General features: G+C 72.9%; 50 protein-coding genes, 1 rRNA gene and 1 pseudogene (1 of these 52 running past the window's edge). 35 read left to right on the forward strand and 17 right to left on the reverse strand.

Annotation, left to right across the window (positions count from 1 at the left end):
- The 3 genes from rrf to ACFP3R_RS05280 form a co-directional block, all read left to right on the forward strand.
- Positions 1 to 71 (forward strand): 5S ribosomal RNA (gene rrf, locus ACFP3R_RS37860); the annotation flags it as partial.
- Between the two features lie 133 nt (positions 72 to 204).
- Positions 205 to 1,767 (forward strand): deoxyguanosinetriphosphate triphosphohydrolase family protein, encoded by a 1,563-nt coding sequence (locus ACFP3R_RS05275; RefSeq protein WP_380633385.1) that lies wholly within the window; start codon positions 205 to 207, stop codon positions 1,765 to 1,767.
- Between the two features lie 180 nt (positions 1,768 to 1,947).
- On the forward strand, positions 1,948 to 4,707 hold the full coding sequence (locus tag ACFP3R_RS05280) for a S8 family serine peptidase (protein ID WP_380633387.1): 2,760 nt from the start codon (positions 1,948 to 1,950) through the stop codon (positions 4,705 to 4,707).
- Between the two features lie 71 nt (positions 4,708 to 4,778).
- Here ACFP3R_RS05280 and ACFP3R_RS05285 read toward each other — a convergent pair whose 3' ends face one another.
- Positions 4,779 to 5,756, reverse strand: coding sequence for a hypothetical protein (locus ACFP3R_RS05285; RefSeq protein WP_380633389.1), 978 nt, complete (start codon positions 5,754 to 5,756; stop codon positions 4,779 to 4,781).
- A gap of 305 nt (positions 5,757 to 6,061) precedes the next feature.
- Here ACFP3R_RS05285 and ACFP3R_RS05290 point away from each other — a divergent pair, with 305 nt between their 5' ends.
- The 6 genes from ACFP3R_RS05290 to ACFP3R_RS05315 all read left to right on the forward strand — a co-directional run bounded on the left by ACFP3R_RS05290 (position 6,062) and on the right by ACFP3R_RS05315 (position 9,601).
- Positions 6,062 to 6,637: a hypothetical protein gene (locus ACFP3R_RS05290; RefSeq protein ID WP_380633390.1), complete on the forward strand. Its 576-nt coding sequence runs from the start codon at positions 6,062 to 6,064 to the stop codon at positions 6,635 to 6,637.
- Entirely contained in the window at positions 6,634 to 7,500 is an 867-nt protein-coding gene (locus tag ACFP3R_RS05295; protein ID WP_380633392.1) for an acVLRF1 family peptidyl-tRNA hydrolase, read from the forward strand. The genes ACFP3R_RS05290 and ACFP3R_RS05295 overlap by 4 nt, the downstream gene beginning before the upstream one ends.
- 49 nt (positions 7,501 to 7,549) lie before the next feature.
- Complete coding sequence (locus ACFP3R_RS05300) at positions 7,550 to 7,993, forward strand: hypothetical protein (protein ID WP_380633394.1); 444 nt, start codon at positions 7,550 to 7,552, stop codon at positions 7,991 to 7,993.
- 4 nt (positions 7,994 to 7,997) lie between these two features.
- On the forward strand, positions 7,998 to 8,510 hold the full coding sequence (locus ACFP3R_RS05305) for a SigE family RNA polymerase sigma factor (protein WP_380633396.1): 513 nt from the start codon (positions 7,998 to 8,000) through the stop codon (positions 8,508 to 8,510).
- Complete coding sequence (locus tag ACFP3R_RS05310) at positions 8,503 to 9,012, forward strand: hypothetical protein (RefSeq protein ID WP_380633398.1); 510 nt, start codon at positions 8,503 to 8,505, stop codon at positions 9,010 to 9,012. The genes ACFP3R_RS05305 and ACFP3R_RS05310 overlap by 8 nt, the downstream gene beginning before the upstream one ends.
- 457 nt (positions 9,013 to 9,469) lie before the next feature.
- The gene (locus ACFP3R_RS05315) at positions 9,470 to 9,601 is read left to right on the forward strand and encodes a hypothetical protein (protein ID WP_380633400.1); all 132 of its coding nucleotides are present in this window, start codon (positions 9,470 to 9,472) and stop codon (positions 9,599 to 9,601) included.
- Positions 9,602 to 9,805: 204 nt separating this feature from the next.
- Here ACFP3R_RS05315 and ACFP3R_RS05320 read toward each other — a convergent pair whose 3' ends face one another.
- Positions 9,806 to 10,579, reverse strand: a complete 774-nt coding sequence (locus ACFP3R_RS05320) for an SDR family oxidoreductase (protein ID WP_380633402.1) — start codon at positions 10,577 to 10,579, stop codon at positions 9,806 to 9,808.
- Between the two features lie 144 nt (positions 10,580 to 10,723).
- On the opposite strand from ACFP3R_RS05320, the gene ACFP3R_RS05325 reads away from it, so the two are divergent.
- From ACFP3R_RS05325 to ACFP3R_RS05340, 4 genes are all read left to right on the forward strand, one after another.
- Positions 10,724 to 12,352, forward strand: coding sequence for an ABC-F family ATP-binding cassette domain-containing protein (locus ACFP3R_RS05325; protein ID WP_380633404.1), 1,629 nt, complete (start codon positions 10,724 to 10,726; stop codon positions 12,350 to 12,352).
- A gap of 179 nt (positions 12,353 to 12,531) precedes the next feature.
- Positions 12,532 to 12,741 (forward strand): helix-turn-helix domain-containing protein, encoded by a 210-nt coding sequence (locus ACFP3R_RS05330; protein WP_015103570.1) that lies wholly within the window; start codon positions 12,532 to 12,534, stop codon positions 12,739 to 12,741.
- 64 nt (positions 12,742 to 12,805) lie between these two features.
- Positions 12,806 to 13,621 (forward strand): enoyl-CoA hydratase/isomerase family protein, encoded by an 816-nt coding sequence (locus ACFP3R_RS05335; RefSeq protein ID WP_380633406.1) that lies wholly within the window; start codon positions 12,806 to 12,808, stop codon positions 13,619 to 13,621.
- A 466-nt stretch (positions 13,622 to 14,087) separates the two neighbouring features.
- Positions 14,088 to 15,953: an ABC transporter ATP-binding protein gene (locus tag ACFP3R_RS05340; protein ID WP_380633408.1), complete on the forward strand. Its 1,866-nt coding sequence runs from the start codon at positions 14,088 to 14,090 to the stop codon at positions 15,951 to 15,953.
- Positions 15,954 to 16,105: 152 nt separating this feature from the next.
- On the opposite strand, the gene ACFP3R_RS05345 is transcribed toward ACFP3R_RS05340, so the two are convergent.
- Positions 16,106 to 16,846: an SIS domain-containing protein gene (locus ACFP3R_RS05345; protein ID WP_380633410.1), complete on the reverse strand. Its 741-nt coding sequence runs from the start codon at positions 16,844 to 16,846 to the stop codon at positions 16,106 to 16,108.
- Positions 16,847 to 16,958: 112 nt separating this feature from the next.
- Here ACFP3R_RS05345 and ACFP3R_RS05350 point away from each other — a divergent pair, with 112 nt between their 5' ends.
- Positions 16,959 to 17,714, forward strand: a complete 756-nt coding sequence (locus ACFP3R_RS05350) for a DeoR/GlpR family DNA-binding transcription regulator (protein WP_380633412.1) — start codon at positions 16,959 to 16,961, stop codon at positions 17,712 to 17,714.
- A 357-nt stretch (positions 17,715 to 18,071) separates the two neighbouring features.
- Here ACFP3R_RS05350 and ACFP3R_RS05355 read toward each other — a convergent pair whose 3' ends face one another.
- Positions 18,072 to 20,204, reverse strand: a complete 2,133-nt coding sequence (locus ACFP3R_RS05355; protein WP_380633414.1) for a transglycosylase domain-containing protein — start codon at positions 20,202 to 20,204, stop codon at positions 18,072 to 18,074.
- 107 nt (positions 20,205 to 20,311) lie between these two features.
- Positions 20,312 to 20,686, reverse strand: coding sequence for a hypothetical protein (locus tag ACFP3R_RS05360; protein ID WP_380633416.1), 375 nt, complete (start codon positions 20,684 to 20,686; stop codon positions 20,312 to 20,314).
- A gap of 279 nt (positions 20,687 to 20,965) precedes the next feature.
- Here ACFP3R_RS05360 and ACFP3R_RS05365 point away from each other — a divergent pair, with 279 nt between their 5' ends.
- Positions 20,966 to 21,847, forward strand: a complete 882-nt coding sequence (locus ACFP3R_RS05365) for a lysozyme (protein WP_380633418.1) — start codon at positions 20,966 to 20,968, stop codon at positions 21,845 to 21,847.
- Between the two features lie 30 nt (positions 21,848 to 21,877).
- On the forward strand, positions 21,878 to 22,462 hold the full coding sequence (locus ACFP3R_RS05370) for a DivIVA domain-containing protein (protein WP_380633419.1): 585 nt from the start codon (positions 21,878 to 21,880) through the stop codon (positions 22,460 to 22,462).
- On the opposite strand, the gene ACFP3R_RS05375 is transcribed toward ACFP3R_RS05370, so the two are convergent.
- Genes ACFP3R_RS05375 through ACFP3R_RS05390 form a run of 4 tightly spaced genes read right to left on the reverse strand, consistent with a single transcriptional unit; the run spans position 22,456 to position 24,776 of the window.
- Entirely contained in the window at positions 22,456 to 23,118 is a 663-nt protein-coding gene (locus ACFP3R_RS05375) for a hypothetical protein (protein ID WP_380633421.1), read from the reverse strand. The two genes, ACFP3R_RS05370 and ACFP3R_RS05375, sit on opposite strands and share 7 nt — an antisense overlap.
- 42 nt (positions 23,119 to 23,160) lie before the next feature.
- Positions 23,161 to 23,721, reverse strand: coding sequence for a nucleotidyltransferase family protein (locus ACFP3R_RS05380; RefSeq protein ID WP_380633422.1), 561 nt, complete (start codon positions 23,719 to 23,721; stop codon positions 23,161 to 23,163).
- A gap of 4 nt (positions 23,722 to 23,725) precedes the next feature.
- On the reverse strand, positions 23,726 to 23,911 hold the full coding sequence (locus ACFP3R_RS05385) for a response regulator transcription factor (RefSeq protein ID WP_380633424.1): 186 nt from the start codon (positions 23,909 to 23,911) through the stop codon (positions 23,726 to 23,728).
- Between the two features lie 40 nt (positions 23,912 to 23,951).
- A complete protein-coding gene (locus ACFP3R_RS05390; protein WP_380633426.1) occupies positions 23,952 to 24,776 on the reverse strand; it encodes an alpha/beta fold hydrolase in 825 nt (274 codons plus the stop codon).
- Positions 24,777 to 25,103: 327 nt separating this feature from the next.
- Between ACFP3R_RS05390 and shbA the strand changes: the two genes are divergently transcribed.
- The 13 genes and pseudogenes from shbA (at position 25,104) to treZ (ending at position 42,857) form a co-directional block, all read left to right on the forward strand.
- The gene (gene shbA, locus ACFP3R_RS05395; RefSeq protein WP_380633428.1) at positions 25,104 to 25,784 is read left to right on the forward strand and encodes an RNA polymerase sigma factor ShbA; all 681 of its coding nucleotides are present in this window, start codon (positions 25,104 to 25,106) and stop codon (positions 25,782 to 25,784) included.
- A 22-nt stretch (positions 25,785 to 25,806) separates the two neighbouring features.
- Positions 25,807 to 26,847, forward strand: coding sequence for a carbohydrate kinase family protein (locus ACFP3R_RS05400; protein WP_380633430.1), 1,041 nt, complete (start codon positions 25,807 to 25,809; stop codon positions 26,845 to 26,847).
- Positions 26,848 to 27,178: 331 nt separating this feature from the next.
- On the forward strand, positions 27,179 to 29,263 hold the full coding sequence (locus tag ACFP3R_RS05405; protein ID WP_380633432.1) for a transglycosylase domain-containing protein: 2,085 nt from the start codon (positions 27,179 to 27,181) through the stop codon (positions 29,261 to 29,263).
- A 43-nt stretch (positions 29,264 to 29,306) separates the two neighbouring features.
- Positions 29,307 to 29,713, forward strand: a pseudogene (locus ACFP3R_RS37865) (transposase family protein); the annotation flags it as partial.
- 595 nt (positions 29,714 to 30,308) lie between these two features.
- Positions 30,309 to 31,103, forward strand: a complete 795-nt coding sequence (locus ACFP3R_RS05410; protein ID WP_380633434.1) for a M23 family metallopeptidase — start codon at positions 30,309 to 30,311, stop codon at positions 31,101 to 31,103.
- A gap of 197 nt (positions 31,104 to 31,300) precedes the next feature.
- Positions 31,301 to 32,254, forward strand: a complete 954-nt coding sequence (locus ACFP3R_RS05415) for an LLM class F420-dependent oxidoreductase (RefSeq protein ID WP_380633436.1) — start codon at positions 31,301 to 31,303, stop codon at positions 32,252 to 32,254.
- A 450-nt stretch (positions 32,255 to 32,704) separates the two neighbouring features.
- Complete coding sequence (locus ACFP3R_RS05420; protein WP_380633438.1) at positions 32,705 to 33,280, forward strand: RICIN domain-containing protein; 576 nt, start codon at positions 32,705 to 32,707, stop codon at positions 33,278 to 33,280.
- Between the two features lie 151 nt (positions 33,281 to 33,431).
- Entirely contained in the window at positions 33,432 to 34,349 is a 918-nt protein-coding gene (locus ACFP3R_RS05425; protein WP_380633820.1) for a LacI family DNA-binding transcriptional regulator, read from the forward strand.
- Positions 34,350 to 34,456: 107 nt separating this feature from the next.
- Positions 34,457 to 36,325, forward strand: coding sequence for a 4-alpha-glucanotransferase (gene malQ / locus ACFP3R_RS05430; RefSeq protein WP_380633440.1), 1,869 nt, complete (start codon positions 34,457 to 34,459; stop codon positions 36,323 to 36,325).
- A gap of 89 nt (positions 36,326 to 36,414) precedes the next feature.
- A complete protein-coding gene (locus ACFP3R_RS05435) occupies positions 36,415 to 36,771 on the forward strand; it encodes a hypothetical protein (protein WP_380633441.1) in 357 nt (118 codons plus the stop codon).
- 58 nt (positions 36,772 to 36,829) lie between these two features.
- Entirely contained in the window at positions 36,830 to 38,956 is a 2,127-nt protein-coding gene (gene glgX / locus ACFP3R_RS05440; protein WP_380633443.1) for a glycogen debranching protein GlgX, read from the forward strand.
- On the forward strand, positions 38,953 to 41,124 hold the full coding sequence (gene treY / locus ACFP3R_RS05445; RefSeq protein ID WP_380633444.1) for a malto-oligosyltrehalose synthase: 2,172 nt from the start codon (positions 38,953 to 38,955) through the stop codon (positions 41,122 to 41,124). The genes glgX and treY overlap by 4 nt, the downstream gene beginning before the upstream one ends.
- Entirely contained in the window at positions 41,121 to 42,857 is a 1,737-nt protein-coding gene (treZ, locus tag ACFP3R_RS05450) for a malto-oligosyltrehalose trehalohydrolase (RefSeq protein ID WP_380633445.1), read from the forward strand. Before treY ends, treZ begins: the two co-directional genes overlap by 4 nt.
- Here the strand turns inward: treZ and ACFP3R_RS05455 are convergent.
- Complete coding sequence (locus ACFP3R_RS05455) at positions 42,826 to 43,317, reverse strand: ANTAR domain-containing protein (RefSeq protein WP_380633447.1); 492 nt, start codon at positions 43,315 to 43,317, stop codon at positions 42,826 to 42,828. The two genes, treZ and ACFP3R_RS05455, sit on opposite strands and share 32 nt — an antisense overlap.
- A gap of 208 nt (positions 43,318 to 43,525) precedes the next feature.
- Positions 43,526 to 43,885, reverse strand: coding sequence for a VOC family protein (locus tag ACFP3R_RS05460; protein WP_380633449.1), 360 nt, complete (start codon positions 43,883 to 43,885; stop codon positions 43,526 to 43,528).
- Between the two features lie 74 nt (positions 43,886 to 43,959).
- Between ACFP3R_RS05460 and ACFP3R_RS05465 the strand changes: the two genes are divergently transcribed.
- Positions 43,960 to 44,133, forward strand: a complete 174-nt coding sequence (locus ACFP3R_RS05465; protein WP_380633450.1) for a CsbD family protein — start codon at positions 43,960 to 43,962, stop codon at positions 44,131 to 44,133.
- 156 nt (positions 44,134 to 44,289) lie between these two features.
- A complete protein-coding gene (locus tag ACFP3R_RS05470) occupies positions 44,290 to 44,757 on the forward strand; it encodes a uracil-DNA glycosylase family protein (RefSeq protein WP_380633452.1) in 468 nt (155 codons plus the stop codon).
- A gap of 329 nt (positions 44,758 to 45,086) precedes the next feature.
- Here ACFP3R_RS05470 and ACFP3R_RS05475 read toward each other — a convergent pair whose 3' ends face one another.
- Positions 45,087 to 45,602, reverse strand: coding sequence for a lytic polysaccharide monooxygenase auxiliary activity family 9 protein (locus tag ACFP3R_RS05475; RefSeq protein ID WP_380633454.1), 516 nt, complete (start codon positions 45,600 to 45,602; stop codon positions 45,087 to 45,089).
- A gap of 329 nt (positions 45,603 to 45,931) precedes the next feature.
- On the opposite strand from ACFP3R_RS05475, the gene ACFP3R_RS05480 reads away from it, so the two are divergent.
- Together ACFP3R_RS05480 and ACFP3R_RS05485 are read left to right on the forward strand one after the other, a co-directional pair.
- On the forward strand, positions 45,932 to 46,444 hold the full coding sequence (locus tag ACFP3R_RS05480) for a hypothetical protein (RefSeq protein ID WP_380633456.1): 513 nt from the start codon (positions 45,932 to 45,934) through the stop codon (positions 46,442 to 46,444).
- Between the two features lie 256 nt (positions 46,445 to 46,700).
- A complete protein-coding gene (locus ACFP3R_RS05485) occupies positions 46,701 to 47,153 on the forward strand; it encodes a tetratricopeptide repeat protein (RefSeq protein WP_380633458.1) in 453 nt (150 codons plus the stop codon).
- Here the strand turns inward: ACFP3R_RS05485 and ACFP3R_RS05490 are convergent.
- A complete protein-coding gene (locus tag ACFP3R_RS05490) occupies positions 47,098 to 47,724 on the reverse strand; it encodes a hypothetical protein (protein ID WP_380633460.1) in 627 nt (208 codons plus the stop codon). The genes ACFP3R_RS05485 and ACFP3R_RS05490 overlap by 56 nt on opposite strands.
- A 170-nt stretch (positions 47,725 to 47,894) precedes the next feature.
- Between ACFP3R_RS05490 and ACFP3R_RS05495 the strand changes: the two genes are divergently transcribed.
- Complete coding sequence (locus tag ACFP3R_RS05495) at positions 47,895 to 48,065, forward strand: hypothetical protein (RefSeq protein ID WP_380633461.1); 171 nt, start codon at positions 47,895 to 47,897, stop codon at positions 48,063 to 48,065.
- A 138-nt stretch (positions 48,066 to 48,203) separates the two neighbouring features.
- Entirely contained in the window at positions 48,204 to 49,817 is a 1,614-nt protein-coding gene (locus ACFP3R_RS05500) for an aKG-HExxH-type peptide beta-hydroxylase (RefSeq protein ID WP_380633462.1), read from the forward strand.
- 73 nt (positions 49,818 to 49,890) lie between these two features.
- Here the strand turns inward: ACFP3R_RS05500 and fxsT are convergent, their stop codons facing one another.
- From fxsT to ACFP3R_RS05520, 4 genes are all read right to left on the reverse strand, one after another.
- Positions 49,891 to 54,198, reverse strand: coding sequence for an FxSxx-COOH system tetratricopeptide repeat protein (gene fxsT / locus ACFP3R_RS05505; RefSeq protein WP_380633464.1), 4,308 nt, complete (start codon positions 54,196 to 54,198; stop codon positions 49,891 to 49,893).
- Positions 54,195 to 55,202 (reverse strand): AAA family ATPase, encoded by a 1,008-nt coding sequence (locus tag ACFP3R_RS05510; RefSeq protein ID WP_380633465.1) that lies wholly within the window; start codon positions 55,200 to 55,202, stop codon positions 54,195 to 54,197. Before ACFP3R_RS05510 ends, fxsT begins: the two co-directional genes overlap by 4 nt.
- Positions 55,199 to 56,698, reverse strand: a complete 1,500-nt coding sequence (locus ACFP3R_RS05515; protein WP_380633466.1) for a VMAP-C domain-containing protein — start codon at positions 56,696 to 56,698, stop codon at positions 55,199 to 55,201. Before ACFP3R_RS05515 ends, ACFP3R_RS05510 begins: the two co-directional genes overlap by 4 nt.
- A gap of 594 nt (positions 56,699 to 57,292) precedes the next feature.
- A protein-coding gene (locus ACFP3R_RS05520) for an aldehyde dehydrogenase family protein (protein ID WP_380633468.1) crosses the window boundary here: on the reverse strand, positions 57,293 to 57,671 show its 3' portion. The gene runs 1,049 nt beyond the window's last position; 379 of the gene's 1,428 nt are visible here — the last part of the coding sequence; its start codon lies beyond the right edge, outside the window; its stop codon occupies positions 57,293 to 57,295.

Consider the following 57,671-nt stretch of genomic DNA (forward strand, 5'->3'; position numbering starts at 1 on the left):
CGGTAGTTAAGCCTTCCAGCGCCGATGGTACTGCACTCGTGAGGGTGTGGGAGAGTAGGACGCCGCCGAACATTCTTTCCCTCAGGGGCACCCGTGATCGCGGGTGCCCCTGAGGGCTTTTTGCGTTCAACACCACCGAGCCGCAAGACAGCAACGGCAGCACCGCCCCGGGCATCCCGCCGGCGCGGCAGCTAGGTTTCCCCCATGCACAGCGAGGACCCCCGAGCCCAGCGCCGCTCCGGCGGTGACACCGCAGTCCAGGCCGATCTCGCCACCAGCCCGTTCCGCGTGGACCGGGACCGGGTGGCCGGCTCGCCGTTCTTCTCGCGCCTGGGCGGCGTCACGCAGGTCGTCAGCTCCACGGGCTCCGGTCTGCTGGTGCACAACCGCCTCACCCACAGCCTGAAGGTCGCCCAGGCGGCCCGCGCGATCGCCGAGCGCCTCAACACCCGCCCCGAGGTGGCGAACCTGCTCGACAAGCTCGGCGGCTGCGACCCGGACGTGGTGGAGGCCGCGGCCCTCGGGCACGACCTGGGGCACCCGCCGTTCGGGCACCTGGGCGAGCAGGTGCTCGACCGCCTGGCCCGGCACCGGTTCGGCCTGGCCGACGGGTTCGAGGGCAACGCCCAGTCGTTCCGCATCGTCACCACCACGGACGTGCGGGGCCCGTCGGCGGTGGGACTGGACCTGACGGTCGCGGTGCGGGCGGCGATGCTGAAGTACCCGTGGACCCGGCTGTCCCACCCGACGCCGCACCCCCGCGAGCTGCCGGAGCCGCCGCGCGGCGCCGCCGAGCCGCCCGACGCGCCGGGCACCGGCTCCGCGAAGTTCTCCGCCTACGTCACCGAGTTGGAGGACGTCGTCCAGGCGCGGGCCTTCTACGGGGGCCGGTTGGAGCCGTGGCAGCAGACGGTCGAGGCGTCGGTGATGGACACCGCGGACGACATCGCCTACGCGATCCACGACGTGGAGGACTTCTACCGGGTGGGTGTGCTCCAGCACGCCACGGTGTCGGCGGAGCTGAACTCGTGGCTGGGCCACGCGGTCGAGCTGGCGGGCCTGTCGGCGGCCGAGCTGGCGGCCCAGCAGCGCCGCCCCGGCCGGTCGCTGGAGGAGCTGCGCCGCCGCCTGCACGCCAAGGACTCGTGGACGGTGGACGACGACGCGTTCGCGCGGGCCGTGGCGAAGGTGCGGGCCGAGCTGGTGGACGGCCTGCTGGCGATCCCGTTCGACGGGTCGGTGGAGGCCGAGCAGGCGGTCGCCGGGTTCTCCGCGCGGTGGACGCGCCGCCTGGTGGACGCGGTCGGGGTGATCGAGGAGCCGACCACCCGTTCGGGGCACGTGGTGCTGGCCGTGCCGCAGTGGCACGAGGTGCAGGTGCTGAAGTTCGTGCACCGCCGGTTCGTGCTGCTGCGCCCGGACCTGGCGCTGCACCAGCGCGGCCAGGCGCGGCTGCTGACGGCGCTGGTGGAGGCGCTGGAGCAGTGGGCCACCGACCGGCACGAGGCGAACCGGCTGCCGCGCCGCCTGCACGACCTGGTGGAGCTGGCCGGCGCGGAGTACGCCAGGATCGCCCGGACGGACCCGGCCGTGCTGGTGGGGGCCACCGGGGACGCGCCGTCGGGGCCGGACGCGGTGCGGACGCTGGCGCGTGGCCGGGCGGTGGTCGACTTCGTCGCCTCCCTCACCGACAACCAGGCCGCCGCGCTGCTCGACGGGCTGTCCGGGCGAACCGGACAGCTGTGGACGGATGCTTTTGTACTGTGAAATGTGATGGATATTCCACGTCGCAAGTAGGCCAAACGGTGGCAGACGGTACTTGGGCGTGCGCAATACGTTGACCCCTCGATCGGGGACACCCGATCGCAGGTCGCGTGCGTCGGGGGCACGCTCAACGTGGGGGAGACGCCTGTGCGTTCACAGCTACGCCGGTCTCGAAGAACCGCCTTGATCGCAGCCGGCGCCGCCGCGCTGCTGACCCTGGGCGTCGTGTCACCCGCCGGCGCCGATCCGGCCAGGGCGTCCCAGGGCGTCGAGGACCGGACCGCCGCGCAGATCGCCGCGCTCCAGGAGATCAAGCGGTCGCTCTCCGGCGCGGAGTCCAAGCTGGACAGCGCGCTCGTGGTGGAGCAGCGCCGCCGCGCCAACGCCGGCGCGCTGAACCGCGTCCCGGCCGTGCAGACCGGGGTGAAGGTCCAGAGCGGGAACACCGTCCTGGTGGACATCCGCGCCCACAAGGTCAGCGACGACCTGGTCAACGCCGTCCTCGCCGCCGGTGGCGGCGTCCGCGCGGTCTCGGTCGAGGGCCGGACCGTCCGCGCCCAGGTCCCCCTCGGCTCCCTCACCCGGCTCGCCGGCCGCGGCGACGTGCGCCGGGTCGAGACCGCCGTCGAGGCCAAGACCTTCCACAAGCAGGACCCCAAGAACACCGCCCAGGCCCCCGCCAAGGAGGACAAGGCGCGGGACGTCGAGGCGCGCACCCGTGAGGCGCTGGCCTCGGTGAGCGCGGCGGCCACCACCGGAGAGGGTGACCGGGCGCACGCGGCCGACACGGCGCGTGACGAGTTCCGGGTCACCGGCACCGGCGTGAAGCTGTGCGCCCTGTCCGACGGCATCGACTCCCTGGCCGCCTCGCAGGCGTCGGGCGAGCTGCCCGCGAACGTCGAGGTGCTGCCCGGTCAGGAGGGCTCCGGCGACGAGGGCACCGCGATGCTGGAGATCCTCCACGACATCGCCCCCAACGCCAGCCTGGGCTTCGCCACCGCGTTCAACGGTGACGCCAGCTTCGCCGACAACATCCGCGGCCTGCGCTTCGAGCTGGGCTGCGACGTCATCGTCGACGACGTGCTCTACTTCAACGAGTCGCCGTTCCAGGACGGCGTCATCGCCCGCGCGGTGGACGCGGTCGCCGCGGACGGCGCGCTGTTCTTCTCCTCCGCGGGCAACGAGGGCAACGTCGCCGACCGCACCTCCGGCCACTGGGAGGGGCAGTTCGTCGACTCCGGCGTCGGCATCGGCAGGTTCGCGGGCACGGCCCACGACTTCAACCCGGACCCGGGCGCCAAGCAGGTGGTCAACCCGCTGTCGGAGAGCTCCGGCAACGTGCCGGTCACGCTGTTCTGGTCCGACCCGCTGGGCTCGTCGTTCAACGACTACGACCTGTACCTGGTCAACGCCCAGGGCAGCGTGGTGGCGTTCAGCCAGGGCGTGCAGGACGGCACCCAGGACCCCTACGAGCGGCTCAACACGCCCGCGAGCTCCGCGGGCCTGCGGCTGGCCGTGGTCAAGTTCCGCGGTGAGGACCAGTACCTGTCGCTGTCCGCGCTCGGCGGCCGCTTCAAGGACTCGACCGGCGCCAAGGGCTTCGCCACCCCCGGCGTGACCCGCGGCCACTCGGCGGCCAAGGGCGCGATCAGCGTCGCCGCCGCCCCGGCGGCCGACCCGCTGCCGTTCGACCTGGAGCCGGGCGACCCGGCCAACCCGCGCGGCCCGTTCCCGGGCGCCTTCGACGGCTCCCAGAAGCCCGAGCGGTTCACCTCGGACGGCCCGCGGCGCGTGTTCTTCGCGCCCGACGGCAGTGCCGCCCCCGAGGTCAGGCAGAAGCCCGACCTCACCGCGGCGGACGGCGTGTCGACCAGCGTGCCCGGGTTCGACCCGTTCTTCGGCACCTCGGCGGCCGCGCCGAACGCGGCGGCCATCGCGGGCCTGATCCTGTCCGGCAACCCCGGCCTGTCCCCGGCCGACGTGCGGGAGGCGCTGACCGCCACCGCGGTCGACATCGCCGAGGCCGGGGTGGACAACCGCACCGGCGCCGGCATCGTCCGGGCCGACCTGGCGCTGGCCTACACGGGTGCCTCGCCGCAGCCGCTGGCCAGGGCGCAGCGCCCGAGCGTGGTCAACGACTCGGACGGCAGCCAGTACCTGAAGCCGGGCACCACGTCGACGGTCACCGTCCCGGTGATCAACAACGGTGACGGCACGGCGGCCTCCACGAGCCTGGTGCTCACCACGCCCACCGCGGGCGTGACGATCGCGCCGCGCTCGAAGCACTACGGCAACATCGAGGTCGGCCAGACGGTGACCAACACCTTCAAGGTGAGCGTCCCGTCCGGGGTCCGGGTCGGCTCGGCGATCAGGCTGGACACCCGGGTGACCTACTCCGGGTCGACGTCGCCCACGACCGCCTCGTTCACGCTCAACGTGGGCGAGCCGTCGCGCGACGTGAAGACCTTCTCCTACACCGGCCCGGTGCTGGCCATCCCGGACAACAGCCCGCTGGGCGCGACCGTGCCCATCGAGGTCACGGGCGTGGGCAGCGCGTCCAAGATCGCGCTGTCCATCGACGGCACCCAGTGCACGCCGAACACGGACGGTTCCACCACGGTGGGCATCGACCACACGTTCGTGGGTGACCTGGTCGGCACGCTGACGACGCCCAACGGCGTCAGCGCGACGGTGTTCCAGCGCAACGGCTCGACCGGCTCGAACCTGTGCCAGGTCGTGTTCGACGACTCGGCCGCGCGGGCGTTCTCCACGGTGACCAGCGCGAACGCGCCGTTCACCGGCACCTGGAGGCCGACCACGCCGCTGGGCGCGCTGCTGGAGCAGCCGGCGGACGGCACCTGGACGTTCAAGGTCGTCGACACGGCGGCGGCCGACCGCGGCTCGATCCGCGCGGTCTCGCTGAAGATCAACGGTTACATCTGAGCAAAGGGAAGGGCCCCGGGACTCGTCCCGGGGCCCTTCCTCTTAACTCCTGTTGCTCCGGCCACTCCCGGCTACTTCGGCCACTCCCAGCGGATGCCGAACACGCCGGGCCCGAAACCGAGCGCCACCGCGTGCACGCCGCCCGCGCCGTCCAGGGCCAGGTTGCGGCGCCGCGACGGGGTGTCGTCCCCGGCGGGCACGCTGTACTGCTGGCACCGCGCCGGCAGGTACGACGGGTCGAACCGCACCTCGATCACGTACTCCCGCACCGGCAGCCGGAACTTGCGGGCGAAGGTGTTCTTGCCCGCCGGGTAGTGACCCTCCGCGAACAGCAGCTCGTACTCCATGATGATCGTCTCGCCGCGGCTCAGCGGCCGGTCGAACATCATCTCCGCGGCCATGATGTTGGCCTCGCCGTCCTGGACGACCCGCCCGAGGTGGCAGTTGCGCAGGTTCACCACCTGCGGCAGCACGTCGGACTCCTCGGTCTCGAACACCAGCGCCCAGCGGTCCGGGCCGTCCTGCTCGGCGCGCAGGATCTGCCGCACCCACACCGACCGCTGACCGCCGTCCGCGGCGATCTCGATGCGGTCGTGCTGGCTGATGCGGCCCAGCTTCACGTCCGAGGTGGTGTCCACCTTCGTGAGCAGGTTCGCCACCCGCTCGCGGCGCTCCCACAGGGCGTCGATCGGCATCATCGTCGTCGGTCGCGACCGCCTGCCGCGCGGGCGCGGCGGACCCAGGAGCGCCGACAGGCCCGCCTGGGGCACGCCCAGCACGGTCTCCAGGTGGCGCAGCGCCTCCAGCGACTCCGGTCGCTCGGGACGGCGACGACCGGACTGCCAGTAGCTCAGCGTGGCGACGCTGATCGTGACCCCGCGCAGGGCGAGCCGGTGCTGGATCCGGTCCAGGCTCAGTCTGCTGGCCTTGATGGCGGCCCTCAACGCCTCCGGGAAGGGCCCGGTGGTGAGAAGCTGCGCAAGACTGCCGTGGCCCGCCGGGTCGAGTTCGTCGACGGACAGGTTGGGTCGACCGGCAGCGTTGGTCATTGTGACTCCCCGCTGTCATGAGATCACGCCCCAGTGACCCTACCCGCCAACGCAGGGCGTTGGTGCCTTCCGAGCGGAGTCAATGATTGGGCCGAACGGGTTACGAGTTCACCGGGGTGGACATCGTTCTGTCAAGTGGTGACTGCTCCTGCTCCATCCTTTGTAAACCCGTCGGTAACATTGTGCAACGGGTGTCCGCCGATGTGGTGGAAATCCCTTCGGCCGAGTGAGCGGCCGGTACGGGGCCCGCCGACGGGCCCGCGCGTGTTGGCGACCCGCGATCGGTTGCCCCTACTGTGTCCCCGGTGACCGCCGCCCAGGACCTCGTGCCCCTGCCGGAGGACCCCCTGGCGGACATCGCCGCCGCCGTGCTCGGCGCCGACCCGGACTCGGTGCTCGACCTGCTGGACGTCGCCCGCCACCACGGCGGGCCGCCGGTCGACGTGGTCCGCGCGAGCGACGACCTGCTGCCCCGGCTGGCGCACGAGAACGCCCTGTCGCCGGCGTTGCTGCTGGCCAGGCAGGCGCTGCGGCCGGGAGGGCTGTTCGTGGCGGCGGTGCCCGAACTGGACAAGCTCGGCCGGCTGCGGCCCACCGCGCCGCCGCCGAAGGTGACCGGGCGGGGCGGGGAGCGGCAGGTGACCGTCCAGCTGTGGGACTGGTCGCCCGACGGCGGGTCCTACGCCCTGGAGGTCGTGCGGCTGGTGCGCGCCGAGGGGTCGTGGCAGGTGGCGAACACCGTGTCCACCCGGCACCGGGTGCTGTCGTCGGAGCGGATCTCGGCCGAGCTGGACGAGGCCGGGTTCGCGGCGGTCCAGCGGCTCTCGCCGGCGGAGTGCGGGCACCCGCTGCCCGTGTGGGTCGCGGTCGCGCCGGCATGAGCCGGGTGCGGCCGGTCTCCGGCGGCGGGCGGGCGGTCGAGGTCGAGCCCGAGCGGCTGACCAGGTGGTTCGAGCGGTTCGCCGGCCTCCACGGCGGGGTGGCGACGACGGCGGTGACCGAGCACGAGTTCCTGGTGACGGCGGTCGACGGCACTACGGCCTCGGTGTCGGCGGCCTTCGGCAGGCTCACCCCCGAGGGTGAGCCCGATCGGAGGTCACCCGGTGGGTCGCCTCCCTCTGCCGCATCTTCCCCCGCGTCATCTCCCGCCGGCCTGCCTCCCGCCGGCCGGTCCTCTTCTCCTTCCTCCTCGGGCCCGCCGTCCACCCACCGGTCCTCCGCTTCCTCCTCCGGCCGGGTGTTCGAGGGTCTGGTCCTCGACCCGCTGCTGGCCAACGCCCTCACCCCGCGCCGCCTCGGCCTGCTCCTCGTGCGGCTCGGCGGGCACAGCATCGGCGTGGCGCTCGACGGCCGGGTCCTGGTGTCGACCACGGACAGTCACCAGGTGCACGGCCGCAACAAAGCCGGCGGGTGGTCGCAACAGCGGTTCGCGCGGCGCCGGGAAGGCCAGGCGAGGGTTGCCCTGCACGCCGCGGCCGACGACGCCGCCCGGGTCCTGGCGCCGCGGGTGGCCCAGCTGGACGCGGTGGTCCTCGGCGGCGACCGGCAGGCCCTGGACGCGCTGCGCGCCGACCGCCGGCTGGCCGAGGTGTTCGCCCTGGCGTCGCCGAGGGTGCTGGACGTGCCCGAGCCCCGGCGGGCCGTGCTGGACGAGGCGGCGGTGCGGGCCAGGGCGGTCGAGGTCGTCGTCCGGGAACCACCCGAAACTCGTGACAACCCCCAGCCCGCCCCACCGCATTCATAAGGGTGCAGAGGGCACCACCCCCGGTGCCCCGCAGACCCGAGGAGCAGCTGTGCCGCGCAAACGACTCGTGCTGGCGGTCGGAGCCGTCGTGGTGGGTGGCCTCGCGGTGGCCGTGCCGGCCCTGGCGTTCGGTTCCGGTCCGGACCCCCGGCCGGTGCCGACGACCACCAGCGTGCCGGTCACCGTGACCGAGGTGCCCACCTCGTCGCCTCCGACCACCACCTCGCCGAACCCGGTCGAGACCTCGCCGGCCACCACGACGCTGCACCCGACCACCACGGCGCCCTACCCGACCACGCCGTACCCGACCACGTCGCGTCCGACGACCACCGCGCCACAGCCGATCGAGACCTCGCCGCGCCCCACCGCCACCACCACCCCGCCGCGCACGACCACGACCGCGGCGCCGGTGCAGACGACGCCTCCCCTCCCGCGTCCCACCACCACACGGCCCCTGCCGCCCACGACGGAACCGCCGGTCGCGGGGCGCTGAGCACGTGAGCTGGGACGCGGAGTTCACCCGACACTTCGACCGGTGCGCCGACTCGATGCGCTTCACCGCGTTCCTGTTGTGCGGCAACCACCACGAGGCCGAAGACCTGGTGCAGTCCGCGTTCCTCAAGCTCTACCTGGCGGGGCCGAAGATGGCACACCGCGACGGTCTGGACGCCTACCTCAGGCAGATCGTGGTGCGCACCTTCCTGGCCGAGCGCCGCCGGGTGCGCTGGAAACGGGAGAAGCTCACCGACCTCCCGCCGGAGGTGCCGTCGGCGGGAGTGCTGAGCGAGGACAGGCTGGTGGTGTGGCAGGCCCTGGCGGCGGTGCCCTCGAAGCAGCGGGCGACGCTGGTGCTGCGCTACTGGCACGACCTGGGCGTGGAGGAGACGGCCGCCGCCCTCGGTTGCTCGGTCGGCACGGTGAAGAGCAACGCCAACCGGGGGCTCAAGGCGTTGAGGCAGAGGCTGGGACCGGAGTTCGGCTCGCTGTGGGAGGTGTCGCGCGGTGCTTGAGGACGAGCTGAAGAAGACGTTCGAGGAGCTGAACGTCGAGCCCCTGCCACGCACGTTCGGCGCACTCGACGTCGTTCACCGGGGCACCCGGGTCAAACGCCGCCGCCGCACCGCCGCCGTGGCCGCGACGGGCACCGGCACCACGGCGCTGGTGGCGGTGGTGGTCGCCTTCGCCCTCAACCAGACCCCCGACCCGAACCGCGACACCCCCGCCGACCCGCCCGCCTCGAACACCACTCACCCGGCCACCTCGCCGGCCACCTCGCCACCGCCGAGCATCGAGACCTCACCGACGACAACGGAAGGAGCCCCACCCCTCGGCACCCCACCGGCCACCACCACGCCGCCGCCCGCCACCGCGGCCACGACCACCCCGCCCACCGCCACACCACCCGCCACCGCCGGCCCCCGCCCGACAACCACCACCGAAACCCCGAACCCGCGCACCACCTCCACGACCACCCTCATCGAGATCCCCGCCACCACCCCAACCGCCGGCTAGGGCCTGCCCAACCGCCCCGGCCTGCCACCGCCCGGCCTGCCACCGCCCGGCCCCGCCTGCCCACCTGCCAGTCCGCCTGCCTACCTACCTACCTACCTGCCCGCCGGGCTGCCTGCCGGGCTGCCCGCCCGCCTGCCTACCTGCTCGCCCGCCTACCGGGCTGGCCGTCTGCCTGACCGATCCGGCAGCGCATCCTGTCCAGCCCACGCACCCCTCCTCGGCCAGCGCCGTGGGTGTCACCGGCACCCACCACACGACTCGACCAACAGGTGGCCTCCCACCTTCACGACCGGCCTGCCGGTGCGCTTGCCGGCCCCGGATCGCCGGCCCCATCCCGGACACCGCCGCCGCACCACCCGGCCCGGCGGCGACAGGCACGACCGCCCGCCACCACGTCACCGGCCGACTTCTCTCCACCGCGGTCTGCTCGACGCGCCGGCCCCCCACGTCGTAGGCGATGTTCACCGCCCCGGCCACCCCGCGAATCCGCCTGCTCACCCTGGCCGGCCCCGGCGGCGGCAAGACGCGCCCGGAGGCCCGCGTGGCCAACCGCGCCGAACCGGCCACCGCCGCCCGCCACCACACCTGAGCCGACCAGCCCGCCCGCAGTCGCGCCGACCACCCCGCCCGCAGTAGCACCAAGCAGCCGCGCCCTCACAACCCGACCTCCGCGCCGCCGCCCGCGCGCCACCGTCCCGCGCGCCGGTCCCGCCTCTGGGGCGGTCCCGCCCGCGCGCAGGTCTCACCCCCGCGCCGGTCCCGCGCCCGCCGCGAAACGACCGGCGCGGAACCGCTACCCGAGCGTGCCGGTGGCGAGCAGCCCGCCGTCCACCCGCACCGTCTCCCCGGTGATCCACTCCGCCGCGTCCGAGGCCAGGAACGCCACCAGCCGCGCCACGTCCTCCGGCGTCCCGAGCCGCTTCATCGGGTAGGCGGCCGCCGCGTCCTCCTCGCGCCCCGTGTAGAGGGCCTCGGCGAACCGCGTCTTCACCACCGCCGGTGCCACCGCGTTCACCCGCACCCCCGGCCCCAGCTGCCACGCCAGCTCCTCGGTCAGCCGGATCAGCGCCGCCTTGCTCGCGCCGTAGGCCGCGATCACCCCGGTCGACCGCAGGCCGCCCACCGACGCGATGTTCACCACCGCCCCGCCGTGCTCCCGCATCCACGCGTGCCACGCCAGCTGCACGAACCCGAGGGCCGCCACCACGTTCGTGTCGAAGATCTTCCGCACCGCGTCCAGGTCGGCGTCCACCAGGGGACCGAACACGGGGTTGATGCCGGTGTTGTTCACCAGCACGTCCAGCCGCCCGAACCGCTCCACCACCAGCCGCACGGCCTCCGCCCGGTCGTCGGCGTCGCCCGCGTTGCCCGTCACCGCCAGCACGCGGTCCGGTGACGCGCCCGAGGTCTCGGCCAACCCGGTCGCCGCGGTGGCCAGCGCCTCCGGTTTGCGGCCGGTGATCGCCACCGACGCGCCCCGCGTGAGCAGTTCCAGCGCGATCCCGAGGCCGATGCCCCGGCTCGCGCCCGTGACCAGGGCGACCTTGCCCGTGAAGTCCGAAGTCATGGCCGCAATCTATGCGCCTGCCCACACCGTGGAAACGCGGTGGCGCTCACCCCGTAGACTGGTGGGGTGGTCGTCTTGATCGAGTAGGTAGCGCGCGAGCTGCGCCGTTGTCCTCGCACGACCACACACCCGGAGTTCTGACGAGTGATCACCGCAACCGATCTCGAGCTGCGCGCCGGTTCGCGCATCCTGCTGTCCGACGCCACCCTGCGGGTCCAGCCCGGCGACCGCATCGGCCTGGTCGGCCGCAACGGCGCCGGCAAGACCACCTCGCTGCGCGTCCTCGCCGGCGAGGGCCAGCCCTACGCGGGCGAGGTGCGCCGCACCGGCGAGCTGGGCTACCTGCCCCAGGACCCCCGCGAGGGCGACCTCTCGGTCGTCGCCAAGGACCGCGTGCTCTCCGCCCGCGGCCTGGACCAGCTGCTGCGCGACATGGAGAAGCTCCAGACCGCCATGGCGGAGCTGGCCGACGACGCCGCGCTCCAGGAAGCCGTGCGCAAGTACGGCCGACTGGAGGAGCGGTTCGCCGCCCTCGGTGGTTACGCCGCCGAGAGCGAGGCCGCCCGCATCTGCTCCAACCTCGGCCTCGCCGACCGCGTGCTCGCCCAGCCGCTGCGCACCCTGTCCGGCGGTCAGCGCCGCCGCGTCGAGCTGGCCCGCATCCTGTTCGCCGCCTCCGAGGCCGGCGTGGGCGGCAAGTCCAGCACCATCCTGCTCATCGACGAGCCCACCAACCACCTCGACGCCGACTCCATCGCGTGGCTGCGCGGGTTCCTCAAGTCCCACGACGGCGGCCTCGTCGTGATCAGCCACGACGTCGAGCTGCTCGACGAGGTGGTCAACAAGGTGTGGTTCCTCGACGCCACCCGCGGCGAGGTCGACCTCTACAACATGGGCTGGAAGAAGTACCTCGAAGCCCGCGCCTCCGACGAGAAGCGCCGCCGCCGCGAACGCGCCAACGCCGAGAAGAAGGCCGGCGCGCTCATGGCGCAGGCCGACAAGATGCGCGCCAAGGCCACCAAGGCCGTCGCCGCGCAGAACATGGCCCGCCGCGCCGAGAAGCTGCTGTCCGGCCTGGAGGAGACCCGCCAGGCCGACAAGGTCGCCAAGATCCGCTTCCCGCAGCCCGCGCCGTGCGGCAAGACGCCGCTGACCGCCGAGAACCTCAGCAAGTCCTACGGTTCGCTGGAGGTCTTCACCGGCGTCGACCTCGCCATCGACCGCGGCTCGCGCGTGGTGATCCTGGGCCTCAACGGCGCCGGCAAGACCACCCTGCTGCGGCTGATCGGCTCCAGGGAGCGCCCCGACAGCGGCGAGGTGCTCAAGGGCCACGGGCTCAAGCTCGGCTACTTCGCGCAGGAGCACGAGACGCTCGACCACCAGGCCAGCGTGTGGCAGAACATCCGCCACGCGGCACCCGACGTGCCCGAACAGCAGCTGCGGTCGCTGCTGGGCACGTTCCTGTTCAGCGGCGAGCAGCTCGACCAGCTCGCGGGCACCCTCTCCGGCGGCGAGAAGACCCGGCTCGCGCTCGCGGGCCTCGTGTCGAGCGCGGCCAACGTGCTGCTGCTCGACGAGCCGACCAACAACCTCGACCCGGCCAGCCGCGAGCAGGTGCTCGACGCGCTGCGCCGCTACGAGGGCGCGGTCGTGCTCGTCACCCACGACCCGGGGGCCGTCGAAGCCCTTGAGCCCGAGCGGGTGATCCTGCTGCCCGACGGAACCGAGGACCACTGGTCCCAGGAGTACCTCGAACTCGTGCAGTTGGCGTGAGGGCAAGGGTTTCCGCGTCTCAAACCCGTAAAGTGAGTGGTGATCGACTCACCGTGGTCGAACGACCGCTCGCAGATCATTTCGCTTGATCACCTGGCGTTCTTGGTCTTCGTGTTCGATCATTGCGACGACAGGGGCTTACGAAGGCCCGACCTGCTGTCTACGGAAGGCGGGACAAGGTGGCTGACCTGAAGAAGGGCGCCCGGATCACCGGCGCCACGCGGGACAAGCTGGCCGCTGACCTGAAGAAGAAGTACGAAAAGGGCGCGAGCATCCGGGCGTTGGCCGAGTCGACCGGGCGCTCCTACGGCTTCGTGCACCGGGTGCTCAGCGAATCCGGTGTGCAGCTGCGCGGTCGCGGTGGCGCCACCCGGACGAAGAAGAAGTAAGCTACCCTCCGGTAACCCGAGGCGCCGAGGAGAGACGGCGCCGCCCGACACCGGAGGTTCACGCATGTCGGCACCGACCGCCATCGACGCCGACCTGCTGGAACGCGCACGCGTGCGGTTCGAGGTCGACGGGGCGCGCGCGACGATCACCCTCGACCGTCCCGATGTGCTCAACGCACAGACGCCGTCCACCTGGGTGGCGTTGCGGACGATCGGCGAACAGCTGGACCCGGACGTCCGCGTGGTGGTCGTCCGGGGTTCCGGTCGTGCCTTCTCGGCAGGGCTCGACCGGCGCATGTTCACCGGTGAGCGCGTGGAGGGCGAGCCGGGCCTCGCGGAGATCACCGCGCGAGGCCCAGAGGCCGGCGCCGCGCTGATCGCGGAGTTCCAAGAGGGCTTCCGCTGGCTGCGCGACCCGACCCGGGTGACCATCGCCGCGGTGCGGGGGCACGCCATCGGCGCCGGCTTCCAACTGGCCCTGGCGTGCGACTTCCGCGTAGCCGCCGACGACGCCCGCTTCAGCATGGCCGAAACCTCCCTCGGCCTGGTCCCCGACCTCGGCGGCACCCTCCCGCTGGTGCGCCTGGTCGGCTACTCGCGGGCGGCGGAGATCTGCCTCACCGGACGCCGGGTCGGCGCCGAGGAAGCGCTGCGCATCGGCCTGGTGAACAACGTCGTGCCGGGACCCGACCTGGACGCGGCGGTCGACGACCTGACCGCCCAGGTCCTCCGCCCACTGCCGGGCGCGGTGCGCGAAACCCTGGCCCTCCTGGCCTCAGCCGCCGACGGCGCCACGGAGCAGGAGCAGTTGCTGGCCGAGCGCACCGCCCAGTTGCGGAGGCTCGCGGAACTGTCGGCCCTGGCCGGCGCAGGGGACTGACCTGGGCTTATGGCCAACCGGGGCCACACGATCGGGTGATCACCGCCCGAAAATGTACGAAAACAGCGTTCCGGTCATCGGTTAAGAGAAATCGAGAGGCCGAAACCACCCAGCACGCCACCCCCCACCCGCCCCGCCCATCGCCTACTCACCCATCACCCGACCCCCGCTCCGCCACCACTTCCCCGTTCACCACGCACCACTCACTGCCCCCGTTCACCACTCCGCAGCCACCGCCCTCCACAGCACCACATCCCGCAGCGTCACCACGCTTCGCACCACCACCACCACATCCCGCACCACCACCGCTCGCCCCCCGGTCACCACCCGCCCCTCCGCTCACTCCAGCTGAGGACCGACCCACGGCAGGCACCCGACCCCACCGACGACCCCGCCGAACACGCCGACCCGCGCCCGCGCGGGAGACCCGGGAAGCTCCCGAACCCCGCCGGCGTTCCTCCCTGTCGTGGATGGTTCCTGGGCCTTGATGCGCAGCGCGATGCGGACCGCGGACGCCCCCTCCGGGGTGCGACCCGGCACGTTCCGCAGAGTGCTGGGCTTCGCCCGCCCGCACCGGGCGAAACTGGTGTTGTTCCTGCTGCTCACGGTCGTGTCGGCGGTCCTGGCCGTGAGCACCCCGGTGCTCGCCGGGCAGGTCGTCAACGCGATCGTCGACGACCGCGACGTGTCGATCGTGGTGTGGCTGGCGGTGGTGATCGCCGGCATCGCGATCGTGGACGCGGGCCTCGGGCTGGTCGAGCGGTGGCAGTCGGCGCGCATCGGGGAAGGGTTGATCTACGACCTGCGTCGCGCGGTGTTCGAGCACGTCCAGCGGATGCCGGTCGCGTTCTTCACCCGCACCCGGACCGGTGCGCTGGTCAGCCGCCTGAACAACGACGTGATCGGCGCGCAGCGGGCGTTCACCTCGACCCTGTCGGGCGTGGTCACGAACGTCATCCAGCTGGGCCTCTCACTCGGCGTGATGTTCACCCTCTCCTGGCAGGTCACCGCGTTGGCGCTGCTCCTGCTGCCCGTGTTCGTGCTGCCGGCCCGCCGCATGGGCACCCGGATGGCGGACCTGCAACGCGAGGCCGCGACCCTCAACGCGGGCATGACCACCCAGATGACCGAGCGGTTCTCCGCCCCCGGCGCGACGCTCGTCAAGCTCTTCGGCCACCCCCGCGCCGAGGTCGACGAGTTCGCCGCCCAAGCCGCCCGCGTTCGGGACATCGGCGTCCGCACCGCCATGGCCACCCGCTGGTTCATGACCGGCCTGACCCTGGTGTCCGCGCTCGCCCAGGCCCTCGTCTACGGCCTCGGCGGCTACCTCGCCCTGACCGGCCACCTCGCCGCGGGCACCGTGGTCTCGCTGGCGCTGCTCCTGACCCGCCTCTACACACCCCTGACCGCCCTGGCCAACGCCCGGGTCGACGTGATGACCGCGCTGGTCTCCTTCGAGCGCGTCTTCGAGGTGCTCGACCTGCGACCGATGATCACCGACAGGGACGACGCCCGCCAGGTCCCGGAAGGCCCCGTCCGCGTCGAGTTCGACGACGTGCGCTTCGCCTACCCCTCGGCCGACAAGGTCTCCCTCGCCTCCCTGGAAAACGTGTCCACATTGGACTCCAGGGGTGGCGAGGAGGTCCTCCACGGTGTCACCTTCCGTGCGGAACCGGGCCGGCTGATCGCGCTCGTCGGACCGTCGGGCGCGGGCAAGTCCACCATCGCCTCGCTCCTGCTCCGGCTCTACGACGTCGAAGGTGGCGCCGTTCGACTATCCGATGTGGACGTACGAGACCTGTCCGCCGACTCGATCCGCCGAACCGTCGGCGTCGTCACCCAGGACGGCCACCTCTTCCACGACACCATCCGCGCCAACCTCTCCTACCCGCGCCCCGAGGCGACCGAGGAAGAACTCCACGACGCCCTGCGCCGCGCCCGCCTCGACCACCTCATCGAATCCCTGCCCGACGGGCTCGATACGATCGTGGGAGAACGCGGCTACCGCCTCTCCGGCGGCGAACGCCAACGCCTCACCATCGCCCGCCTGCTGCTCGCCCAACCGCGGGTCGTGATCCTGGACGAGGCCACCGCCCACCTGGACTCCGAGTCCGAAGTCGCCGTGCAGGCCGGCCTCACCGAGGCCCTCGCCGGCCGCACCGCGCTCGTCATCGCCCACCGCCTGTCCACCATCCGCGCGGCCGACCAGATCCTGGTCGTCGAGGACGGGCGCATCGTCGAGCGCGGCACCCACACCGAACTCCTCAACGCCGAGGGGCGCTACGCCGACCTCTACCGCACCCAGTTCGACGAAGCGCCCACCCCGGTCTAGGTCCCGCTCGGGAACGGCGCCCCCGACGACCCGCCACCCACCACCAACGCCGTGCGGAACGGCACGTCACCCTGCCCGCTGCCGGCTTCGACACGCTCCGACCTCGACACGCGCCGGCACCGACTCCGCGGGGTGAAGGATTCGTGGACGACCTACCCGAGCTGGGGCACCCGCGTCTGGTACTTGCGCAGCAACTCGGCGTTGGCCTGGTCGCCGCCCTCGACGTTCGCGCTGCGCCACAGCGGCAGGCTCACCCCGGACTCCGCGGCCTTGTCGAACAGGCGGACCATCAGCAGGTTCCACAGGAACGTCGTGGCCAGCGTGGACACGGCGGCGGTGACCGGGTTGGCCACCGGGTAGGTCGCGTCACCCGGCGGGACGAGGTTGTCCAGCACCACCGTCGCGTTCTCCGCCAACGTCGTGCCCGCCCGGCGCGGCGCCAGCGCGCTCGCGGCCACCGACGTCACCGCCACCACCGGGCACCCGGCGTTCGCGGCGTGCATCGCCAGCTCGACCGGGTAGGGGTTCACCCCGGAGGTGGAGAAGACGAACAACACGTCGTGATGAGCGAGGCCCGCGTCCCGCAGCACCTCGGCCGCCAACCCGGACCGCCGCTCGGCGGCCGTGCTGCTCACCGCGCCGTGCATCGGCAGCAGCTCGGGGTGGTAGATCGGGCGCACGCACGCCAGACCGCCCGCCCGGTAGAAGGTCTCGGCGACCGCGGCGAGCGAGTGGCCCGCACCCGCCGCGAGCACCAGGCCGTCCGCGCGGACGCCGGCCAGCACGAGTTCGGCCACGTCGTCCAACGCGCTCGCGTTCTGCTGCTCCACCCTGGTCAGGTGGTTGCGCACGACGTCCCCGTAGTCGGATCCGGTGACGGTCTCGGTCGCCATGCGGTCGCCTCCAATGGTCTACACCAAATATGTGCCCGCCAGTCCTACCGGATCGTCCCATCACCCGCCAGGGTGTTGACCACCGAACACCCGCTGTGTTCAATCGAACGCAATGGATGTCGTCTGGCGGCACGAGACGATCCTGGACCGCCTGCGCGGGGGCGAGCGGGTGGCCGTCGCCGCGTTGGCGGAACTGGTCGGCACCTCCGAGATGACCGTGCGGCGCGACCTGGACGTGCTCGAACGCGACGGCCTGGTGCGGCGCGTGCGCGGCGCGGCGGTCGGCATGTTGACGGGGGAGGAGACGCCCTACGCGGCCCGGTCGCGCCAACGGCTGGACGCCAAGCGCCGCATCGCCGCGGCCGTCGCGAGCCTCCTCGACGACGGCGAGACGGTCGTGCTCGACAGCGGCAGCACCGCGGTCGAGGTCGCGCGCGAACTCGTGGACCGCCGGATGACCGTGCTGCCGCTGTCCCTGCACACGGCCGACGTCCTGCGTCGCGCCGACCACGTGCGGCTCGTCCTGCCCGGTGGCGACGTGCGGCCGGGCGAACTCGCGTTCACCGGTCCGCTGACTGAGCACGCCTTCCGGGTGATGCGCTTCGACACCACCGTCCTGGGCAGCTGCGGCCTGAGCGCCCACCACGGGGTGTCGGCCCACGACCTGGCCGAGGGCGCGGTGAAGCGGGCGGCGATCGAGGCGTCGGCGCGGGTGGTCGCGGCGGTCGACGGCTCGAAGTTCGGGCGCACCGCGTTCGGCCGGGTGTGCCCGGTGACGTCGATCGACGTGCTGGTCACCGACGTGGGTGCGCCAGCGGGCGAACTGGGCCGCCTGCGCGACGCCGGGGTGGACGTGCGCGTCGTCTGACGCGCGGTCCGGAGGGTGGCCGGTGCCCTCGCACGCTGTCGGGTGCGCGTGAACCAAGCGCACGTCAACCGGGTGCGCGTCAACCGGGTGCGCGTCAACCAAAGTGCGCGTGAACCAAGTGCGCGTCAACCGGGTGTGCCGGCCAAGCCGGGGGTCAGGTCAGCGGCCCCGAGTCCCGAGGACCCAGTGGTTCGTCACGGACGGGCGTGTCGGGAGAGGGGCTGTGGTCGCTCGCGGGGTTCCTCATGCTCAACCGATGATCGGGAACGCTGTTTCCGTACATTTCCGGACGATGATCACCCGATCGTGTGAGGCAACCGACCAACCATCCTCACGAGCCCAACCCGCGCGCCCCCATCACGGTAGCCGGTACCGCGGTTCCACGGGCGGCAAGGGCTTCTCCGGCAGGTTCTCGTGCGCCTTCGTCATGAACTCGAACCACGTCCGCGCGGGCAGCGTCCCCCCGTAGATGTCACCCTCCGCGCACAACCGCGGCGGCCCGCTGTTGACGCAGATGCCCCTCGGCGTGATGCCGTCGTTGAAGACCTGCACCGCGCCCGCGTAGTCGAGCGTCGCCCCGATGAACGCCGCGGACTTGTACTCCTCCGTCGTCCCCGTCTTGCCCAGCGCCGGCCGCTTCCAGTCGTACTGCTTGGCCGCCGCCGCGGCGGTGCCGCGGTCCTGGTCGTCCTCGCTCAACCCGACCACCAGGGCGTTCGCCAACCCCTCCTCCACCACCTGCTCGCACGGCGGCTCCCGCACCGCGACCTCCGCGCCGTGGCGGTCGACGACCTTCCGGATCGGCGTGGGCCGGCACCAGGTGCCCGACGACGCGATGGTGGCCGCCACGTTGGCCAGCTCCAGCGTGCTCGTGGGCGCGGGCCCGAGGGTGAACGACGCGTTGCCCGCCGACTTGTAGAAGTCGGCCTGCGACACCTGGAGGTCCTTGCGGTCGGCCGACTGGTCGGGGGCGACGCCGGCGATGTTCGTCGCCATCGTCTCCCGCATCCCCAGCCGGGACGCCATGTCGACCACCGCGTCCAGCCCGACCTTCTCCTCCAGGATCACGAACCCGGTGTTCGGCGACGTCGCCAGCGCCTGCTTCAACGTCATCTGGGGCGCGTAGGAGTCGTCGTGGTTGGACAGGCAGTACCAGTACGTCGCCTGCTCGCCGGTCGACGGGCACGACGCCGCGCCGCCGCGGAACACGCGGGACACGTACGAGTTGGGCGTCGCGATCATCGACTCGATGCCGATGCCCTTCTCCAGCGCCGCCGCCGCGGTGAACACCTTGTAGACCGACCCGGCGCCGAACTTGTTCTCCACCGCCGACGGCAGGTCGAACTGGGTCTGGAACTCCTCCTTCTTCAACCCGTAGTCGCGGCTGGCCACCAGCGCCACCACCTCGTGCCGCTCACGACCCGGCTTCACCACCGCCGCCGTGTTGGCGATGCCCGGCGTGGTCTTGGGCACCTGGGCCTCGGCGGCCCGCTTGGCGTGCTGCGTGAGCGTCCGGTCGAGGGTCGTTTCGATCCGGTAGCCGCCGGCCTTCAGGTCGTCCAGGTCGAAGCCGTTGGCGGTCAGGTAGTTCACCACGTAGGAGCAGAAGAACCCGGTCTCCGGGCCCGCGCCGACGCACCCGGTGGGCAGCGGCCGCACCGGGGTGGCCAGGCCCAGCGGCGCCCGCTTCGCCGCCTCGGCCTGCTCGGGGGACAGCTTGTTGTTCGCGGCCATCAGGTCGATGACCATGTTGCGCCGCTCGGTCGCCTTGTCCGGCCGGGCCTCCGGGTCGAGGAACGTGGGGCTGTTGACCATCCCGGCGAGCATCGCGGCCTGCGGCACGGTCAGCGCCTTCGGCGTGGTGTCGAAGTACGCCTGCGACGCCGCGGCGATGCCGAAGATGGTGCCGCCGAACGGCACGACGTCCAGGTAGCGGGTCAGGATCTCGTCCTTGGTCAGCTGCGACTCGACGTGCATCGCGATCCGCGCCTCGCGCAGCTTGCGGGAGATGGTCTGCTCCTGCGCCTTCACCTGCCCGCCCTTGTCGTCGCGCTCCAGCACGTGCACGAGGTGGTTCTTCACGTACTGCTGCGTGATCGTGGACGCGCCCTGGGACACGGAGCCGTCGGACTGGTTGCGCATCGCGGCCCGGATGGTGGCCAGCCAGTCGACGCCGTTGTGCTCGTAGAAGCGCCGGTCCTCGGTGGAGAGCAGCGCGTCCTTCATGACCTGCGCGACCTCGCCCGGCGGCGTGAGCACGCGGTACTGGTCGTAGAGGTACGCGAACGGTTGGCCGTCCTTGTCCGTGATGGTGCTCATCAGGGGCGGCGGGGTGTCGATCAGCTGGACCGAGGTCATCGCGACCCGGTCGCCCACGCGGTTGGACACCAGCCCCGCCGCGCCGACGACCGGCAGCGCGAGCCCGGCCAGCAGCAGGCCGGCCACCAGGCACAGGCCGGCGAGTTTCGCGACGCAATCAGCCCTACGCATACCGGGGAAGTGGGCCTCGGTGGCCCTCGAAAAACTCCGGGAACGCAGGTTCACACTATCGCGCAGCGGTGTTTAACCGGACGTGTCTCGCCCGGCGGTGAAATGCTTTACGCTGCGTTGCGCCGGGTGGTCGCGGCACTCGCCAGGTCGGCGGCGTGCCGCATGGCGGCGGCGTGCAGCGCGGTCAACGACAACGCGTCCGCCTGCGCCGCCGGGTCGCCCGAGGTCGGTTCCAGGCGCGTGTCCGCGGTTTCGTAGACCACGCATTCCGCGGCCGTGCTCAGCCGCCGGGCGAGGAACGCCACCGCGCGCATCAGGCGCTCGGCCTCGTCCCGGGTGATCGGCACGACCCGCGGCGGCTCGTCGCCCACGGCTTCGAGCTCCGCCCGCCGCGCCCGGCAGGCCAGGACGCGGTCCCACAGGCCCGCGGCCTCGTGCAACGACTCGATGAACGGCTCCCAGTCGACCTCGCTCGCGGCCATGGTCCCTCACCTTCCGTGCGTCACCCGGGTACTGAGTGCCCTCATCGGGGGCACTCCATGCCGTCGTTTCACTATCGGGTGAGAAAACGTGCCACTCTCCGGCACCGACGATCACAACGGGTGCCAGTAAAGTGCCTTCTTGTCATTCGGAAGAGTGGCAACGGGCTTTTCATGTTGCCAACACCTCGACCGGTGGTAGCCGATTCCCGGAGTGATCCCGACGTCGCGGCACGGCGCCGGGGGTGGAGGAGTCGCGCTTTCCCAGGGGAGGAATGATCAATGGCCGCGCAATCGCAGACACGGCCCCGAACGTGGGCGGCCCGGACGTGGGCGGCCCGGACGTGGGCGGCCCGGACCACCGCGGCCGCGCTCGTGCTCGGCTGCCTGGTGGCCCCGCACGGCCGGGTGACCGCGGCGCCGGTGGACGACCCCGCCGCGAGCACGCGGACGGCGGCGGAGGGCGACCACGCCGCGGGTTCCCAGATCGCCCTGCACGAACCCGGGCAACCCGTCGACGCGTCCCAGCTGGGCGGCACCGGGCCGACCGTCCCGGGCATCGACGTGAGCAGCCACCAGGGCGACGTGGACTGGCCGCACTGGTGGGAGCAGGGCAAGCGGTTCGCCTACGTCAAGGCCACCGAGGGCACCGGCTACCGCAACCCCTACTACTACCAGCAGTACAACGGCTCCTACGACGTCGGCATGGTCCGCGGCGCCTACCACTTCGCGCTGCCGGACCGCTCCGACGGCGTCGCGCAGGCCAACTTCTTCGTCGACCAGGGCGGCGGCTGGTCCGCCGACGGCCTCACCCTGCCCGGCACCCTGGACATCGAGTACAACCCGTACGGCGAGGACACCTGCTACGGCCTCACGCCGGAGGAGATGGTCGCCTGGATACGGGACTTCAGCGAGACCTACCACTTCCGCACCGGCCGCTGGCCGATGATCTACACCTCCACGCTGTGGTGGGACGGGTGCACCGGCCGCGCCGGCGACTTCACCGCCACCAACCCCGTGTGGGTCGCCCGGTACGCGGCCGAGATCGGGCCGCTTCCGCACCGCTGGGCGGTGCACTCCATCTGGCAGCACAGCTCCACGCCGATCGACCAGAACGTGTTCAACGGCACCATGGACGACCTCGTGGCGCTCGCCAGGGGCTGACCCCGGTCCGTCTGATGAAGGGCGGCAGCCATGCACATCGACGAGTTCCGCGGCGCCTTCCGCATCCGCTGGCGCGGCTACGACCGGCAGGAGGTGGACGCCGAGCTGGCCGGGCTGAGGCAGGAGGTCGAGGTGCTCCGGGTGGACCGGGACGCCGCCCTGGCCACCGCCGACGACCTGACCCACGAGCTGGAGGACGCGCGCAGCGAACTCGCCGAGTACCGGGTGCTGCACGCCGGCTACTCCAAGGACAACGCCGTCTCCGGCTGCATCCGCTACCTGATGCACGTGGCCCGGCAGAAGGCGGACGCCTTCGAGAGCGACGCGCGGGAGCGCAGCGAGCAGATGCTGCGGCAGGCCGAGGAGGTGGCGCGCAGGCAGGCGGTCCTGCTCGACGAGACCGAGCAGGAGACGCAGCGCCGCCTCGCCGAGGCCGAGCAGCGCGCCCGGGAGGTCGTGGCGGCGGCCGTGGCCCAGGCGAACGCCCTGTCGGCGAGCCAGGTCGCCCTGTCCGCGAACCCGGTCGAACCGTGGTCCCCGGGCCTGCCCGGACCGCGGATCACCTCCGGCCCGCTGCCGGTCGTGCACCCGGAGGCCGAACCCCGGGGTCAGTGAGACGACGGCTCGTGGCAGCTGCCCTCGCGGGTGGTGCCGTCGACCCTGATCATCACCTGGCCGGGCGACAGGCTCCCGATCACGCACGCCCGGTCGCCCAGGTGCACGCCGTAGACGACGCCGGCCGGCGGTGTCGTCCCGGTGACCGGCAGCTCGAACGGCCGCGCGTACACCTCCCCGGTGGCGCGGCCCGTGCCCTTGAGCACGCGCAGCGCGCTCTCCCGCGCGAAGTCGCCCTGCCCGCACAGCCGCTCCAGCGCGGGCCGCAGCTCCTCGGCCACGGCCACGGCCGCCGCGTGGGCGGCCGGCGCCAGCGGCGCGCGGCGCTTCCAGCCGTTGTTGTCCGCGTGGTTGGGCGGCAGGTCACCCGGGAGCCGCCCCGAGCCGGTCGACGGGGGCGGCGCGGTCGTCGCCGGTGCGGCCTCGGCGACCTCGAACCGGGTCTGGCAGGGGCCGGTCGGCGGGACGGAGGTCGGTGCGGCCGGTGGCTCGGCGGCCGGTGGCCTGGTGACCGGTGGCCCGGCGGTCGGTTCCGCGGCGAGCCCCACCCCCACCGACGGCGCCGCGCCCCCCTGACCCCGGTCCGCGCACCCCACCGCCACCACCCCCGCCAGCAGGACCACGCCCGCGAGCGCCCCACCCCTGAGCAGCGTCATGACCCGACCATGGCACACCGACCGCCGCGCGGACCCGGGTTTTCAGGTCACGAGGTCCTCGGGCCGGTCCACGTCCGCGCCGTCGGCGACGTCCTCGCACCGCACCACCACCGCGCCGTGCGCCCGCAGGTAGTCGCGCGCGCCAGCGTCCCCGGTGGCCGCCGCCGACACCCCCGGCCAGTGGTCCGCGCCGATCAGCACGGGGTGCCCCGGCGCCCCCGCGTAGGAGGCGCGCGCCAGCACCCCGGGTGACGCGAGCGCCACGAACCGCCCGACGGCCGCCGCGGTGACGCCCGGCGTGTCCACCGGCAGCACCACCACCGCGTCCACGCCGGTCAGCGCGGCCAGGCCGACGCGCAGCGAGGAGCCCATGCCGGTGGCCCAGCCGGGGTTGTCCACCACGACGAGACCCGCCAGGGACGTCTCGGCGCGCACGGTCGCCGCGGCCGCCCCGAGCACCACGACCACGGGCGCGCACCCGGCGTCGCCCAGCACCGCCGCGGCGTGCTCGACCCAGCGCACGCCGCGGTGCGCCACCAGCGCCTTGGGCCGGCCGAACCGGCTCCCGGCGCCCGCGGCGAGCACCAACCCCGCGACCCGCACGGGGTCAGACTATGGCCCGGTGCCCCCTCAGCTCGCTCCGGCCGGCCACCGCCAGCTTGCGGTAGACCCTGGTCAGGTGCTGTTCGACCGTGCTCACGGTGATGTGCAACCGCGTCGCGATCGCCCGGTTGCTGTGGCCCAACGCGGCCAGGGTCGCGACCCTGCGCTCCGAGTAGGTCAACTCCGTCATACGGGGGAACACGTGCGGGGGACCGGTTGCGGTTCAACCGTCAGCGCAGATGCTCCAGGAGAAGCGAGGTGAGCACCTCCGGCGCCTCCTCCGGCACCCAGTGCGACACGTCCTCCAGCATCTCGAACCGGTACGGCCCGGTGACCCAGTCGCCGGTGGCCAGCGCCGCGGTCGACCCGAACGCCACGTCCTCGGTGCTCCACACGTACATCGTGGGCACCGACACCTTCCCGGCCCTCCCGCCGGGCCGGCCCGCGCGGTACCAGTTCAGCGCCCCGGTCAGCGCGCCCGGCTCGGACAGCCGCCGCACGTACTCGTCCACCCGGCTCGGGGGCACCCTCCACTCGAAGAACCCCCGCAGCGCCGCGGCGTCGTCGGCGAGCATCCGCTTCTCGGTGCCGCTGTTGCGCCACTCGGTCAGGTACCCGGAGCGCAGGTGCTGGTCCTCGTCGGCGCGCAGCGCGTCGGCGAGCGCGCCGGGGTGCGGCGTGGACACCACGGCGAGCCTGCGCACCCGCCCGGGGTGCTCGGCCGCGGTCCACCAGGCCACCGCGCCGCCCCAGTCGTGGCCGACCAGGTCGAACGCCGACCAGCCGAGCGAGTCCGCCACCGCCAGCACGTCCCCGACCAGCGCGTCCACCCCGTACTCGGCGGGCCGATCGGGGCGCACGCCGGGGGAGTAGCCGCGCTGGTCGAACGCCACCGCCCGGAAACCCGCGCGGCCCAGCACCGCGACCTGGTGCTCCCAGGCGATCGCCGCCTCCGGGAAGCCGTGCAGGAACAACACCGGGCGGCCGTCCTCCGGGCCCGCCGCGATCGCGTCGAAGGTCCCCTCGTCCGTCGGCACGCCGATCTGCTCGATCACTGGATTCAGACCCCATCCCTCGCCCGGTCAGCCGCTGCGCCGGACATTCTGGCCCGCGACCCCGACCGCGCCGCCGGCCCGGGGGTCACCCCGAACCGCCGACCCGATTGCGGGACCCGGACGCGGGACGGTTCACCAGGATGAACCAGCGCCCCGTCGGCATTGGGCCGTTCGGCTCATATCCTCCCTCGGACGGGTGTTCTTCCCGCTGGTCCGTCGTCGATCGTGGTCAGCTTTCCCGGATCCCGTATCAGGGGCCGTGCTGCGTGCTCCTCATGAGTGAGCCGGGGTGGGCCGGGAGGCAGAGCAGCGTGAGGAGGTCGCCGGATGGTGCATCACGCATCCGTGCGAGCTGACGTCGAGTTCGCGGCGGGGGCGCCCGGCCGTCCCGGGGTCCGGCTGGTGCCGGGGGGAGCCCCGGACCACCGCTCCGCCCGGTGGCTCGCCGAGGCCGAGCTGGCAGACCTGGTGGACGCCGCCCTGCTGGGCGACCAGCGCGCGGTCGAGCAGCTGCTCAAGCGCATCCAGCCGCTGGTGCTGAGGTACTGCCGGGCGCGGGTCGGCACGCGGGAGCGCACCCTCGTCTCGGCCGACGACATCGCCCAGGAGGTGTGCCTGGCGGTCGTCGCGGCGCTCGGCAAGTACCAGTATGAGCCCGGCTCGTTCCTGGCCTTCGTCTACGGGATCGCCGCGCACAAGGTCGCCGACGCCCGAAGACGGGCCGTGCGCAGCCGGTCGGAGGTCGTGCCCGAGCTGCCCGACACGCCCGCGCTGGAGGACGGGCCCGAGCAGCGGGCCATGAACGGCGAGATGATCGGCCACGTCACCGAGCTGCTGCGCAGGCTGCCCGACCGGCAGCGGGAGATCCTGGTGCTGAGGGTCGCGGTGGGCCTGTCGGCCGAGGAGACCGCGGCGGCCGTGGGCTCCACGCCGGGCGCGGTCCGCGTCGCCCAGCACCGCGCGCTGGCCCGGATGCGGGAGATGTTCGCGGCCGCTGTCGAGGGCTGACCGGCCCTGGCATCGTGGGGGGATGGCACCGCCGTCGCCCGCCGATCCCCAGTTCGACGTGCTGCTGTCCGGGACGGTGTTCCTGGACATCATCTTCACCGGTCTGCCCCGGCCGCCCGCGCCGGGCACCGAGGTGTGGGCCGAGGGCCTGGGCTCGTGCCCCGGCGGCATCGCCAACCTCGCCGTCGCGCTGAGCCGGCTCGGGCTGCGCACGGCGCTGTCGGCCGCGTTCGGCGAGGACGCCTACGGCGACTTCTGCTGGGAGGTCCTGGCCGACCAGGAGGGCGTCGACCTGTCCTACTGCCGACGCTTCTACGGCTGGCACTCGCCGGTCACGGTGTCCATGGCGATGGACCACGACCGCTCCATGGTGACCCACGGCCACCGGGCGCCCGTGTCGGGTGACGAGCTGCTGGACCCGCCGCCCTGCACCAGGGCGTGCTTCGTGCACGTCGGGGCGGAGGACGAGCGGTGGGTGTCGCTGGCCAAGGAGCGGGGCGCGCTGCTGTTCGCCGACATCGGGTGGGACCGGACCGAGGCGTGGTCGCCCGACCTGCTGCGCCGGCTGGACGGCTACGACGTGTTCCTGCCCAACGAGGTCGAGGCCCGGCACTACACGCGGTGCGGCTCGGCGCGGGACGCCGCCGTCGCGCTGGCCGAGCACGTGCCCGTGGTGGTGGTGACCAGGGGCGGCGGGGGAGCGGTCGCGGTCGACTCGACCAGCGGCGAGGTCGTCGAGGTGCCCGGCCTGAACGTCGCCGCGCTCGACTCGACCGGTGCGGGCGACGTGTTCGGCGCCGGGTTCGTGGTGGGGACGCTGTCCGGGTGGCCGCTGGCGCACCGGGTGCGGTTCGCGAACCTCTGCGCGGCGCTGTCGGTGCAGCACTTCGGCGGGTCGCTGTCGGCGCCGGGGTGGGTGGACATCTCCACCTGGTGGCGGACGGTGTCGCGGCGCCTGGACGACGACCTGCGCCAATACCGGTTCCTGGAGGACGTGCTGCCGCGGCAGGCGCGCACGGAGATGCGGCGGGCGAGCGCCACGATCCGGCTGAACCCCCGATGACCACCCGATCGTGATCTTGCCCCCAGTCGAACACCTGTTCGACAATGGACCACGTGATCGACGACCGCCCCCGCCCCCCGGCGGGTGAGCTCGATCACCTCGTCCCGCCCGGTGGCCCCGGCCCCTCGGCTCGACGGGGTTTCACCAGGCGCTCCACCGGGCAGGAGTAAGTTCGACAGCTGTCGTCGAGATCGCTCTCGAAATTCCTGCTCGCCGGTGAGCAACCTGCGGCGGTCGTCGTGCGACTTACTCGATGGGGGTTTCCCGCGGGGTCTCGGAAGGGGTTGCTGGTTCAGTGTTCGCCGCTCGCGCGACAGGTCTGGTCAAGTTGGTGGGGTTGTGCCTCATGGCGGGCGTGCTCGCCGCGGCGGTGCTCTTCCCCGTGGTCGGCGGTCTCGGTCTGGCCTCCAACCGCGCCGCGGACACGGTGGACCAGACCTCCGGCGAGCTGACCAAGGCGGAGCTGCCGCTGGTGTCGACCGTGCTGGACATGAACGGCCAGCCGATCGCCTACCTCTACGACCAGTACCGCATCCCGGTGCCCTCGGACCAGATCTCGGACACCATGAAGGCCGCGATCATCGCGATCGAGGACAAGCGGTTCTTCGAGCACAAGGGCGTCGACTGGCAGGGCATCGCCCGCGCCGCCGCCAAGGCGGGCGTGGACGGCGGGGCCTCCCAGGGCGCCTCGACGCTCACCCAGCAGTACGTGAAGAACTACCTGGCGTTCGTGGTCGGCAAGGGCTCGGAGGAGGCGTACGAGAAGGCCACCGAGGTGACGCTGGGCCGCAAGATCAGCGAGGCCCGCATCGCGACCCAGCTCGAGCAGAAGATGAGCAAGGACGAGATCCTCACCGCCTACCTCAACGTCGTCCCCTTCGGCAACCAGACCTACGGCGTCGGCGCGGCGGCCCGCGCCTACTTCGACACCACGCCCGCCGAGCTGACCGTGCCGCAGGCCGCCATGCTCGCCGGCCTGGTCAACGAGCCGAGCCGGCTCAACCCGGGCGCCGACGTGGACGCCGCGATCAAGCGCCGGAACACGGTGATCGACAAGATGCGGGAGAACGGCGCGTTCGGCGCGGACCCGCGGGTCGCCGACGAGAAGGCCGACGAGTACAAGGCCGCCGACATCGGCGTGGTGCCCGACCTGAAGCTGCTGCCCAACGGGTGCGTCGGCGCCGGCGACGGCCCGATCTACGGCTTCTTCTGCCGCTACCTGATCGACTACCTGGAGCGCGCCGGCCTGCCGCTGGAGGAGGTCCTCCGCGGCGGCTACACGATCACCACCACGATGGACCCGGTGGCCACCCGCGCGGCCAAGGACTCCGCCATGGCCCAGGTGCCGAAGACGCAGCCGGGCATCTCCAACGCGATGGCCGTCGTCCAGCCGGGCGCGGACAAGCACCGGGTGCGCGCGCTGGCCGCGAACCGCGACTTCGGCAACAACGCCGAGGCCGGGCAGAGCGCCTACTCGATCCCCGCCGAGGTGACCAAGTTCGGCGCGGGCTCCATCTACAAGGTGTTCACCGCCGCGTCCGCGCTGGAGCGCGGGGTCACCGGCATCGACCGGCAGGTCGACGTCCCCAAGACCTACACCTCGTCGGTCTACAAGGACGGCAACAAGGGCTACACGGTCAAGAACGACGGTGAGTACGGCGGCAAGATGACCCTCACCGACGCGCTGGCCAAGTCGCCGAACACCGCCTTCATCATCCTGGAGGAGAGGGCGGGCCTGAACAACGTCGTCGACATGGCCCACCGGCTGGGCCTGCGGGAGTCGATGCAGGGCGTGAACGAGGAGGGCATCCCGCTCAAGGCCGACGGCTCCAACGGCCCGTCGCAGGGCGACGTCTACAAGCGGGACAACAGCGGCTCGTTCACCCTGGGCGCCGGCCCGACCAGCGTCCTGGAGCTGGCCAACGTCTCGGCCACCATCATGAGCGGCGGCAAGTGGTGCCCGCCGACCCCGGTGGAGAAGATCGTCGACCGCAACGGGCAGCCGGTGCAGCTCGACGAGGTGCCCTGCGAGCAGGCGATCGAGCCCGGCGTGGCCAACGCCCTGGCCACCGGGATGTCCGCGGACACCAAGGGCGGCGGCACGGCGGCGCAGGCGGCGGGCAACGCAGGCTGGACCCGCCCGATGATCGGCAAGACCGGCACCACCGAGCACCACATGTCGGTCGCGTTCATGGGCGCCACCCCGCAGTACGCCGGCGCGGTGATGACCTACGCCGACGGCTCGACCCCGCAGGCGATCTGCCCCGGCAGCCCGCCCTACCTGTGCGGCCGGGTCAACTCGGGCGGTGTCTACGGTGGCCAGGTGGCCGCGCCCACGTGGTTCAACGCGATGAACGTGATCCACCAGGGCAAGCCCGTGGAGCCCCTGCCGCAGGTCGAGCAGCGCTACCGCTAGACGAGTAGTGAGCAAGTCGGGGTGACGTCCGGAGCCGGCGTGCAGGTCCCGTCTCGGCAGGCCACCGAAGTCGACCGACGCGGAACTGGTCACCCTCGCGGTGGCCCAGGCCCTGCTCGGGTTCACCTCGGAGGCCCGCCGGCTGCGGTTCCTGCCTCGCCCGGATGCCCGGCGCGTTCCGCCACCCGCCCGGCCAGTCCGGCTACAACCGCCGCCTCCGCACCGCCTTTCCGCTGGTCAAGCAGGTCATGCGCCCGCCGGCCGCCAGCACCGACCTGTGAACCGGCACCACCTGGATCGTCGACTCCACCCCGGTCGAATGCGGCCCCTCCAGTCCGACCGTGAAGCGCTCGGAGCTGGCCGGCTGGACCAAGTACAGCTTCCGCCGGTCCCACTCGCGCCGGTTTTCGGGGACTACGGCCGCATCTGGTCCGCACCCCGGCCGCCCTGGAGTCGATCCGGGCGGCCGGGCCGGACGGCGCGGCAGGTCGGAGCGCGGTCCGGTCGCGGGCCTGGCCTTTTTCACCGTTGCCACGCCGTCGCGGCCGTAGTCGGTGTGGTGCTCGTCACGCCATTCCGCCGGGTCGTCCACCTTCCGACCTCCCGGGAGGCCGGTGACGGGGCGGTCCGTCACATGATCGGCCTCCCGTTGCGGGGCGTGGACCAGCGGATTTGTCACGGCTCGATACGGAACCTACGAGTGTCTGAACACGCTGAGTGATAATCAGTGTGTTAGCTCACGAAAAACCCGCAGCACTCACCCGAAGGGTTGCCCTTCCTGGCTACGTCGGGTTACTTTTCCGGCCGAACATCACGGTTCGGTCACCGGATGGACACGGCACCGCTCCCCGAAAGCGGGGCCACCTGGATCCCCCGCCAGGCGTCCAGACCGAACTCCCCGATGCAGGAAGGCACAACCTTGGCACGGCATTCGATCGCCAGTGGCCGCCGCGCGTTCAGCGCGTCCCCGAAGGCCACCGGCACGCGCGGTTGTCACCGAGCGGAGTGCGACAAAGCCCCCGTCACGGGACGCGTCGCGGCCGTCGTGGTCGCGGCGGGCACGCTCGTCACCGGTGTCGGCGCGGCCGGCGCCCTCGGCGGCGACAGCCGGATCATCCCGCTGGCCGCCGGCACCGACTTCGCGGCGGCCTTCGCCGCCAACACGACCACCGCCCCCACCTCGCAGACCACCGCGGTCCGCACCGTCCACGCGGTCGAGCCCGGCCTGGAGGCCGCGAAGCTGATGCGGTCGGAGGCGCTCCTCGCCCGGCAGCACGTCGACCAGGCCATCAAGCACGCCTCGGACGGCTACCAGGGTCGCCAAGCGGAGCTGAAGCGCCAGCAGGAGGCGGAGCAGGAGGCGGAGCAGGCCCGCGTCGCCGCCGAGGAGGCCGAGAAGGCGCGCGTCGCCGCCGAGCAGGCTCGCGTCGCAGCGGAGGAGGCGGCGAAGCGCCCCAGGGTGGCCAAGCCCGCCGAGGGCGCCTTCACCTCGGGCTACGGCGCGCGGTGGGGCACGACGCACTACGGCGTCGACATCGCCAACGCCATCGGCACCCCGATCCTGTCCGCCCTGGACGGCGTGGTCGTCGAGGCCGGTCCCGCCTCCGGCTTCGGCCTGTGGGTTCGCGTCCAGCACGGCGACGGCACGATCACCGTCTACGGGCACGTCAACGAGATCCTCGTGTCCCAGGGGCAGCAGGTCCAGGCGGGCCAGCAGATCGCCACCATGGGCAACCGCGGCCAGTCCACCGGTCCCCACCTGCACTTCGAGGTCTGGATCGGCGGCTCGCAGAAGATCGACCCGATCGGCTGGCTGGGCGCGCGCGGCATCTCCCTCTGAACTTCCCGGTCCCGCCCCGTCGCTCCCGCACCCCCATGGGTGAGGAGCGGCGGGGCGGAGTGCTGTGCGGGGTGGGTGAGGGCGTGCGGGCGGGCCACTGTGCAGGGGTGGGTCAGGGGCATACCGACCGGTCGGTACCTGCGGTACGGTGACGGCCGGATGCCCGGACGGGCGCCGGGACGCTCAGGGAGGCGATCGTGAGCCGTTGGGGAATCACCCTGCCGTTGACCGGTGTGCCGGTGCTCGACCACCGCGCGCTGGTGGCGGAGCTGGCCGACCTGGGCTACACCGACGTGTGGTCCGCCGAGACCGCCGGCACGGACGCCTTCACCCCGCTCGCGCTGGCCTCGCAGTGGTCGGACCGGATCCGGCTGGGCACCGCCATCGTCCCCGCCTACACGCGCGGCCCCGCCACCCTCGCCATGTCGGCCGCCACCCTGGCCGAGGTCTCCGGCGGGCGGTTCGTGCTGGGCATCGGCTCGTCCTCGCCGGTGATCGTGCAGCGGTGGAACGGCGTGGAGTTCCGCGAGCCGTTCCGGCGCACGCGCGACACCCTGCGCTTCCTCAAGGCCGCGCTGAGCGGCGAGAAGGTGACCGAGGACTACGAGACGTTCTCGGTGCGCGGGTTCCGGCTGGAGCGGGTGCCCGCCGAGGCGCCGCCGATCATGCTGGCCGCCCTGCGCCCCGGGATGCTCCGGCTGGCCGGGCGGGAGGCCGACGGCGCCATCACCAACTGGCTCGGCGCGGGCGACGTGCCCAGGGTGCGCGAGGAGCTGGGTGACCGGGCGGAGCTGGCCGCCCGCGTGTTCGTCTGCCCGACCGAGGACGCCGACGCCGCCCGCGCCCTGGGTCGGATGCTGATCAGCACCTACCTCACCGTGCCCGCCTACGCGGCCTTCCACGACTGGCTCGGGCGCGGCGAGGCGCTGCGGCCGATGCGCGAGGCGTGGGCGGCGGGCGACCGGCGCGGCGCGGGCGCGCTGATCCCCGACCGGGTCGTGGACGACCTGATCGTGCACGGCAGTCCGGCCGAGTGCCGCCGCAGGGTGGCCGAGTACGCGGCGAACGGGGTGGACACCCCGGTCATCGCCGTCCTGCCCACCGGCGCCGACCAGTTCGACCTGGTGCGCGCCCTCGCCCCGAACGCCTGACCCCGGTTCAGGCGGTGGGCCGGGCCTCAGCCCTCGCTCGCCCGGCCCTCACCCTCCCGGCCTCGGCCCCTGCCCGCCCGCCCCCGCCCCCGTCCGGCCCGAGCCCGGCCCTGACCCCGGTCCCGCCGGCGGGACCGGGGTCGTCGATGCGCGAGCGGAAACTTGGTGCTGCCCCGGGAATCGGGTAACGTCCCTTCCGCTCGGCCGGGTCCGGAATTCCCCCGAAAATCAACCGGAACGCCCTGGTTTCTTCATCCGTCGATTCTGTCGATGTCCTGCCTGTTCCGGCGCGGATATTTTCAGCAACCAGTCTCATGCCTCTGGGCTGCTGAAACATGTTCGACAACTCCTCGCGGGAGAGTTGCGACAACCGGCGGGTCACATTCTTCACCAGCGAAGCGCCAGGGGTGGATCATGCGTGTCAAAAACGGTTCGGTACGGATTTCGGGGATGGTCCTGCTGTCCCTGCTGATGCTCCTGGGTTCTTTCCTCCAGGTACCGGCGGCCACGGCGGCCCAGGCGCTCGGCGTGCCGGCCGACGCACCCCTCACCACCGACCTGCCCGCCCCGGGCGGCCTCGACGGCGTCCAGGCGAGCGCCGGCGGGTGGTACGGCCCGTACACGTTCCGCGCCCTGCACAGCAACAAGTGCCTGGACATGCCCGACGCGGCCACCCACAACGGCGCGGCCGCCGCCCAGCACGAGTGCGTCGCCGGCGCGGTCGCGCAGAAGTGGTACCTCTGGCAGACCGAGGGCGACGGCACGACGGCCCGCTTCATCTTCCGCAGCGCCGCCAGCGGCAAGTGCCTGGAACCGGCCTACTCCGGCGTCGGCGCGCCGGTCGTGCAGTACCCCTGCTACGTCCTGACCAACCAGATCTGGCAGACCGACGGCGAGGTCTACTCCAACGTCTGGTCCTACCTCTGCCTGGACGTGCTCGCCGCGTCGCAGGCCAACCGGGCCTCCGTCATCGCCTCGAACTGCCACGGCGGCGCCAACCAGACCTGGCTGAGGTACGACGCCTGACCCCGGCCCGACGAGCGGCGCCCTCCCACCCCGGGAGGTCGCCGCTCGTGCGCTGACCAGGGGGCGGGACGTCCCGGCCGGTGCGCGCGACCGGACCACCACGCGGTCCTGGCTAGGCTCGTACCAGGCCGGGAGGTGGAAGTTGACGAGCATGTCCGACGTCGCGCGGGCGGCCGGGGTGTCCGCGGCGACGGTGTCGCGGGCGCTGCGCGGTGAGCCCGGGGTCTCGGAGGCGACCCGCCGGTACGTCACCGAGGTCGCCAAGCGGATGCGGTACGCGATCGCCCGCGACGCGTCGAGCCTGGCGGGCGGGCGGCGGTACGCGATCGCGGTGCTGACCGCCGACGTGGGCCGGGGCGAGCTGCTGGCCGGGGCCGAGGGCGCGCTGCGCCAGGCCGGTTACGACGTGCTCCTCTACGTGGTGAAGGAGCCCGAGGCGCGGTCCCGGTTCTTCGAGGAGCTGCCGCTGGCCCGCCGGGTGGACGGCGTGCTCGCGCTGTCGGTCGACCTCGGCGGGGCCGAGGGCGCCGCGCTGGCCGGCCTGGGCGTGCCGGTGGTGGAGGTGCGGGACGACGGCCCGCGCGAGGCGCTGCGGGCGGCCGTCGGGCACCTCGTCGGGCTCGGGCACCGGGACGTCGCGTTCGTGGTGGCCGGGGACGTCGACGAGTCCTGCGACGAGCTGCTGGCCGAGGGCGGGCTCCGGGTGCGCCCCGAGTGGAGCCTGTGGTCCTCGCCGACCGTCGCGGGCGGTGAGCAGGTGGTGGACGCGCTGCTGGACGCCGAGCGGCTGCCGACGGCGGTGATCAGCTCCAGCGGCGAGGTGGCGCTCGGCGTCTTCCTGCGGCTGCGCCGCGACGGGCGGGAGGTGCCCGGCGACGTGTCGATCGTCAGCCTGGAGGGCCTCGACCTGACCCGCGCGGTGGGCATCACCGCGGTCGAGGTCGCCTGGCGGGAGCGCGGCGAGCACGCCGTGGACGCGCTGCTCGCCGGCCTGCGCGGGGAGTCGGCCGACCGCGAGCCGCCGGCCGTCCGGCTGGTCGTGCGGAATTCGTCCGGACCCCGGGTTTGAACCCCCGTCGCGCAGGCCATTAACCCGGGAGAACTTCCTGCGACCATCGGGTGACCAGGCCGGTCCGGCCTGGCTTCGGCCGACCTGAGGAGACGAAGCTGTCCGGCGTGGACGACGAGCTCGCGGCACTGGCCGAGGCCCACGGCGTGGCCACTCACTACGAGGACGCCGACCAACGCCGCGCGGACGTCGACGCCGACGTCGTGGTGGCCGTCCTGGCGCAGCTGGACGTGGACGCCTCCAGCCCCGAGGCGATCCGCCGCGCGCTGGCCGCGCCGAAGCCCCCACCGCGCACGCTCGTGCTGCGCGAGGGCGACGTGCTCGACGAGACCGGCACCGCCCTGCTGGAGGGGGGCGGCGAGGTCGAGCTGCCCGCCGCGCTGCCGCTGGGCTACCACCGACTGGGCGACCGGACGGTCATCGTGGCGCCCCGCCGCCTGGAACCGGTGCCGCGCGCGTGGGGCTGGATGCTCCAGCTCTACGCGATGCGCTCGGCCGAGTCGTGGGGCATGGGCGACTACGGCGACCTCACCACCCTGGCCCGGCGCAGCGCCGAGGAGCTGGGCGCGGGCGTGCTGCTGGTCAACCCGGTGCAGGCGATCAGCCCGACCACGCCGGTGGAGCGGTCGCCCTACTCGCCGTCCAGCCGCCGCTACGCCAACCCCCTCTACCTGCGCGTCACCGACGTCCCGGCGTACCGGCGGGCCGACGGGAAGACCCGCGCGGAGGTCGACGCGCTGCGCCCGCCCGGCGACACCGAGCTGATCGACTACGACGCGGTGTGGCGGGCCAAGGCCAAGGCCCTGGAGCTGCTGTGGCGGCACGAGGAACACGGTGAGCCCGAGGGCGACCTGCTGGAGTTCGCCCGGTTCTGCGCGCTGGCCGAGGAGCACGGCCCCGACTGGCGGGAGTGGCCCGCCGAGCAGCGCGACCCGGCGACCGCCACCCCCTCACACGAACGAGTGATGTTCCACGCTTGGCTCCAGGAATTGTGCGAGCAGCAACTGGATCGGGCCCGACGCGCGGCGCACGATTCGGGTATGCCAGTCGGCGTAGTGCACGACCTCCCCGTCGGGGTGCACCCCGGTGGCGCCGACACGTGGGCCTGGCGCGACGCCTTCGCCCCCGCCGTCACCGTCGGCGCCCCGCCCGACGCGTTCAGCCAGCTCGGCCAGGACTGGAACCTGCCGCCGTGGCGGCCCGACCGGCTCGCCGAGCAGGGCTACGAGCCGTTCCGGGCGGTGGTGCGCAGCGTGCTGCGGCACGCCGACGGCATCCGCGTCGACCACGTCGCCGGCCTGTGGCGGCTGTGGTGGATCCCGCCGGGCGAGGCGCCCAAGCGCGGCACGTACGTGCACTACGACGCGGAAGCGATGCTGGCCGTGCTGACCCTGGAGGCCCACCGCGCGGGCGCCGTCGTGGTCGGCGAGGACCTGGGCACGGTGGAGCCCAAGGTCACCGAGTCGCTGCACGAGCACGGGATGCTCAGCTCGGCGGTGCTGTGGTTCCAGCGCGACTACGACCTGCCCGGCCACCCGCTGATCCCGCCGGAGAAGTGGCGCGGGTCGGCCATGGCGAGCATCTCCACGCACGACCTGCCGACCGTGGCGGGCTTCCTGGCCGCGGAGCACGTTCGGGTAAGAGCCGAGCTGGGTCAGTTTGAGGGACCCCCGGAAGGGGAATACGAGGCAGCCGCGCGCGAGCGGGGGGAGTTGGTCGAGCTGCTCGACCAGGAGGGGGTGCCGGCCGATGACCTGGTTACCGCGTTCCACGCGCTCCTCGCCAAGGCCCGTTCCGCGCTCGTGCTGACCTCGCCCCAGGACGCGCTGGGCGAGATCCGCCAGCCCAACCTGCCCGGCACCACCGATCAGTACCCCAACTGGCGAATTCCCCTGCCCATCGCGCTCGCGGACCTCTTCGAGGACCCGCGCGTGCGCCGGGTGGCGGCCGCGCTCGCCGCCGGGCGCGGCCGGTGAACCGCGACACGAACGCCTCCGCAGGCCGCCCACCTGCGGAGTATGGTCAAGCCCGTCACCCGCGCCATGGTTGGAGGTGGCATTCACCCGTGAACACCGAACTGGTCGCCCGCACCGGGTTGTTGCCCGAGCTGCCCGTACAGACCGCCCCCGTCACGACCGCCCTGCCGAGTCCCGTCGACGCCCTCGAAGCGGCCGTCGACCGGGTCCTCACCGCCGTGCGGCCGTCCAACCTCGCCGATCCCCAGTCCGGCACCCGCTTCGCCGAGGAGTCCCTGCGGGACGCCCTGCGGCGCACCGACGCCGGCTCGAACCCGGCCCTGGAGCAGGCCGTCGCCTGCGCCGAGGCCGCCGCCGAACACCTCCGCTACTCCGAGCTCCAGGAAGCGCGCCTGCTGCTGGTCGCGGCACGCGGACAGCTCGTCAGGTCGCACACCGGCAGGTAGCGACCTGAAGAACGGTATCAAGGGTCGGAACGTCTTGAAGCTCGTCGGAGGAACCCCTGTGCGGCCCTGGCCCGGAACTCCCTACCCGCTCGGCGCGACTTATGACGGCGTCGGCACCAACTTCACCCTCTTCTCGGAGGTCGCGGACTACGTCGAACTCTGCCTCTTCGACGCCGACGGGGCCGAAACGCGCGTGCGGCTGCCCGAGGTGGACGGCTTCGTCCACCACGGCTACATCCTCGGCATCGGTCCCGGCCAGAAGTACGGCTACCGCGTGCACGGTCCCCACGATCCCGGGCGCGGTCTGCGGTGCAACCCCCACAAGCTGCTGATCGACCCGTACGCCAAGGCGATCACCGGCGAGGTCGAGTGGCACGAGTCGCTGTTCGGCTACCCCTTCGGGTCGCCGGAGGAGCGCAACGACCAGGACTCGGCCGGTCACGTGCCGCTGTCGGTCGTGGTCAACCCGTTCTTCGACTGGGCCAACGACCGCCCGCCGAAGACGCCCTACAACGAGACCGTCATCTACGAGGCCCACGTCAAGGGCCTGACCATGCTGCACCCGGAGGTCCCGGAGCGCCTGCGCGGCACCTACGCGGGCCTGGCGCACCCGGCGGTGATCGAACACCTCAAGAGCCTCGGCGTGACCGCGATCGAGCTGATGCCGGTGCACCAGTTCATCAGCGACCACGGCCTGGAGCAGAAGGGCCTGAGGAACTACTGGGGCTACAACACGATCGGGTTCTTCGCGCCGCACGAGGGTTACGCGGCGCTGCCGGAGAACGCCGGTCAGGTCCAGGAGTTCAAGGGCATGGTGCGCGCCCTGCACGAGGCGAACATCGAGGTCATCCTCGACGTGGTCTACAACCACACCGCCGAGGGCAACCACCTGGGCCCGACGCTGTCCATGCGGGGCATCGACAACCAGGCGTACTACCGCCTGGTCGAGGACGACCCCACGTTCTACATGGACTACACCGGCACCGGGAACTCGCTGAACGTGCGCAGCCCGCACACGCTCCAGCTGATCATGGACTCGCTGCGCTACTGGGTGACCGAGATGCGGGTGGACGGGTTCCGCTTCGACCTCGCCGCGACCCTGGCGCGGGAGTTCTACGACGTGGACCGGCTGTCCACGTTCTTCGACCTGGTCCAGCAGGACCCGGTGGTCAGCCAGGTCAAGCTCATCGCGGAGCCCTGGGACGTCGGCCCCGGCGGCTACCAGGTGGGCAACTTCCCGCCGCTGTGGACCGAGTGGAACGGCAAGTACCGGGACACCGTGCGCGACTTCTGGCGCGGCGAGCCGGCCACGCTCGGTGAGTTCGCCTCGCGCATCACCGGTTCGTCGGACCTCTACAAGGACGACGGGCGGCGACCGTACGCCTCGATCAACTTCGTCATCGCCCACGACGGCTTCACCCTCAACGACCTGGTCTCGTACAACGACAAGCACAACGAGGCCAACGGCGAGGACGGCCGCGACGGCGCCGACGACAACCGGTCGTGGAACTGCGGCGTCGAGGGACCCACCGACGACCCGGAGGTCAACGAGCTGCGGGCCCGGCAGCGGCGCAACATGACGGCGACCCTGCTGCTGTCGCAGGGCGTGCCGATGCTGCTGCACGGCGACGAGCTGGCCCGCACCCAGCAGGGCAACAACAACGCCTACTGCCAGGACAACGAGCTGTCGTGGGTCGACTGGTCGCTGCTGGAGAAGAACCGCGACCTGGTCGACTTCACCTCCGCGCTCACCGCGTTCCGCAAGCAGCACCCCGTGCTGCGCCGCCGCCGGTTCTTCCAGGGCAAGCCCATCCGCAAGGGCGACGAGCTGCGCGACATCGCCTGGTTCACCCCCGCGGGCGAGGAGATGCAGGAGCAGAACTGGGGCGACGGCTTCGGCAAGTGCATCGTCGTGTTCCTCAACGGCGAGGGCATCCCGGACCTGGACCAGCGCGGGATGCGGGTGCTCGACGACTCGTTCCTGCTGGCCTTCAACGCCCACCACGAGGACATCGAGGTCACCCTGCCCGAACCCGGCTACGGCCCCCAGTGGACCGTGGTCGTCGACACCGCCACCGGCACCGTGGTCGCGCCCGAACTGGCTGAGGACCCCATCCCCGCCGGGGGCACGCTCACCCTGGCCAGTCGCTCCCTGGTCGTGCTCCAGCGGACAGGTGTGGAATGAGCGTCCCGTCCTCCACCTACCGGATCCAGTTCACCCCCGACTTCACCTTCGCCGACGCGGAGGCGGTGGTCGACTACCTGGACGCGCTGGGCGCCGGCGCCCTGTACGCGTCGCCGCTGCTGGAGGCGGTGCCCGGCTCCACGCACGGCTACGACGTGACCGACCCGACCAGGGCCCGTGACGAGCTGGGCGGCGAGGCGGGCCGGGTCGCGCTGAGCAAGGCGGTGCGGGGCGCCGGCCTCGGGTTCGTGCTGGACGTCGTGCCCAACCACATGGCCGTCGACCACGACGACGCCAACGCCTGGTGGTGGGACGTGCTGCGGCACGGCCGCGAATCGCGGTACGCGCACTACTTCGACGTCGACTGGGACTCCGGCAAGCTCCTGCTGCCCTTCGCCGCCGACGAGGCGTCGGAGGAGGAGCACGAGCACTACCGGCTGGCGTTCTGGCGGCGCGGCAACACCGAGCTGAACTACCGGCGGTTCTTCGACATCACCACGCTGGCCGGCGTGCGGGTCGAGGACCCGGAGGTGTTCGAGGCCACCCACGGCGAGCTGCTGCGGTGGGTGGCCGCGGGCGAGGTCACCGGCCTGCGGGTGGACCACCCGGACGGCCTGGCCGACCCCGGCGGCTACGTGCGGCGGCTCAAGGAGCGCTCGGGCGCGTGGCTCGTCGTGGAGAAGATCCTCGGCGTGGACGAGGCGCTGCCCGCGAGCTGGCCCGCCGAGGGCACCACCGGCTACGACGCGCTGCGCGAGGTGTGCGGGCTGTTCGTCGACCCGGCGGGCGAGGAGGGCGTCACCGCGCTGGCCCGCGAGCTGGGCGTGCCGGTGGACTTCGCCGCCGTCGAGCACGAGAGCCGTGAGCTGGTCGCGGGCACCATCCTGCGCGCCGAGGTGCGCCGGATCGCCGCGCTGCTGCGGCACCCGGACCGGGACGAGGCCGAGCAGGCGGTGGCCGAGGTCATGGTCAACTTCCCGGTCTACCGCTCCTACCTGCCCGAGGGGCTGGAGGCGTGGGAGGCGGCCGTGGCCGGGGCCGCCTCGCCCGCCGCGCGGGCGCTCGACGAGCAGGTCCGCGCCGACCCGGGCGGCGAGCTGGCCACCCGGATCCAGCAGACCTCCGGCATGGTCGTCGCCAAGGGCACCGAGGACACCGCGTTCTACCGCTACACCCGGTTCGTCGCGCTCAACGAGGTGGGCGGCGCGCCCGACCGCTTCGGGGTGCCGCCGGAGGAGTTCCACCGGCGGGCGGCCCTGCGCGAGTCGGGCGCGCCCCACGGCATGACCGCCCTGTCCACGCACGACACCAAGCGGTCCGAGGACGTGCGGGCCAGGCTCGCGGTGTTGGCGGAGATGCCCGACGAGTTCGCCGCGCACGTGCGCCGGTGGACCGCCGAGCACCCGATCGACGAGCCGTCGCTCAACGCCCTGGCCTGGCAGTCGCTGGTCGGCGCGTGGCCGATCACCGCCGACCGGATGCGCGACTACCTGGACAAGGCGGCCAAGGAGTCGAAGGTCCGCACCACCTGGACCGACCACGACGAGGAGTTCGAGGCGGCCGTGGCCGCGTGGCCCGACCGGGTGCTGGACGGACCGGTGGCGGCCGACGTGGCGGCGTTCGTGGACCGGGTCGTGGGCCACGGCTGGTCCAACGCGCTGGGCCAGAAGCTGGTCCAGCTCACCGCGCCCGGCGTGCCCGACGTCTACCAGGGCACCGAGCTGTGGGACCTGTCGCTGGTCGACCCCGACAACCGCCGCCCGGTCGACTACGAGGTGCGGCGCAGGCTGCTGCGGCGGATCGAGGAGGGCTGGCTGCCGGAGGTGGACGACTCGGGGGCGGCCAAGCTGCTCGTGGTGCACCGCGCGCTGCGGCTGCGCCGGGAACGGCCCGAGCTGTTCCGCGGCTACCGGCCGCTGCCCGCCGCCGGACCGGCCGCACCGCACGCAGTCGCGTTCGAGCGGACCGGTGTGGTTGCGGTGGCCACCCGCCTTCCGGTGGGCTTGGCGAACGCGGGCGGGTGGGGCGACACGGTGCTGCCGCTGCCGGCGGGGGAGTGGACCGACGTGCTCACCTCCCGGCCGGTGCCGGGTTCGACGTCGTCCCCGCGCCTGGCCGAACTGCTGGACCGCTACCCGGTGGCGCTGCTGGTGCGAGGAGATCTGTGACTTTCTCGGTGTGGGCCCCGGCGCACGAACGCGTCCGGGTCCGGGTCGACGGGCACGACCACGACATGACGGCCGGTCGGGACGGGTGGTGGCACGCGGACGTGCCCCGGGAGGCGGGCGCGGACTACGCGTTCGTGCTCGACGGGGACGCCCTGCCCGACCCCCGGTCGGCGTGGCAGCCGAACGGCGTGCACGCCGCCTCGCGGGTGTACGACCACTCGGCGTTCCGGTGGACCGACTCGGCCTGGACCGGGCGCGGGCTGCCCGGCGCGGTGATCTACGAGCTGCACATCGGCACGTTCACCCCGTCCGGCGAGTTCGACGGCGCGATCGAGCGACTCGACCACCTGGTGTCGCTCGGCATCACCCACGTCGAGGTGATGCCGGTCAACTCCTTCGACGGAACCGCCGGCTGGGGCTATGACGGTGTGCTGTGGGGCGCGGTGCACGAGCCCTACGGCGGGCCGGACGGGTTCAAGCGGTTCGTCGACGCCTGCCACGCGCGCGGGCTGGCCGTGCTGCTCGACGTGGTCTACAACCACCTCGGCCCCTCCGGCGCGTACCTCGACCGGTTCGGGCCGTACTTCGCGGGCAGCAACGAGTGGGGCCCCGGCCTCAACCTCGACGGCGAGGGCGCGGACGAGGTGCGCCGGTACGTGATCGACAACGCGCTGGGCTGGCTGCGCGACTTCCACGTCGACGGGCTGCGGCTCGACGCCGTGCACGCGCTGGTGGACCGCGGCGCGCTGCACGTGCTGGAGCAGCTGGCCGTGGAGGTGGACGCGCTGTCGGCGGGACTGGGCCGGCCGCTCACCCTGATCGCCGAGTCCGACCTCAACGACGCCCGCCTGGTGACCGCGCGCGAGGCGGGCGGCCACGGCCTGCACGCCCAGTGGGCCGACGACCTGCACCACGCGCTGCACGTGGCGCTCAGCGGCGAGACGTTCGGCTACTACCCGGACTTCGAGGGCCAACTCGGCAAGACCCTGCGCGAGGTGTTCCTCCACGCGGGCACCTGGTCGTCGTTCCGGGGCCGGCGCCACGGCCGCCCGGTCGACCGGAGGCTGCCGGGCTACCGGTTCCTGGCCTACCTCCAGAACCACGACCAGGTCGGCAACCGGGCCACCGGCGACCGGCTGTCGGCGACGGTGTCCCCGCGCCGCCTCGCCGTGGGCGCCGCGATCGTGCTGTGCTCCCCGTACACCCCCATGATCTTCATGGGGGAGGAGTGGGCGGCGAGCACGCCCTGGCAGTTCTTCGCCTCGTTCCCGGACCCCGGGCTCGCCGAGGCGGTGCGCACCGGCCGGCGGCGCGAGTTCGGCCGCCACGGGTGGGACGAGCAGGAGGTGCCCGACCCGATGGACCCGGAGACCGTGCGGCGCTCCGTGCTCCGCTGGGACGAGGTGACCGAGGACGGCCACCGGGAGCTGCTGGAGACCTACCGGGCGCTGATCGCGCTGCGCCGGGAACGGCCCGAGCTGGCGGACCCGCGGCTGGACCGGTTCGCGGTGCGGGAGGAGGGCCCGGTCCTGGTGCTGGAGCGGGGCCCGCTGCGCGTGGTGTGCAACCTCGGGCCGGACGCGGAGGTGCGGCTCGACGTCGAGCCGCTGGACGTGCTGCTCGCCTCCGAGGGCGTGAAGGTCGCCGGGCAGGTCGCGCACCTGCCCGGCGACTCCTTCGCCGTGCTCGGTCCCCCGGTGCTCAGTCCCCCGGCAGCCAGCCCACCTCGGTGAGCTTCTCCGCGAGCAGCTGGCCGGCCAGGGTGACCTGGTCGGCCAGCTGTCTTCGCACCTCCGGTCGCTCGTCCTCGGCCTCCCGGGCCGCGTCGTAGGCCGCGACCAGTCGCCTGGCCGCGTGCACCACGTCGACCCCGGGCCACTCGGACGCGGCGACCCGGCCGTTCGGCTCGGCGGACAGGTGCACGGCGCGCACCGCCTGGCGCGGCCCCAGCTCGGCCGACAGGTCGAGCAGCTTCAGCGCTATCGTGTGCAACTTCACGTTGTGGTGCTGCGACATGCGCACGAGCAGCTGGAACCCCTCTTGCGGCGTGCAGCCCTGCACCGCCGAGATCAGGCCGGTGGCCTGTCCGATCACGGTGCGCGTCTGCACGGCTTTGCGCAGTCCCATCACCTCGGCCTCGAGGCTGGCGATCCGCGCGGTCAGCGAATCGTCACGGCCGTTGTCCCCGACCACGGTCGGGCTCCTCTCGCACGTCGGTACCGGTCAGCCAGGCCAGCTGTGCAAGAGCGCCAAAGGACACGCGGGTGCCCGACCCAGGCAAGCCCACAGCTCTCGCTGACCCTGGTGCCCTTTCGGGCGCGGGTGGCTTGCGGCTGGCTTTTCAACCGCGTAGACGATCACCGTAGTCGAGAGAGGCCGGCCCGGCGAAACTGGACCGCCCTCAGCGTGGCGGGAGGACGCAGAACTCGTTGCCCGCCGGGTCGGTGAGCACCACCCACGGCAACCCCTCGTCGCCGCCCACCCGCCGGGCCCCGAGCCCGACCAGCCGGTCCACCTCGGCGTCCCGGTCCCGGGGCGCCACGAGGTCCAGGTGCAGGCGGTTCTTGGTGGTCTTCGGCTCGTCGACGGGCTGGAGCAGCAGCATCGGCCCGTCACCCGTCAGTTCGGTGCAGGTCACCCCGCGCGGGTCCTGCCACCGGCGGTCGACCCGGTACCCCAAAGCCGGGCACCAAAACTCCGAAAGGGCGCTGACCTGCGCGGAAGTGCGGTCGATCACGAGGGCGAGGATGCGTGAGGTCATGTCCGCCGGTTTCCCCGGACGGGTGGCCGGGTATCCACCTGATGAGACCGCAGCACGAAGGAAGGACTTCGCTCATGGGTGCCGACGAGAAGTTCGACAACAAGGCCGAGGAGCTCAAGGGCCGGGCCAAGGAGGCCGTCGGCGACGCCACCGACAACGAGCAGTTGCAGGCGGAGGGCCGTACCGACCAGGCCAAGGGCTCCCTCAAGCAGGCCGCGGAGAAGGTGAAGGACGCCTTCCGCGGCTAGTCGCACGACGACCAGCGCCGCCCCGTTCGTGCCGGAAGGCGCGGATGTGGCGGCGTTGCGCCGTGCGGCGGACGGGTGCCGGGGGTGTCACCTGTGCGAGGACGCGACCCGGGTGGTCTTCGGCGCCGAGCCCGAGGACGCCTGCCTGCTGGTCGTGTGGGCGAGCAGCCCGGTGACGTCGAGGACCGGCGCGGCGAGCCGTTCGTGGGACCCGCGGGCAAGCCGCTGGACAAGGCCCTGGCGGAGGCGGACCTGGACCGCGAGGGCGTCTACCTGACCAACGCGGTCGAGCACTTCAAGTTCACCTCGGACGCCCGCGGCACGCGGCGCGTCCACAAGTCGCCGGTGCGCGGCGAGGTCACGGCCTGCCTGCCGTGCCTGCACGCCGAACTGGCGCGGGTCGACCCCGACCTGGTCGTCTGCCTGGGAGCCACCGCCGCCAAGGCCGTGCTCGGCAACGACGTCAAGGTCACCGAGCGGCGCGGGAAGCCGGAGGAGCGCGGGGGCCGTGACGTCATCGCCGCGATCCACCCCTCGGCCGTACTGCGCGCCCCCGACCGCGACGAGGCGTACCAGGGCTTCCTGGCGGACCTCCGTGCGGTCCGCCGACACCTGGGAACGTGAAACGGCCCCCTGACCGCTTCCCGCGCCGGAGGGCACGGGCCGAGCTGGACTGGGCTCGGGGTCACGGGGGCCGGGTGGCTGTCTGGGATTCGCCCAGACCACCTGGGAAAGGCCGGTCCTAGCGGACAGCCACCTCACGACGAGTCCTGTAGCTATACAACTTGGGACCACCTCCTTCCTCGTGTGACACGAACCTATGCGAGGGTCGGCGCACCTCGCAACGGAAAATCTCGTTCGTCACAACACGCCTGGTCAGGGCGTCGTCACAGGGTCGGTCCGACCCCGCGCGAGGGGGTGGGGCGCGCCGGGTGGCGCGCCCCACCTCGCGATCAGCCCGCGTTCACGTCGACGCAGGAGTAGAACGCGTTCGCGGTGTCGCCGATGTTCCAGATGGCGAGCACCGTCTGCCTGCCGGACGACGGCAGGGTCACGGTGTGCGACACGGTGGCCGGCGGCTGCTGGTTGTTGCCGCTGATGTTGGCCACCCGCTGGCCGCCCACGTAGTACTCGTAGTTGGCCGTGCGGTGCCGTGCGGTGAAGACCCAGTTGAACGTGACCGTGCGACCGACGTTGCTGACCCGCCAGCCCTTGTTGTTGTCGTTCAACTCGGCGAAGTGGGCGACGCCGCCGTTGCAGCTGCGCAGGCCCTTCGGGCCCTCGACGCTCTGCGGCTCCCACTGGATGGCGCCGCAGGACACCGTCTTGGCGGCGCACTGGGCCTGGCGGCTGGGCGGGGACGAGATGTAGCCGTGCGCGAAAGCGGGAGCCGACGGCAGGGCGACGGACACGAGCGGTGCGGCGAGCACGCCGGCCGCCACTGCGGCGATCCTTCGGCGGAGTGACATGGGGACTCCTTCGGTCGGATGGGCGGAAACGCTTGTGGCGAACGCCAACCCGAGTGCGCGTGGGTGGAGGTGCAGGGCGTTCACCCAAACGCGGCGGCCGGTCTAGACCATACTCTGTGTGATCGCCCGGTGACAACCTCTAGCTGGGCAGAGTGGTTTTCGGATGTCCTGTCATCACCCGGAGCGTCCGCCGGCGGATATTTTCCGCGGTCATCCGGCGGCCGGGGGCCTGGGCTGTTCGGGTGGATTGCCCGCGACCCCTCCGCGTCGTACCGCCCGGCCCGCTATCGCTGGTCGTGGGGGTGTGACCGTGCGGTTGTGCTTGCCGGGTGAGGTGGCCGTGCACGTGGACGGCCGCCGGCTCCGCCCTGCTCGCCGCCGCACCCAGTCCCGACATCGGCCTGCCCGCCGCGGCCGGCCTGACGGGCCTCACGCCCGCCGCAGCCAGGGCGGTGCTGCCCGGGCTGGAGCAGGCGTCACTGGTCGGCCAGGACGCCCACGGCCGCTACCGGATGCACGACCTGGTCCGCCAGTACGCCGCCGCGCTGCCCGTGCCGGATGCCGACGCCGACGCCGACGCCGCCCGGCGTCGGGTGATCGGCCACTACGCGCACACGGCCACCGCCGCGCCACGGCTGGTGCACCCGCACGCCTCCAGGAGACCCCCGGCACCCACCGAGCCGGGCTGCGTGCCAGAGCGCCCAACCTCGCGGCAGCAGGGCGACCACCTGACCGCGTACCTGCTCATGTTCGCCCTGTACCCCTTCCACCACATGTCCGCGGACTTCAAGAGCCACCTCGCGGCGTGCCGCACCACCCTGGCGGTGGTGCGGCACCTGTAAGACCCGGTGCCGCACCGCAACACGCACCGCTTCCTCGGTGAGGCGCTGTGCGCCGCCGGGCGGCCCGACGAGGGCATGGGGCACCTGCACGTCGCACTGGACCAGGCCCGGCGCCTCGACGAGCCCGACCACCTGTCGAAGGTCCATTTCGCCTTCGCGCTGGCCTGGGGGCACCAGCGGCGGTACGCGGAAGCGCTGCGCCACCCACGCCCTGCGCTCGGCGACGGCGTCGGACACCCCGGTGTGGACCGCCAAGGTGCGCACCATCGCCGCCCACAGCGCCGCCCGCGTGGGCCGCCACGACCTGGCCGCCGCGCACTGCCGGGCCGCGCTGCCGGTGCAGCGCGAGCACGACGACCTCGACGGCGAGGCCAACTCCGTGTTCACCCTGGGACTGGTCGCCCTCGGCACCGGGGACGCCCGCGCCGCCGTGACGCACTTCCGCGCCGCCCTGGAGCTGTTTCACCGGCAGACCAACACCTACCTCCAGGCGGACCTCCGCTGGTGCTGCGGAGATCCGACGACCACGGCCTTCAGGACCTCGATCTTCACGACCACGGCCTTCGCGACCACGGCGACGACCAGCCGCACCGGAGCGCGGAAACCGCCGTACAGGTCCGACAATCCCGGTGAGCCGCCGCAGCGCACCCCGGTCACCCGGCGGCGAAAACCCCCTCGACGTGCGCGCGCAGGTCACCGGGCTCGATGACGGTGGTCAGCGCCGACCCCGCCAGCTCGGCGGCCCGCCCCTCCCCGCCCGCCGCGATCTCGTCGGCCGTGCGCCCGGTGCCGCGCAGCACCGCCAGCGGCCGGTCGCGGCGCACGCTGTGCTCGGCGTCCTCCCACGCCACCGCGCCGCCGTTGGCCAGCACGGTCAGCGAGGGCGCCGCCCCGGCGACCACGTCGGCCAGGTCCGCCAGCCACGGCGCCTCGTCGCCCCATCGCCGCCCCGGCACCAGCACCAGGTGCGTGTGGTTCGGCTCCGGCACCACCGCGCCGGCCAGCTCCGCGACGACCACCCCGACCAGCGGGAACCGCCCGCCCGCCGCCGCCCGCGCGCGCCCGGCGGCCCGCATCACGCCGCTGTCCGTGCCACCGTCCAGGACGACCGCGCCCCGGGCGTCCAGCAGCGGCACCAGTTCGCGCAGCACCCGTTCCAGGTCCGCCACGTCCGCCACGTCCATCCGGTCGGCGCCGCCGACGAGCACCAGCACCGGCCGTCCGAGCGGCAGGCCGACACCGCCCAGCTCCGACCTCGACGAGACCCGCGTCGTCTCCACGATCGACGACCGTACCGGCGCGCGTGCGCCCGCCGAACCGCTTCGGGAACCCCGGTTCGGCGGGCCGTCGGGGTGGACCTGTTGGCGGCCACCGGAATATCCGGCTGGGCGCTGCCGGACATGTGTGCTTTCGGGCATGATGGAAACGGCGGAACCGGGAGGCGGTCGACATGGCTGTGGAAACACCTGCGGAACTGTCCTCGGACTTGCTGGACCTCACCGCGACGTCGTTGTTCGAGATGAGATCGCTGCGCGACCCCGCGTTGGACCTGGCGGTGCGCCGGACGCTCGACCGCTTCCGGTCGGGCGACTTCGGCGATTCCGTCCAGGAACAGGCGTAGTCAACGGGCAGACGCGTGACTTCCCCCCGGTTGAGCACGCACCGGCTGCCGCGCTCCGTGTTCGACGAGATCTGTTCGGGAGCGCTGTCCGCGGCCGGGATGGCAATTTTGCGGACAACGCAGTACAGCGTTCGCCGGTTGCGCCTGCGCGCTTTCCTGGAAGCCGCTTCCGAGATCCCCGAACGGCTCGGTCCGTTCGCGGACCTGAACCGGGCGTGGACTTTGTTGGCCGAGGCCGAGCGGATCGCGCCCCGCGCGGTGGAGGACGTGCTGATGCACCATTCCGTCGGCGTGTGGCTCGGCCGGGCGCTGCGGCAGGTGACCGGCACCCCGGCGGACACCACGCCGCTGTGGTCCGAGGCCGGCTGGTTCCACGCGGTGGCCGCCGCCGCGGCCGTCAGGAGCGGCCTGGCGTGCGTGGTGGAGGTGCCGGTCGTGCACGGCGCGGTGACCCTGCCGACGGTGGGCGCCTGCCGGCTGCCCCACCGCTTCCCCGTCGGGCACGCCACCTTCCGGAACTCCTCCGCCGGCGCGGTGCTGGAGGCGGCCGGGCGGACGACCACCGCGAGGTGGGAGCCCGCGAAGCGGCAGCGCAGCACCTCGCGCGGCCGCACCATCGACGTGGTCCTGGACGACCTGAGCCCCTACCGCGAGTTCACCGGCCCGCTGCCGCCGGACCGGCTGGAGCCGGACGAGTGGGACGAGTGGCGCAAGCTGCTCGGGGAGGCGTGGGACCTGCTGACCGAGCGCCACCCCGGTCCGGCCGAGGAGCTGTCGGCGGGGTTGGCCGCGCTGGTGCCGCTGGACGCCCGGCGCGACGTGTTCGCGGCGTCCTCGGCGGCCGCGTTCGGCGCGATCGCCCTGTCGCCCAAGCGTTCCGCGGTGGAGTTCGGCGAGGCGCTGGTGCACGAGTTGCAGCACTCCAAGGTGAACGCGCTGCTCGAACTGGTGGAGCTGCACACCGGCGACGACGCGCCCGTGCACTACGCGCCGTGGCGTGACGACCCCCGGCCCCTGGAAGGGCTGCTGCACGGCGTCTACGCGTTCGTCAGCGTCGTCGAGTTCTGGCACGCGCACCGCGGCGCACCGCCCGTCGTGCCCGCCCGCCACGCCGGGTTCACCCTCGGCCACCGCGCCCGGCAGGTCGAACTCGCCCTGGCCGGCCTGCGCGGGTCGACCGCCCTCACCGACCTGGGCCGGGAGTTCGCCGCCGCGGTGTCCGTCCGGCTGGCCGCGTGCGACCCGACCTCCGGCACACCGGAGGTCGCCGCGGCGGTCGAGGGTCTCACCGCCGAGCACGCGGTCACCTGGCGGCTCCGGCACGTCCGACCGGACCCGGAGGGGGTCGAGGACGCCGTCACCGCGTGGCTCGACCGCCGCGGGGCCCCGGCCGGGCGGCGCCCCGGGCGCGTCGTGCCGGGGAAGGGCTCGGGCCGCTCGCTGCTGGCCGCCCTGCTCCGGCTCCGGGCGCTCGACCCCGACGGGTTCGGCCGGGTCGCGCACCGCGCCGGCCCGGAGTTCGCCCACCTGCGGGGCGAACTCCGGACGGCCGTCGACGGGTACACCGCCAGGGTGCGCGCGGCGCACCACGACGTCGCCGCGTGGGCGGGCCTGGCGCTCGCGCTGGGCTCCCCCTCGCTGCGGCGGTCGCCCGAGGTGGTCCGGGCCGCCTGCCGCGGCGTGGCCGCGCGCACCGGCGCGGCGCCGTCACCGGTGGAGCTGGCGGCCTGGTTCGACCGGGCCGTCGGCTGACCGTGCCCGTCGGCTGACCGTGCCCGTCGGCTGACCGTGCCCGTCGGCTGACCGTGCCCGTCGGCTGACCGGCTCAGAACTGCATGGTGTCGGTGTCGCAGTTCGCCCGGACGTACTGGGTGGCCCCGGTCGTCGCCGGGTGGTCCTCGCCCAGCACCCGGCGGAACGCCTCCACCGTCCGGGCGTGCAGCACCGCCGCCTCGCTCTCCTCGCCGAGCGCGCGCAGGTCCAGCGACAGGTTCAGCGCGACGGCCAGCGTCGTCGGGTGGTCCTCGCCGAGCACCCTGGTCGACCGCTCGAACCCGGCCCGGTCCAGCTCCAGCGCCGCCTCGTGCTCCCCGGTGGCGGCCAGGTCGCTGGCCAGGTTGGTCGCCGCGATGAGGCTGTACGGGTGGTCCGCGTCGAACACCGCGATCAGCTTGGCGTGCGTGCGGCGGTCGAGGTCGAGCGCCTGCGCCACGTCACCGCGCAGGCGCAGGGTCACGCCCAGGTTGATCGCCGCGACGAGGGTGTACGGGTGGTCGGGACCCGACTTGCGCTCGAACGCCTCGAAGCTCTCCCGCGCCAGCCGGAGCGAGCCGTCGAGGTCGTCGAGGTGGCGCAGGTCGGTGGACAGGTTCATCCGCGCCGTGATGGTGTCCACGTGCTCCTCGCCCTGCCGGCGGCGGTAGTCCTCGACGCACTTCTCCGCCAGCTCCTTGGCCCGCGCGTGCTCGCCCGCCTTGCGCAGCGCCACCGACAGGCTGCGCGTGGCGCCGATGACCTGCGGGTGGTCCTCGCCGACCACCTGCCGCTGCCGGGCCAGCTGCACCTCCTGCTCCCGGGCGGCCTCGGTGTAGAGGCCCATCTCGCGCTGGTCCATGTAGAGGCTGTTGTACGAGGCGAAGGTGGACCGGTGGTCCGGCCCGAGGACCCTGGACCGCCGCGCCAGGGTCGCCTGGTCGATCCGGAAGGCCCCCCGGTAATCACCCATGAGGCGGAACGAGCTGGCGAGGTTGTTGGCGTACTGCATGGTCGCGGGGTCGTCCTCGCCGAGGATCCTGACCGCGCCGTCGTAGACCTGCTGCCGCATCTTCAGCTCGTCGGCGAACTGGCCCTGGGCCCGGCGGTCGAGGGCGATGGTGTCCAGCATGTCGAGCATGGCCTCGTGCTCGTCGCCGACGACCTCGCGGAACCTCTCGTAGGTCTTCTCGTTGAGCTGCTGCGCCTCGGCCGTCAGGCCCAGCCGGCGCAGCGAGATCCCGTACCGGCGGGTCATCTCCAGCGTGTCGAACTCCCGCTCGCCCAGCACCTCGCGCCACGCCTCCGAGGTCTGCTTGGCCAGGTCGTGCGCGCCGCCGAAGTCACCCGCGTTGAGCAGGTACCGGACCAGGTTCAGCACCAGCCCGCGCACCCACCGGTCCGTGCACTTCGCCGCGTTGGACACCAGGGCGTGGGGGAGCAGTTCGGCGTAGCGGGGCCAGTTGTCGGTGCTGTCCGGGTCGCCGGGGTCGCCGTTGACCAGCAGCACGTGCACCGCGTGGCGCATCCGGTCCTGCTCGGCCTTGTCGAGCTGGTTCTTCAGCACGGTCTGGACCAATCGGTGCAGTTGGAGGGCGTTGGCCCGGTGGTCGATCTTGGCCAGGCTGTAGCGGCTGATCTCGCGGACCGCGCGGCTGAGCCGGATCGGGTCGCTCAGCGCGGCGGCCAGCGCCTCGGGCACCGGGGCCTCGCGCACACCGCGGAACAGCTGCTGGGAGATCGGGTCCGGGCCGAAGAACGCGCAGACCTGGAGCAGTTGGAGCGCGGCGTGGTGGTCGTTCTTGAGCCGGTTGAGGGGCACGTTCCAGGCCGCGGCCACCGGGAGCTGGTCCTCGCTGGAGGTGCCCGCCTCCAGCAGCTCGGTGCGGTTCTGCTCCAGCAGCTCCAGGTACTCGGAGACCTGCATGCCGGTCTGGGCCCGCCAGGCGGCGGCCTGCTCCACGGCCAGCGGCAGGTCGCCGAGGGCCTCGGCCAGCGCGTCGGCCTCGGCGTCGTCGAGGTCGCCCCCGCGCAGGTGCAGCAGTTCGACGCTCTCCTCGCGGGTGAACAGGTCGACCTCGACCGGGCGGGCGTAACCGCCCCACTCGGAGTTGCGGGAGGTGACCACGATGTGGCCGGTGCCCGCCGGGAAGTAGCGCCGGACGTCCTGGGGCCGGTCGGCGTTGTCGAACACCAGCAGCCACCGGGAGTACGGCTCGCCCCGGCGCAGCGCCTCCAGCACGGAGGGCACGGCGGTGTCGGCGGTGCTCGCGGCGGCCACGCCCAGCCGCTTGGCCAGCTCGACGAAGCTCTGCTTGATCTGCTCCTGCCGTTCCGCCGAGATCCACCACACCACCTCGTACTCGGCGGCGTGGCGGTAGATGTACTCCACCACCGTCTGGGACTTGCCGACACCGCCCATGCCGTGCAGCGCCTCCGGCAGCACGGCCGTGGGACCCGACTCGCGCAACCGCTGCTGCAACTGCCCGAGCAGCTCGCCGCGGCCGACGAAGTCCGGGTTGCGCAGCGGCACGTGGCCCCAGACCCGGGGTTGCGCGCTGCCGGGGTGCCGCTCGCCTGTGGCCATCGGGGTACCGGGAGCGGTCACGTCGTCTCCTTCGGGCGGCGGCGACCCAGCCTCCACGTCCGGCTGGGTGTGGGTGATCGTCAAAAGTTTCTCCTGATCAGGTGCGGCGTGCGGTCCTCCGCCCGTGCCGTGGACCCCCGCCCGCTCCAGCGAGCGGCGGATGCGCCGCGACCGCCGGGAGTAGGGACCCGACAGCGCCTTGAACACCGCCTCCTGCACGCGCAGGTAAGGCACGTTCTCGGGGGAGGCGTCGAGCTCCCGGGTGGTCTTGGGGTCGTCGAGCGCCAGGCGGAAGTTGCGCAACGCCTCGTTCCCCGCGCCGGCGTGCTCGTCGAGCACGCGGGCGACGCGGGCGGTGTCCGAGCGGCGTGAGGTCGCCAGCAGTTCCTCGCGGACACCGGTGTTGAACTCGTAGGCGACGGCCGCGGTGTCGCCGTCGACGCCCGGCAGTCGGGTCATCAACCCGCCGAGCATCACCTCGGCCAGGGCCGAGAGGTCGGAGCCGGGCAGCAGGACGCGCTGCACCAGCCCCATCAGCCGCGGGCTCAGCGGGGTGGCCGCCAACAGGCCCGCGAGCTGGAAACCGTCGGCCGAGGAGTAGGTGCGGAACCTCAGCACGCTCTCGGCGGCGTCGAGCGGTTCCTCCCCGTCGACCTCCGGCGCGGGGCCGGTGCACGGGCCGACCAGGGCGGCGGTCGTCTCGACCCACTCCGGGCCCGGGGCGGTGAGCAGGCGCGCCCACCCGGCCATCCACTCCGCGGACAGGCCCAGCACCGGCACCGGGGTGGCGTCGACGCGCGCGTCCGCGATCCGCAGCACGGCGTTGGGCGAGCCGGGGGCCGGGGCGCACAGCTTGAGCCGGCGGGTGGGCAGGCCGCCCCAGGACCACAGGCGCTGCGCCAGCGTCTGCACCACCGCCACCGGCATCGAGCGGCCCCAGTGGTGCAGCACGTGGCCGACCGCGCCCGCGTGCCAGGCGGGGCCGATGGTGTCGGTGAGGACCAGCACGATCCGGGTGCCCGCGGGCTCGACCAGGTACCGCCAGGGGTGCCGCGCACCGCCCTCCGAGCGCAGGGTCACCCGGTCGGGGTCGGACCCGGAGCTGTCCATCCCGTAGGTGCGCACGTCGCGGAACGCGCCGAGGCGCTCCAGCAGCAGCCGGAACTCGCGCACGGTCTGCTGCCAGATCTCGGCGGCCACGGTCGTGTCCACCACCAGGGCCAGGTCGAACCGCCGCCACGGCGCGGCCCGCCACTCGGGCAGCCACAGGCCGTCGCGGGCCGCCCGCACGGCGGTGGCCTCCTCGTCGAGCAGCCGCACGCGGGGCGAGGGCTGCCGGCGCCCCAGCGGCCGCAGGGCGCGGCCGATCCGGCGGCGTTCGGGCAGGGCGGGCACGGTCGGCCACGCCGAGACCGCGCTGACCTCCCCGTTCACCTGCGGCGCCGGGTCGGTGCGGTCCAGGGTGGTCGGGGTCGGCGTCCACCCCTGGGTGGGCGCCGGCTCCGGTCGCCGCGCCGGCTGCTCCGCCTCGGGCCGTTCGGGCTCCGGCTCCGGTTCGGGTGCCGGCTCCGGTCGGGGTTCCGGTTCCGGTCGGTCGGCCGCCGGCGCCGGGGGAGCGGGCGGCGGCGGGTCGGTCGCCGCGCCCGGCGCGTGCGCGGCGTGCGCGAGCCACAGCGAGTCCCGGACCTCGCGCAGCGTCAGGTCCGCGGTGCGCAGCCGCTCCACCCGGTGCCCGGTCGCGTCGAGGTGCTGGAGCAGCACCTCGCGGACGGTGGGTTCGCCTGGTCCCGTCATCCGGCCTCCGTGAGCGGGTGCCAGATGGCCTTGAGCAACTCGGCCCAGTCCTCGTCGGGCTCGTAGGCGCCGGAGGTGGCCAGGTGGACGGCGTTGAGCAGCTGGTCGGCCGACACCGTGCCCACCTCGTCGCGGTGGGCCAGGAAGTCGGCGATCAGCCGGGCGATGTCCACGCCGCGCGCGTCGCCGAAGTGCACGGCCACCATCTCCCCGAGCTGTTCGCGGCCGGGCTGGCGCACGTGCAGCCGCAGGCAGCGGCGGAGGAAGGCGGGCGGGAACTCGCGCTCGCCGTTGCTGGTGATGATCACCACCGGGAACTCCCGGCAGCGCACCGACCCGTGCGAGACGGTGGCGGTGTGGCCGCGGTCGGCGGTGAGCACCCGCACGTCGGCCTGGTGCTTGGCGTGGCGGACCAGCTCGGGGATGTCGTACTCGCCCTCCTCGAAGACGTTGAGCAGGTCGTTCGGCAGGTCGATGTCACCCTTGTCCAGCTCGTCGATCAGCAGCACGCGGGGCAGCCCGTAGGGCAGCAGGGCGGTGCCGAGGGCGCCCAGGTGGATGTAGTCGCCGATGCCGGCGTCGGGGTCGCCCGCGCCCGCGGCCTGCACCCGGCCGATGGCGTCGTAGAGGTACAGGCCGTCCCGGAGGGTGGTGCGGCTGGTGACGGGCCAGCGCAGCACCGGGCCCAGCCCCAACTCGCGCGCGACGAGGTAGGCCAGCGACGACTTGCCGGTGCCCGGCGCGCCGGTGACCAGCAGCGGGCGACGCAGCCGGAGGGCGGCGTTGACCATCGCCACCTCGTCCGGGTGAGGGGTGCGGCGGACCGAGCGCACCCCGCCCACGCGGCGGTCGCCCTCGCCGCCGTCGTCGTCGGGTCTGGTCGCGTCACCCCGACCGGTGAACGTCCGCCACGGCGGGGGCGGGGGCAGGTCGCCCACCGGACCCCGGGCCACCTCGCCGGTGCCGTGGTAGACGGGACCACCGTGCGAGCCCCCACCGTTCATGCGACCGCCCCCTCGGGTGGCCCCGGTTGGCTGGGGAGGACGAGCCGGGTCGGGTCGTCGTAGAGGACCGTCAACGCCGCGCCGACGTGGCGTCGCGCGGGGCCTTCCGCGAACGCCGTGGTCCGGACGAGGCGAACGCGCTCCAGCAGGTGCCGCTCGTCCTCTTCGTGCAGCAGCGACTCGACCAGCGCGCCGAACTCCGCGGAGCCGCAGTCCTCGCGGTGCCACAGGACCAGCGGGACGCCGGCGCGCACCCCGGCCGCCACCGGGTCCCGGCCCGCCGCGTCCGGGTCGGGCGGCGCGGACAGCACCAGCGACACCAGGCCCCGTTCCCGGTCGAACAGCGACAGCAGCTCGCGCAGCTCGTCGTCCACCCCGGCCGGGGCCCGGCAGGTCGAGGCGTGCGCGACCCGGCTGTTCCGCTCCAGCTGCCGGGCCAGCTCCCCCCACCGCTCGCGCCACTCGCGGTGGTAGCGGCGGGTGACCATCCGCTCCAGGCTGCGCACCACCACCGGGTACCGGCAGCCCATCGGCCGCACCAGGTGGTCGGCGTTCTCCCAGGGCCACTGCTCGACGTCGAGCGACAGGTTCTCGTAGTCCAGCACGAACTCGATCCGGATGGCCGGCAGGTACTGCCCCCAGGCGTCCTCGACCTGCTCGATCGTCGCCGCGACCTCCCGCTTGACCTCCGCCAGCGGTCCGGCGAAGTCGCGGCCCGGCAGCGGCGCCCACTGGTGGGGGTTGCCCAGCTGCCGCCAGGACGCCAGGCGGTACCGGTCGCCCGTGGGGCCCTCCGAGCTGATCCGCAGCACCAGGTAGGCGGGCGAGCCGGGCGGTGGGGTGAGCGGGACGGCGGCCTCCGAGCGCAGCCGCTCGCGCGCCCGGGCCAGCTCGTCGACCAGATCCATGGTGCGGGCCTGGGCGTAGGTCCAGCGCTGGAGCTCGATGGACAGCTCCGGGCGCACCCCGCTGGCCAGGCGCTCCAGGAACACCAGGGGAGGAGGCAACCCGTCCGGGCCCGCGTTGAACGTCTCCAGGATGCGGAAGACCTCCGACGGGGTCGTCGGCCCGTAGAGGTTCGGGGCGAAGGGACCGGCGACGGCGCGGTAGACGTCGGCGATGTCGGGAACAGCCACGCCGGCCAGCAATGTGAAAAGCCTTGCCCTGTCGTTGGTGGTGAACAGATCCGCCGGGGTCAGCTCGCCGACGATCCGGCGCAATTCTGCCATCGGCTTGGAATCCTGTTCCACCAGGCTCACGCTGCGCACCAGCGCGGAAAGGCGCTCCGGGGTCCGGTGGCACGCCTCGGCCAGGTTGAACAGGTGGCCGACGGGCATCGGGTGCTCCTCGACGAACAGCGGCTCGTCCAGTTCCGAGCTCATCATCCGGATCACCAGGTTGCGGCCCTCGCGGTCGAAGAGCGCCGGTACGCGGCACAGCACGTCGACGAGGGACCTGAGCAGCCCTCGCTGTCCCATGTCGTCCGCTCGGACCACGGTCGCTCCTGTTCCGCGCTGCCTTCATCCCGGTGGTCCAACGCCCGCGCGACGCGCTTATGCTCCGCCTGGGGGCAATGGTCGGCTCACTACGTCATCTTCGTGGGGCATTCCTGGTTCCGAACGGGTGACAACCGACAGTGAGGTGAGGTTTTCTCACCTTTTTACCGGGCTCAACCAGTCAGGCTCGCAAAGAAATGCCCCACGGCAAAGGGAAGGTTCCAGCGGGATCACTCGTATGGAGCGCCCTCGTTCGGGTGGGCGACGTCACCGCGGCCAGGAAGTATGGCAAATTCGACTGCCCTGGGCAATGAGATGATCGGGTGTTGTGCATAAGAACATCCGATCGGGCGAGGACAAAAATTCAAATGCCACGGTGCGTGACCGAATTCTTGCGGTCAACGTCGAGGCGCGGGGCCGGGGCCCGTCGCGGGGGCGCCCCCGCTCCGGGAGCGCCCTCGCGGGACGTGGCTTCGGCTGACCGAATTCGGGCGGGACGCGTGCTTCGGACGACCCGTGACCGCCGGCCGTGCGCCGGGGGCCCCAGAGTTCCGAAGGCCCCGGGGTTCCGGGGGTCTCAGAGTTCCGGGGGTCTCAGAGCTCCAGGCCGGTGAGCACCAGGACCCGCTGCTCGGTCAGGTCCTCCATGGCCGCGCGCACGCCCTCCCGACCGCTGCCCGACTCCTTGACCCCGCCGTAGGGCATCTGGTCGGCCCGGAAGCTGGGCACGTCGCCCACGACCACCCCGCCCACCGCCAACCGGACCGAGGCCCGGAACGCCAGGCGCACGTCGTGCGTGAACACCCCCGCCTGCAACCCGAAGCGCGAGGCGTTGACCCGGTCGAACGCCTCCTCGGTCGAGTCCACCGCCGCCAGCACCACCACCGGCCCGAAGACCTCCTCGTCGACCACCCGGCACCCCGGCGGCACGTCGGCCAGCACGGTCGGCTCGACCACCGCCCCGGCCCGCCGG

Source organism: Saccharothrix lopnurensis, assembly GCF_042658445.1.
Lineage (GTDB): Bacteria > Actinomycetota > Actinomycetes > Mycobacteriales > Pseudonocardiaceae > Actinosynnema > Actinosynnema lopnurensis.

Coding starts and splice junctions, on each gene's coding strand:
- ACFP3R_RS05275 (WP_380633385.1), top strand. CDS start 205: ATGCACAGCGAGGACCCCCGAGCCCAGCGCCGCTCCGGCGGTGACACC.
- ACFP3R_RS05285 (WP_380633389.1), bottom strand. CDS start 5,756: ATGACCAACGCTGCCGGTCGACCCAACCTGTCCGTCGACGAACTCGAC.
- ACFP3R_RS05295 (WP_380633392.1), top strand. CDS start 6,634: ATGAGCCGGGTGCGGCCGGTCTCCGGCGGCGGGCGGGCGGTCGAGGTC.
- ACFP3R_RS05315 (WP_380633400.1), top strand. CDS start 9,470: ATGTTCACCGCCCCGGCCACCCCGCGAATCCGCCTGCTCACCCTGGCC.
- ACFP3R_RS05320 (WP_380633402.1), bottom strand. CDS start 10,579: ATGACTTCGGACTTCACGGGCAAGGTCGCCCTGGTCACGGGCGCGAGC.
- ACFP3R_RS05335 (WP_380633406.1), top strand. CDS start 12,806: ATGTCGGCACCGACCGCCATCGACGCCGACCTGCTGGAACGCGCACGC.
- ACFP3R_RS05345 (WP_380633410.1), bottom strand. CDS start 16,846: ATGGCGACCGAGACCGTCACCGGATCCGACTACGGGGACGTCGTGCGC.
- ACFP3R_RS05350 (WP_380633412.1), top strand. CDS start 16,959: ATGGATGTCGTCTGGCGGCACGAGACGATCCTGGACCGCCTGCGCGGG.
- ACFP3R_RS05355 (WP_380633414.1), bottom strand. CDS start 20,204: ATGCGTAGGGCTGATTGCGTCGCGAAACTCGCCGGCCTGTGCCTGGTG.
- ACFP3R_RS05360 (WP_380633416.1), bottom strand. CDS start 20,686: ATGGCCGCGAGCGAGGTCGACTGGGAGCCGTTCATCGAGTCGTTGCAC.
- ACFP3R_RS05365 (WP_380633418.1), top strand. CDS start 20,966: ATGGCCGCGCAATCGCAGACACGGCCCCGAACGTGGGCGGCCCGGACG.
- ACFP3R_RS05370 (WP_380633419.1), top strand. CDS start 21,878: ATGCACATCGACGAGTTCCGCGGCGCCTTCCGCATCCGCTGGCGCGGC.
- ACFP3R_RS05375 (WP_380633421.1), bottom strand. CDS start 23,118: ATGACGCTGCTCAGGGGTGGGGCGCTCGCGGGCGTGGTCCTGCTGGCG.
- ACFP3R_RS05385 (WP_380633424.1), bottom strand. CDS start 23,911: ATGACGGAGTTGACCTACTCGGAGCGCAGGGTCGCGACCCTGGCCGCG.
- shbA (WP_380633428.1), top strand. CDS start 25,104: ATGGTGCATCACGCATCCGTGCGAGCTGACGTCGAGTTCGCGGCGGGG.
- ACFP3R_RS05400 (WP_380633430.1), top strand. CDS start 25,807: ATGGCACCGCCGTCGCCCGCCGATCCCCAGTTCGACGTGCTGCTGTCC.
- ACFP3R_RS05420 (WP_380633438.1), top strand. CDS start 32,705: ATGGTCCTGCTGTCCCTGCTGATGCTCCTGGGTTCTTTCCTCCAGGTA.
- ACFP3R_RS05425 (WP_380633820.1), top strand. CDS start 33,432: ATGTCCGACGTCGCGCGGGCGGCCGGGGTGTCCGCGGCGACGGTGTCG.
- treY (WP_380633444.1), top strand. CDS start 38,953: ATGAGCGTCCCGTCCTCCACCTACCGGATCCAGTTCACCCCCGACTTC.
- ACFP3R_RS05460 (WP_380633449.1), bottom strand. CDS start 43,885: ATGACCTCACGCATCCTCGCCCTCGTGATCGACCGCACTTCCGCGCAG.
- ACFP3R_RS05465 (WP_380633450.1), top strand. CDS start 43,960: ATGGGTGCCGACGAGAAGTTCGACAACAAGGCCGAGGAGCTCAAGGGC.
- ACFP3R_RS05475 (WP_380633454.1), bottom strand. CDS start 45,602: ATGTCACTCCGCCGAAGGATCGCCGCAGTGGCGGCCGGCGTGCTCGCC.
- ACFP3R_RS05495 (WP_380633461.1), top strand. CDS start 47,895: ATGGCTGTGGAAACACCTGCGGAACTGTCCTCGGACTTGCTGGACCTC.
- fxsT (WP_380633464.1), bottom strand. CDS start 54,198: ATGACGGGACCAGGCGAACCCACCGTCCGCGAGGTGCTGCTCCAGCAC.
- ACFP3R_RS05510 (WP_380633465.1), bottom strand. CDS start 55,202: ATGAACGGTGGGGGCTCGCACGGTGGTCCCGTCTACCACGGCACCGGC.